This window comes from Kribbella sp. NPDC056345 (assembly GCF_042262745.1).
Taxonomy (GTDB): domain Bacteria; phylum Actinomycetota; class Actinomycetes; order Propionibacteriales; family Kribbellaceae; genus Kribbella.
Map to the genome: position 1 here is coordinate 55,518 of NZ_JBHJQQ010000014.1, position 55,006 is coordinate 110,523.

A 55,006-nucleotide genomic window follows, 5' to 3' on the forward strand; every position below is an offset into this window, starting at 1 on the left:
AACCTACGTCGAGTCCGGTGATCGCGCCGAATCCACCGGCCCAGAACTTCGCCCCGAACACGCGGCCGCGGCCGGTGAGCCGCCGCTCGAACTTGCGCGTGTAGACGCCGTTCACGAAGGCGCCGCCGGGCTGCTCGAAGGTGACATTCACGCTGGGGAACGGGAGCACCTCGGCGGTGTAGGGCTCGTCCAGATCCCACTCGACGATCCAGTACCACTCCACGAAGCGTGCGGCGTCGGGGCCGGGCGCGAGCCGGTTCAGCGTGCGGTGCCGGGCCTGCTCCTTCGGGTGCAGGATGCCCTTCTCGCTGTCCGACGGAGTGCTCACGATGGCTGTCGCTTTCTTACAAGACCGGTCCGGTGACCGGCGCGTTGACTAAGAGCATGACGACGGACACCGACAAAAACAGCGTAGTCAAACCCATCCCCGACGGTTATCACTCACTCACCCCGTACCTCGCCGTACCGGACGGGCCGAAGGCGATCGCGTTCTACCAGGAGGTGTTCGGGGCCGAGGTGATCAGCCGGCAGGACATGCCGGACGGGCGGGTCGGCCAGGCCGAACTCCTGATCGGGAACTCGATGCTGCAGCTCAGCGACCAGATGCCGCAGTTCGGGTTGCAGGCGCCGAACGGTGAGTGGGTGCACTCGTCGCTGGTGCACTACGTGCCGGACGTGGACGCGACGTACGCGAAGGCGATTGCGGCCGGTGCGAGGTCGGTGGAGGCGGTGCAGACCTTCATGACCGGGGACCGGTACGGCACGGTGATCGATCCGTTCGGGCATCGCTGGGCGATCCTGACGAAGGTCGAGGACGTGTCCCGGGAAGAGGCCGACCGGCGGGTGCAGGAATGGCTCGACTCGAACCCGGAAGCCCTTGCCTGACACGGCTTTTCCGGATGCCTTATCGGGCAGATTGCGGAAATGCGTCCGGAATGCTGCGTAGTGTCGAAGAACGATGACTACCGACTGGAATTTGCTCGAAGTTGCCGAGAGCTACGAGGACTACGAGCCGGTGCGTGAACGGGCCTTCGGCTGGCCGGCTCTGTTCGAGCAGGCCGGTCTGGCCGATCCCGGCTGCCGGACGGTGCTCGACTACGGGGCCGGGACCGGTCGCGTGGCCGAGGAGATCCTTCGCAGCCATGACGTTTCGGTGATCGCTGCCGACCGGTCGCCGAGCATGCTGAAGGTCGCGCAGCGCAAGCGCCAGGACCCCAGGATCTCGTATCAGGTGATCGGTGCGGATCAGCGGCTCGAGTTGCCGGACGCCTGCGTCGATGCCGCGATCTCGTGTTTCGTCTTCGTCTGTATTCCGGAGACGGAAATCATTCAGAGCATTGTTTCCGAGGTCTATCGGGTGCTGCGGCCGGGGGCGACCTACGCGATGCTCGACGTGAATCCGGATTCGGTCGGAGTGCCTTTCGAGATCGGCCGCTACGGCCAGGCCGGCCGGGAGTATGCGGCGGGTGCACCGATCGAGATGCGGCTGGCCCGACCGGACGGGGAGTCGGTCGACCTCATCGACTACCACTGGCCGAAGGAAGTGCAGCTCGAGCGGTTGCGCAGGGCCGGGTTCCGCGAGGTCGGGCTCGTTGAGCCGACGCTGCCGGCGGGGTACGACGGGCCCGGTGCGGACCGGATGCCGATGGAGCGGACGTCGCCGCCGTACGTGATCTATGCGGCGCGGAAGTAGCCACTCCCTTGAGACATAAGGAAGCGGCCCGCCGGAACCGTCCCCTGCGGCAGTTTCGGCGGGCCGCTGACTAAGAGTGTGCACGTGATCACTGAGATTGGCAACCCGTTACGTGATGAAACACTTACTTGAAGTGGTCGTTGGCCAGGTTCCAACGATGAACTCAGCGGGTGGCCCTGGTTCCGGTAGGCTTCGGTCGTAAGAGCCTGGGTGCGTTACCGGATGAATTGCCGGTGAACGTCTCCGGGCTTCACCGTTTCCAGCGTCCGGCTGCCGCACGTGGTGAGGGCCGTGGCCGGCGCGTGAAGAGGAGGGCTGAGATGCCCGCAATCGTGCTCGTCGGCGCCCAGTGGGGCGATGAGGGCAAGGGTAAGGCGACCGATCTGCTCGGCAACACCGGGACCGCGATCGACTACGTGGTGAAGTTCAACGGCGGCAACAACGCCGGCCACACGGTCGTGATCGGCAGCGAGAAGTACGCGCTGCACCTGCTGCCGAGCGGGATCCTGACCCCTGGCGTGACGCCGGTGATCGGTAACGGGGTCGTCGTCGACCTCGCCGTACTGTTCGAGGAGCTGGACGCGCTGCAGGCACGCGGCGTGGACACGTCCCGGCTGGTGATCAGTGCGAGCGCGCACCTGATCCCGCCGTACAACCGCACGCTGGACAAGGTGGCCGAGCGCTTCCTCGGCAGCCGCAAGATCGGCACCACCGGTCGCGGGATCGGGCCGACGTACGCCGACAAGATGAACCGGATCGGCATCCGCGTCCAGGACCTGTACGACGAGAAGATCCTGGAGCAGAAGGTCGCCGGGGCGCTGGAGCAGAAGAACCAGCTACTGGTGAAGGTCTACAACCGCCGCGCGGTCGAGATCCGCGAGGTCCTGGACGAGCTGCTCGAGTACGCCGACCGCCTGCGCCCGATGGTCGCCGACACCAGCCTGCTGCTGAACAAGGCGCTCGACGACGGCAAGACCGTGCTGATGGAAGCCGGCCAGGCAACCCTGCTGGACGTGGACCACGGCACCTACCCGTTCGTCACCTCGTCGAACGCGATCTCCGCCGGCGCCTGCACGGGTACCGGTATCCCGCCGACCCGCATCGACCGCGTGATGGCGGTCGTCAAGGCCTACACGACCCGCGTCGGCGAAGGCCCGTTCCCGACCGAGCTGCTGGACGCGGACGGTGAGTGGCTGCGGCAGCAGGGCGCCGAGTTCGGTACGACGACCGGTCGCCCGCGCCGCTGTGGTTGGTACGACACGGTCATCGCCCGCTACGCGGCTCGCGTGAACGGTGTGTCCGACTTCGTCCTCACCAAACTCGACACCCTGACCGGCCGCGACAAGATCCCGGTCTGCGTCGCGTACGACGTCAACGGCGTCCGGCACGACGAGATGCCGATGACCCAGACCGACTTCCACCACGCCACCCCGGTCTACGAAGAGCTCGACGGTTGGTCCGGCGACATCACCGGCTGCCGCACCTTCGAAGACCTCCCCAAGGAAGCCCAGTCCTACGTCCGCGCCGTCGAATCCCTCAGCGGCGCCCGCATCTCCGCCATCGGCGTAGGCCCGGAACGCAGCCAGATCGTCCAGCTCTGATCCCACCGTCGGCTGCCCACCCCGGGCAGCCGACGGTCATTCCCCCACTGCGGTGTTCGGCACGGTCGGTCAGTTGAGGCCGATGAGGGGGATGTCGCGGATGAAGGGGGCTTGGCGGAGGTCGGTGAGGGTGGGGCGTTCGAAGGTGGCGCCTTCGGCGGGGTTGCGGGCCCAGGCGGAGCCGGCGCCTTGGCTGGCTTCGTAGAAGGTGTAGCCGCCGATGGCGAGGAAGATGACGGCTGCCGTGGTGGCCAGCCAGCGGGGGCGGAAGAGGTTGCGGGCGGTGATGTGGGCACCGCGGCGCAGGGAGTTGCCGCCGGGACCCCACCAGGCGGTGAAGAGCGCGGCCAGTGCGGCTGCGCCGAAACCTACGGCTGACAAGGGCTGCCAGCTCACGCTCTTGGCTGTGGCGGTGACACCGGTGACGACACCGCCGACGATCGCACCCATCACCAGCGGCAGGATCAGGCAGACCAGAGTGATGAGTCCTGCGGTCACCAGCTGGATCGGGGACGAGGCGACCGCCACGACACCGTCGGAACGACCTGCGCGGCCGCGGACCTGGCGGCGGCGCATCAACGCCGTACTGCCGCGATCGACGGTCCTGGCGATCACGAACAGGACTGTGGCGGCTACCGCGCCCAGCAACGGGTAGAGGGCGATCAGTCCGCTCAGCCCGACCATCAGTCCCACCACTACCGCCGTACGTCGCCCTGTCGCTGGTGCGCGCTGTGGCTCCACCGCCTGCCCCGGACGCTGGTACGGCGAGACGTCCTTCGAAGGCGCCTGGTACGGCGAAACCTCGCGCGACGGAGGCTGGTACGGCGCAACCGGCTGGGGTGCGCTCTGGTACGGCAAGGGCATTGCCGGAGGTGCAGCCGCGACAGGCGCCGGACTGTATGTCGCCGGATGAGCGCCAGGACCCCAAGCACCTGCGCCCGCGACTGTGCCACCGCCAGCGGCTGCAACACCCGGGCCGTAGACCGCGCCGGCGCCAGCCACACCTGGAGCTGCTCCGGCTGCGGCTGCGGCGGCTCGGGTGGCTTTGCGGGTGGCGGCGGCGTCTCGGACTTTGTTGGCCAGGGGGGAGAAGGCGGACAGGGGCGGGATGACGTGGGGGACGAGGTTGGCTACCTCGGCGGGGGAAGGCTCAGCCGGCTTGTCCGGGGCGTCTGTGGGCATCACGCGGGTCATTTGGCGCGTGGGTGGGTGCATCTGGGCGGTTTCGGCGGCTGGGGACTCGCGTGGGGGGAGGGCGTCGCGGCCTTCGGCGTAGCGGGTCAGGCCGGTCATGATCTCGGCCTGGGTGGGGCGGTCCTGCTTGTTGGGGGCGAGGGCTGCGGACAGCAGGGTCTTGAGGCGGGGGTCGAGGCCCTCGAGGTCTGCCTGGCCGGTGTGCACGCGGTGCAGGACCGCTTCGAACGGGCCCTTGCCGAACGGGCGGCGGCCGGTCGCGGCGAACGTGACGGTGGCCGCCCAGCCCCACCAGTCGGCGGACTCGGACACCATCTCGCCCTCGATGAGCTCGGGTGCCAGGTAGCCCGGCGTACCGATCACGAGGCCGGTCTGGGTGAGGCGGAGGTCGTCGGCGGCCTGGGCGATGCCGAAGTCGATCATCACCGGCTTGCCGTTGAGCATCATCACGTTGCCGGGTTTGAGGTCGCGGTGGATCACTCCGGCGAGGTGGATCGCCTGCAGCGACTCGGCGAGACAGCCGGCGAGTGGGAGCCACTTGCGCGGTGTCAGCGGACCACGGTCGTCCACCTGCTCGTCCAGCGGGCGCCCGGGGACGAACCGCGTCACCAGGTACGGGCGGTCGGCCTCCAGGTCGTGGTCGAGGATGCCGGCCACACCGGGGTGACTCACCTTCTGCAGTGTGGTGGCTTCACGCTGCAACCGCGCACGCGCGGTCTCGTCGTGCGCCACGTGCGGCCGCAGCACCTTGAGCGCAACCTCTTGCAGGTCCGGTCCCTCGGCCAGGTAGACAACGCCCATGCCACCTTGGCCGAGGCGCCGGATCAGCCGGTACGGACCGACGTGCTCCTCCACCTCCCCGGCGGGTCTGGAAGGCGTGCCCCCTGTGACTGACATGCCATCTACCGTACGTCGGCATCAGACCAACCATCCATGATGACGTCCGAGGTAATCGCCGTCACGACCTCCGTATCCGAGGCTGGTGCTGTCACCAACCACCGAGGAGGCCCCTGTGACGCACTACGCGATCGCCAACCTGCAGAACGTGAACCTCGGCCCGGACATCGCCGAGTACCTGGCCCGCATCGACGCCACCCTCGCGCCGTACGACGGCCATTTCATCATCCACGGCAACCAGCCGGAGCCCGTGGAAGGCGAGTGGCCCGGCACCTTGATCGTGATCGAGTTCCCCGACCGGGCGAGTGCCCGTGGCTGGTACGAATCCCCGGCGTACCAGGAGATCCTGCCGCTCCGCACCAACAACTCCGACGGCGTCACCATGCTCCTGGAAGGCGTCGACCGCACCCACCGTGCCACCGATGTACTGGCCACATCTTGAGGTAGATCGACCAGCTGGCCGCTGGCCGATGATCCAACCAACCGGTTGGCTGGAGGGATGCGAATCGAGATCCTGGTGTTCGACGGTGTGGACGAGATGGACGTGATGGGGCCGTTCGAGGTGTGGAGTCACGCCTCGCAACGAACCGACCTCGAGCTGGCGCTGGTTGGGCTGGACGGCCCGGCTGAGGTGACCGGGATGAGCGGTCTGCAGTTCCGGGCACCGGACGGACTCGGGACTCCGGATGCGTTGGTGGTCCCCGGCGGTGGCTGGGGAAGCCGTGCCGAGAAGGGCTCGTGGGCGGAGGCGCGACGCGGTGTGCTGACTGCGCGCATCGCCGAGTTGGCACCCCAGCTGCGCTGGATCGGCTCGGTCTGCACCGGCACGATGCTGCTGGCCGAGGCCGGCCTGCTGAAGGGTCGTCCAGCCACCACCCATCGCAGCGCTCTCAAGGAACTGGAAGCGTTCGGTGCTGATGTTCAGCCCAACCGCGTGGTCGACGACGGCGACCTCATCACCGCCGGCGGTATCACCTCCGGTATCGACCTGGCCTTGTACGTCGTCGACCGTGAGTACGGCGTGGACGTGGCGAACGACATCGCGGCCTGGATGGAGTACGACCGAGGCCGCGATGTGCTCGTGACTAGCTCACAGGCATCCTGAAGGCGAGTAGACCGGCGCCGACCGCGTTCGTGATCGACGGACCGGAGCCGTTGTGGCTTTGGTAGATCAGAGCGGTGACTCCGGTTGCCGGTCCGGACAGTGTGAGCACCAGGCTCCCGCCGGCTCGGTACGCGACCGACGACACGGTCACTGTCGAACCAACCACCCGGAAGTCCGCAGCCGAACCCGCGGCCGCGGTCAGCGGATCTCCGGTCCGGAGCTTCACTACGAGCTGTGAGCCGGTGGCGGTGACACTGGCGGGGTTCGGAGCGGAGACGCCGGCCGAGGGACCGCCGTACAGGTCTCGGGCGATCACTGCGAAGTTCTGGTCGCCCAGGTCGCGGTAGCCGCCGAGGTAGGCGTAGTGACAGCCGTCATGACCGGGCAGGCCGTTGGTGGAGAGCAGTACGACGCCGTCGGTGTCGCCGAGGGCACGCTGCGCTTCACGCAGGTTGATGTTGGTGGTGTTGTTGCAGGGCGACGTGCGGACCTGGTTGACGTAGTACCGGGTCGCACTGCCGAGGTCGGCGCGCCAGTCCGCCAGCAGGGCGCGGAAGCCGGCCACGTGCACTGCCGCGTTGTCGTTGTCGCTCTCGCCCTGGTACCAGAGCACGCCGCGCACCTGACTGATCACACCGGCAGCCTTCAGCCGCGTGCGCAGTCGTCCGTAGTTGGTGGTGAGGTCGTCCGGGTTGGCGTCGTTCCGCTGGAAGAAGCTGATCGGCTGACCGCCATGTGCGCCCTGGACGATCGCAACCGGCACCTTGTAGGTGTCCACGATCCGACGACCCATGCGGATCGCCCACTGCCCAACCGAACCGGACTGCACTGTCACGTCACCCGTCGCGTAATGCCAGACGCGGTCTGCGCCAGAGATCTGACCGTCCGACGTCGAGGTGCCGTAGCTACGCAGCCATGGCGACTCCTCCACGTTCGCAGCACCGCTGTACTTGGCCGCCTCCGCGTTCGACTGCCCCTGGATGACATACACATCCCCCGAGACCACACCGGTACGGCGAGCCACCACGCGCTCGATTCCGCCACCAAGAGCGCGCAGTTCGAACGTGTACTCCTGCAGTGCCGCGTTGATCCGCGGAGTGAACCGGAAGTCGCGCGCCTGCGAGCTGTACGTGTCTGTGCGCCCGTTGCTGGACACCCGCAACTGCACCTCGGTGACGTTCGGATCGGTGATCCGCCCAGCCACCGGCACGTTGGCACCGTTCGCCGCGTCGCGTGGCACCAGCTGCCGATCCTGCGGCGCCTCGGACAGACTCACCAGGGATGTCCGTACGTACGCAGTCAGCTTCCGCTGGGTGTACCGCGGAGCGTTGCCGGCGAACGTCCAGTCCGGCTGACCGGATGGGTTCGTGCCGATCCCAAGAGACAGCGGTACGTCGGCCGGCTGGGTGAACGAGTTGATTCCGAACACCGTCTTCGCAGCCAGGTTGGAAGGTCGAGTCGGGCCGACCTGCGAGACCTGGAACGACCCGTACGCACCGTTGGTTGGGCTGTCGTCGACGTCGTACGTGATCGGAGAAGTGTTCGCCACCTGCGTGCTGGTCTGTTCGGCGTAGGTGTTCGGCCACATCTCCAGGTAGCCGGTCTGTCCCAGGCCGGTGGTCACGTTCGGCACGTTGGAGGCGACCTCCAGGTCGTCCACACGCTGCCGGGTGACCTGTCCTGCTCTGGTCGGCAGTCCGATGTTGCGGGCGTCCTTGGAGAACGGCTCCATCGCAGTCCACACGCGCTGTGGGCCGTCCGGCCCGTTCAGCTCGAGGCAGTAGCCGACGCGGTCGAAGTTCGATCCAACTTCGGTACGGCGGTCGAGTGTGTACGGCAGTTCCTTGTCGAGCCACCCGGCGCGCTCGGGCAGTGTCAGCTGCAGCACCGGTGTGTATCCGACTGCTGCGGCGGTGCAGCCGACTCCAGGATCTCGAAGCGCCGGCAGGATGGCATCGGCCGGCGCGGCGGTGATTGTCGATGCGGTCAGGAAGGCGACAACGGACGCGGCAAGAAGACGTCGAGGCATGGGCGGACCTCCGGGGGCGGCGGGCAGACCGGGCGGGGTGCTGTCAGCGACCTTGGTAGCGACTACCTGCCTCGGAGGCTCCAGCCGGACCGCCCTCGTGCGGCCAGCGGTCCGAACCGTGCGCCCAATGGCCTACGTTGTCAGCTCCGCGCGAGCTCCGGGTAGGTCTCGACGAGGTCCCGCGACGCCCGCGCCTTCGCACCCCGAGCGGTGTCGTCGGCAAGCACCTCGTACGCGTCCGCCTCGATCCCGTCGAGAGCAGCTCGGGCGATGTCCGCCGGCTGCGACTTCGGTGCGGTGACGTTGGCCGTCATGTCGGTCTCGACGTACCCCATGTGCAGTCCGGTGACACCGATGCCATGGCCGAGCAGCTCCAGCCGGAGGGCGTTCGACTGCAGCCAGAACGCTGCCTTCGTCGCCGAATAGGCACCGTGCCGGCCGACCCAGGACAGCGCCGAGTGCGCGTTCAGAATGTGCCCGCCGCCATTGCCTTCGATGATCGGGACGAAAGCCTTCGTGACCTCCAGCGGACCGAAGAAGTTGGCGTCGAACACAGCGCGGATCTCGTCGGTCGACGAGCCCAGGTAGGTGTCGGGCGATCCGGCGCCGGCGTTGTTGATCAGCACGGTCACATCAGGCGCCGCGGCGGCCAGGGCCGCGATGGAGGCCGAATCGGTGACCTCCAGCGGCAGCGGTACGACGCGGGGGTCGGTGCTCGGCTTCGGGTCGCGAGCCGTCGCGTAGACCTTGGCGGCCCCGCGCTCGAGCAGGTCGTCGACGAAGGCCTTGCCGATCCCCCGCTGGCCCCCGGTGACGAGGACGACGGCGCCTTGTAGTGCGGTCATGGAGAACTCCTGAGAAGGTAGGAAACCGATCTGTTTCCACGAGCGTAAACCGATCGGTTTCGTTTCTCAAATCGAGCCGGTACCCTCGTTCCATGAGCACCTCGGCAACACCCCGCGAACGTCTCCTCGAGGCCGCGGGCGAACTCTTCTACAGCGACGGCGTGAATATCGGCGTGGATGCGCTCTGCCGGGCCGCGGGAGTGTCGAAGAAGTCGATGTACCAGCTGTTCCGCTCCAAGGACGAGCTGATCGCGGAGAGCCTGGCTGCCCGGGGTCCGCTGTACCAGTCGATGCTGCGGCCGGGGCCCGAGGACGAGCGGCCGCCGCGGGACCGGATTCTCGCCGTCTTCGAGCGGCAGGACGATATTGTTGCCGAAGGCAATTTCCTGGGCTGTCCGTACGTCGCGACGGCGGTCGAGCTGAAGGATCCGGAGCACCCGGGATCGGTGGTGGCCCGGCACTTCAAGCAGCAGCTCACCGACTACTTCCACCGCGAGCTGGTGAAGGCGGGCGCCGACGACCCCAGCACCCTCGCGGTCCAGCTGACGATGATCTACGACGGCGGCGCCGCGCGGGCCGTCGTCCGTGCCCAGGAGCTCGGTGGCATCGGTGTGCTGACGGCGGGCGCGCTGCTGGACGCGGCCGGTGTCCGTGCACCGGAGCTGGCCGGTCAGCTGAACTGATCGCGGGTTACTGTCCGAGGATGGAGATTCCCGCCGAATTCAAGGAGCTGCTGTCGTCGACCGCGGTCGCGATCGTGGGCACGATCGGCAAGAACGGCGAGCCGCAGATCACGCCGCAGTGGTTCCTCTGGGACGGCGAGCAGGTCCGGATCAGTCTGGTGGAGGGCCGGCAGAAGCTGCGCAACCTCCGCCGGAACCCGGTGATCTCGGTGATGATCGTCGACCCGGCGCGGCCGACGTACTATCTCGAGCTTCGTGGCCGGGTGGACGAGCTCGTCCCTGATCCGGAGTTCGCTCTCGAGCAGGCGATCGCCCGCAAGTACGTCGGCGAGTGGTCCGATGTGGAACCACCAGGTACGCCGCGCTTCGCGGCCGGTGTCGTCGTCGAACGCATCACCAGTCAACTCGGTCACCCCTGACGACCCCGTGATCGCCAGGGGTTCCCGCCACTAGTTCGTCAGTAGTGCGAGCTCGGAACCGGCCAGCAGGAAGGCGCCGACGCCGAAGTCGGCGGTCGACTCGTAGTTGACCGGCTGATTCGATTCCGGCCGGTCACCGACCTTCTGCACGTAGCCGAGGAAGCCGTCGGGGTGCACGGCGGTCTGAACCATTCCGTTCCACGCCCGCGCCGCCATCGGCAAATAGGTGACCGAAGGCAACAAACCGGTCCGGACGGCGTACGCCGCCGAGTACGCGAAGAACGCCGTACCGCTGGTCTCCGGGCCCGGAAGGTGCTGCGGGTCGGCCAGGTTGACGTTCCAGAAGCCGTCCGAGCGCTGGATCGACCGCAACGAACCCACCAGCTGCGTCAGGCCGGTCTTGTACTCCGCGACATTCGCCTGGTCGGCCGGCAGTGCCTTCAATGTCTTGACGTGCCCGGCCGCGACCCAGCCGTCACCTCGTGACCAGACCACCGGTTTCCCGTTGGGAGAAAGGATTCCGGTCGGCAGGAACCGCTCGTCGCGGTACCACAGCCCGTTCGACGGGATCCACAGTTTCCGGGTCCGCTTGGTGTGGTTGTAGAGCTGGTAGACCTTCGTCCAGTACGCCGGATCTCCGCGCAGCCGGCCGATCCGCGCGAACGGTGGCATCGCCATGTGCAGGGCGTCGCACCACCACCAGTCGTCGATCTTGGTGCTGTTCACCATCCGGCTCAAGGTGTCGGTTGCCGCGGTCAGCTTGCCGGCGCTCGGCTCCAGGTCGTAGAGATCGAGGTAGGTCTGGATGCAGTTGTGGTTGTCGGCATGCCGGGTCGTGACGCCGCCCGGGATGCCGTAGTTGTGCCGCTCGGCCCAGGCGCGCGCGTAGTTCAGGTAGCGCACCTCACCGGTCAGCTTGTGGGCGGCCATCAGGCCGCTGAAGAAGGTCGCGCGGGCCCAGCCGTTGTCGCCGGAGTTGCTGTGGGTGGCGATCCACTGGTCGGCGACGCGGCGCACGACCGCGATGATGTCGGCCCGCCGCGGCAGGCTGCTCGGGGGTGGTGCCGCCTGGGCGGTGGTGATGACAGAGGGTAGTGCCGGGGCGGCCATGACTGCGGTTCCGACGGTCAGGAACTGGCGTCTTTTCATGGGACAAATCCTCACTTTGTTCCACTGAACTGGGAAGAAACCGGTATTGGTTCCAGCGTGAAGTAATGCCTGCTGAGATGTTGACGCCCTTACCGTCCGTCGTCAAACTTCCGAAAAGACTCTGCGGATGAAGTGCCCTGGGACGGGCGTCCCTCGGCGCTTGCGGCGCCCAGGCACGCACCTCGCGGCACCGGAGGGAAGGCCACGATGAACCACATCGAGACCTCCCCTCCGGCACCCCGATGCACGCACCTGGACACCGCAATCGCTCGAGCTACACCCGCCCCAGGGCACTTGGGGGGAGCTGCAGAGCCTTCACCGCCCCGAGGAAGCAAGGAATCCGCCCATGAAAATCAGAGTTCTACTGCTGGGTGTGGTGAGCGCCGGTCTGGTGGCCGGCGCTCTGAGCAGCCCAGCGGTCGCCGTCCAGCCTGCAGCCCCGGCACCCGCGGAAGCGCCGGCCGTCTTCGCGCATCCCGGGGTCGGTGTCAGCCGGGCCCAGCTGGACTTCGTGAAGGCGAAGGTCCAGGCCGGTGCGCAGCCGTGGACCAACGCGTACAACCAGGCCAAGAACAGCGCCTTCGGCTCGCTGAACCGGACCCCGACGCCACGTGCTGTCGTCGAATGTGGTCCGTACTCCAAACCGGACTACGGCTGCACGAACGAGCGGCAGGACGCCATCGCGGCGTACACGGATGCACTGATCTGGTACATCAGTGGTGACGTGCGGTACGCGCAGAAGTCGATCCAGCTGATGGATGCCTGGTCGGCGACGATCCGCGACCACACCAACAGCAACGCGCCGCTGCAGACCGGCTGGGCCGCATCGTCGTGGCCGAAGGCTGCCGAAATCATCAAGCATGCTTACGGAAACTGGCCGAACTCCGGTCGCTTCGGGACGATGCTGCGCAACGTCTACGTGCCCGAGATCATCAACGGCTCGAACTCCAACGGCAACTGGGAACTGACCATGATCGAGGCCCTCCAGGGCATCGGCGTGTTCCTCGAGGACAGGGCGATCTATGACAAGGCGATCTCGCTGTTCAGCTACCGCGCTCCGGCCTTCGTCTACCTGTCCTCCGACGGCGCGCTACCGAAGACGGTGCCGAGCCAGAACCTGAACACCCGCGAGAAGATCGTCAACTACTGGCAGGGGCAGGGCACGTTCGTTACCGGTCTGACTCAGGAGACCTGTCGCGACTTCGTCCACACCGGCTACGGCATCTCCGCGATCTCGCACGTCCTGGAGACGGCCCGGATCCAGGGCATCGACATGTACCCCCAGTACGGCGAGCGCCTGCGCCACGCACTTGGCTTCCAGGCCAAGTACGAGCGGCAGGCCGAACCGGTCCCGTCCTGGCTGTGTGGCGGGACGGTGAAGCGTGGCCTCGGGCCGATCACCGAGGTCGGCTACAACGCCCTGCACACCCGCCTCGGGATCGCGATGGCGAACACCCAGGCGCTCACCGAGGCCAACCGGCCGTCGGGTACGAACCTGCTGTTCGTGGCGTGGGAGACGTTGACCCACGCGGAGAACCCCGCCTGAGGTAGCAGACTCAGGCCTTCGGAAGACGGTCCGGGAGTGTCGGGGATTCTGCCCCCTCGGCACTTCCGGTCCGTCATGTCAGCCGATGGCTTCGCCGCGTTTCCAGTAACCCTGGAAGGAGATCGCGGGCTTCGGCAGGCCGACCACGTTGACCAGATGGCGTCGTACCGCCTTGATCATCGCGGACTCACCGGCCACCCACGCGAAGTCGACGGACTCCGGGAGCTCGGACGATTTGAGGGCCTCGAGCAACGGAAGCTCGGCGTCCGACTCGGGGGTTGCCGTGATCCAGGTGACGTCGGCGGTGCCGGGTGTCGGCAGCGGCCGGATGTCGCGGTCGTCCGGGACCTGGGCGAAGACGGTCGCATGTACGTCGGGCGCCAGCTGCTCGAGAATCCCGGTCAGCGCCGGCAGTGCGGTCTCGTCGGCGATCAGAACGCGATGCTTGCTGGTGCTCGGCGGAACGTAGTCGACGCCGGAGTTCAGCATCCCCTTGGTGCTGCTGGTGTCGACCGCGAACGGGAGGAACAGCGCGATCTCCGCACCCGGTACGACGTCGGTCGCCCAGGCCGAGGCCGGTCCGTTGACACCGTGCAGCACGAACTCGATGTCGAGCTCGGACTGCTCCGCGCGCAGCTCGCGGATCGTGTAGGTGCGCATGATGACGCGCTCGTCCTCCGGCTGCGCGCACCAGTCGGCGTACCAGTCCTCGCCGGACAGGAGTTTGAGGCTGCCGCCGTTCGGTGGCGGGAGCAGGACCTTGATCCGCTGGTCGGGACCGGCGACGACCGCGTCGGCGATCCGCGGTGCGGTGAACGTCACGCGACGCAGGTGCGGGCTCAGATCCTCGACGGACCGGACGGTCACGAACAGCGAATCGAAGACGATGGGCCGGGTGGCGACTGCGGTCATCGGGTTCTCCAAGTCAGCCTCGGGTGCACAGGCGGGAAGGCTCGGGTTATTCTGAGGCCCCTAGAGGTTAGCCTTACCTAAGAGGATTCCAAAAGCCTGATGTCACCGCCCAGCACCGCTGTCGACTCCGCGACCGTTGCCGTTTCGGCACGCCCGCGCCGGACCCGGCGTGCCACGCTGGTCCTCGGGCTGATCGGTGCCATCGCCCTGCTGGCACTCGTGATTCTGCTCAGTATCGCGGTCGGTTCGAAGCAGATTCCGTTGTCCACGGTGATCGACGCCTTGCGGCATTACGACGAGTCGAACACCGATCACGTAATCATTCACTCACTGCGTGTGCCCAGAACGGTCATCGGCCTTTTGGTCGGTGCGGCACTGGGGCTGTCCGGTGCATTGATGCAGGGCGTCACTCGGAACCCGCTCGCCGACCCCGGAATTCTCGGGGTGAACGGCGGCGCCGCCCTTTTTGTTGTCGGCGGCATCTATTGGCTCGGGCTGTCGAGCCTGACGGCGTACGTCTGGCTCGCCTTCGCCGGTGCGGCCGCGGCCTCGGTGGCGGTCTACTTCCTCGGATCGCTCGGCCGGGAAGGCGCGACGCCGGTCAAGCTCGCGCTCGCCGGCGCGGCCCTGACCGCGATGCTCGGATCGCTCACGACCGCCTTGCTGATCACTGACGTCGACACCTTCGACCAGTTCCGGTTCTGGTCGGTCGGTTCGCTGGCCGGTCGTGGCTCGGACATCGCCAGTCAGGTCGCGCCGTTCATCCTGATCGGGATCGCGCTGTCGCTGGTCTGCGGCCGGGTACTGAACGCGATGTCACTCGGTGACGAGGTCGCGAAGTCGCTCGGTCAGCGCGTCGGGCTGTCCCGCTTGTTCGTCGCGGTCGTCGTCGTTCTGCTGTGTGGCGCCGCCACTGCGGCCGCGGGGCCGATCGGGTTCGTCGGGCTGACCATCCCGCACGTCGCGCGCCTGATCACCGGGCCCGACTACCGGTGGATCCTGCCGTACTCGATGGTGCTGTCCCCGATCCTGCTGCTCGGCTCCGACGTGATCGGCCGGGTCGTCGCGCTGCCGGGTGAGCTGCAGGTCGGCATCGTGACCGCGGTCCTCGGTGCCCCGTTCTTCATCATGCTGGTTCGCCGGCGGAAGCTGGCAGACCTGTGACCACGGCCGAAGAAGCAGTCCACATCATCACCCGGGCCCGCACGGTCCGGCAGGCCCGCACGATCGCAGTGGTCGCCGTACTGGCTGTTCTGGTCTTCGCCACGTTCTGCGTCTCCTTGTCCTTGGGCGACTACAAGATCCCGGTGCTCGACGTGGTGAAGACGCTGTTCGGTGGCGGCGACCGGGCCACCGAGTTCATCGTGAACCGGCTGCGGCTGCCGCGTGCCCTCACCGGCCTGATGGTCGGCGCCGCGCTCGGCATGTCCGGGGCGATCTTCCAGAGCATCGCCCGGAACCCGCTGGCCAGCCCCGACATCATCGGTGTCACGTACGGCGCGAGTGCGTTCGCCGTGTTCGCGATCGTCATTCTCGGGATGACCGGGCTGGTGGTGTCGGGGTTCGCCATCGTGGGCGCGACCCTGACCGCGTTCATCATGTACGTGCTGGCCTGGCGGCATGGGGTGTCGAGTTACCGGCTGATCCTGATCGGGATCGGGATCGGCGCGATCGCCACCAGCATCACGTCGTACCTGCTGACCAAGGCCCGGGTCGAGATCGCCCAGCAGGCGCTGATCTGGCTGACCGGCTCGCTGAACGGCCGCGACTGGTCGAACGTGCAGGCGATGACGGTCACGCTGGTGATCGCCGCGCCGCTGTCGGTCTGGCTCGTGCACCGGCTGCGGATCCTGCAGCTCGGCGACGAAACGGCGTACGGGCTGGGGTTGCGGGTGGAGAGCTCACGGCTCGGGCTGATCGTAATCGGGGTATTCCTGGCGGCGGTGGCGACCGCGGCCGCGGGGCCGATCGGGTTCGTCGCGTTCGTCGGTCCGCCGATCGCGCGCCGGCTCACCCGGTCCCCGGGACCGGCGATGATCGCCTCCGCGCTGATCGGTGCGCTGGTGGTGGCCCTGTCCGACCTGATCGCACAGCACGCGTTCGGCGACACGCAGTTGCCGGTCGGCGTGGTGACCGGCGTGGTGGGCGCGCCGTACCTGATGTTCCTGCTGGCTCGGACGAACCGGGTGGGAAGTGGCGGCTGAGATGGAGAATCCTGTGCAACGACACAGTTTGGCGGCTGAAGGACTCGCGGTCGGTTACGACCAGCGGCAGATCATCGACGACCTGTCGGTGGAGATCCCCACCGGCAAGATCACCGTCATCGTCGGCGCCAACGCCTGTGGCAAGTCCACGCTGCTGAAGACCCTGGCCCGGCTGCTCAAGCCGTCGAAGGGCACGGTGCTGCTGGACGGCAAGAGCATCCAGTCGATCCCGACCCGCGAGGTCGCCACCAAACTCGGTCTGCTGCCGCAATCACCGACCGCCCCGGAAGGCATCACCGTCGCCGACCTGGTCGGCCGCGGCCGCTACCCGCGGACCCGCTGGATCCGCCAGTGGACCAAGACCGACGACGAGGCGGTCGCCCAGGCCATGACGTCGACCGATGTCCTGGAGATCGCCGACCGCCCGATCGACGAACTCTCCGGCGGTCAGCGCCAGCGCGTCTGGATCGCGATGGCGCTCGCCCAGGAGACCGACATCCTGCTCCTCGACGAACCCACGACGTTCCTCGACCTGACCCACCAGTTCGAGGTCCTGGACCTGCTCGTCGACCTGAACAAGCGCGACGCCCGCACCATCGTCCTGGTCCTGCACGACCTCAACCAGGCCTGCCGCTTCGGCGACCACCTGATCGCCATGAAGAACGGCGCCATCGTTGCCAAGGGCAACCCCGACGACGTGATCACCGAAGAGGTCGTCCACGACGTCTTCGGCCTGCACGTCAAGATCATCCCCGACCCCGTCGCCGGCACCCCCATGGTCGTCCCCCTGGGCCGCCACACCACCCGCACCGACCGCCCCACCGACCTACCGGCGGGCGACGACGTACCGGCCTCCGCCGACCACCCCGCCGACGCAACGGCCCCCGCCAGCCCCGCCGCCGCAGCCCTCGCCGCCTCCGCCGCCGCCAACGGCATCTGCCGCCCCACCGACCGCTAGCCGGGCAGTCCCCCGCCGGCGGATTGCCCCAGACGACTCTCGTGGGCGTGAACACCCCGCGGTGGGCTTGAACAGGTAATACCTTGTCCGGGCCCACCAGTTCTTGTTCACACCCTCGGTTTGTGGCTGAGCGGGATGGAGAGGTCGGGGGTTACTTGGTTGAGGGGTGCTCAAGGTGGGGCTTGCCGGGGCGGCTGCGGGTGGCTGGGTGGAGGAGGAGGCCGGCTAGGAGGGCTCCGAGTGTTCCCATGGCTAGGTCGCCGAGGGTGTCGGTGTAGGCGGTTTGGAGTTCGGGGGAGTTGCGGAGGAAGGCTACGTACTCGCCGAGTTCCCAGATGACGGCGGCGGTGGTGCCGAAGCCGAGGGCTGTGAAGGCGGTGACGGGGCGGGAGAGGGTGCGCGGGGCGAAGGCCAGTAGGGCGCCGGCGGTGAGGAAGCCCCAGAGGACGAAGTGCATGGCGTCGTCCCACCAGTCGACGGTGTCGAACAGGTTGAGGCGGTTGCCGATCAGGTCGATCAGCCAGGGCAGGGTGAGCAGCAGGTCGGCGGGCCAGGGGAAGGTCCGGTGCAGTTTGCTGCGGGTGCGGCCGTAGGCCCACCACCAGAGCGGGAGCGCCATCGCGCCGATCGGGTAGACGATCAGGCGAGCGGTGGAGGCCTTGCCCTTGATACCGCTCAGATCCGGCCAGATGAGGGCCGTGAGCAACAATCCGAACAGCAGCAGCTTCGCGATCAGGGCGGCGTACCGGACCCGCGTGGCCGGGGCTGTCGTGGGGGCAACCATCGTCGTCATGCCTCTCAGTCAAACCGACCGCTGGGCGAGGCGGATGAGTACATCTACGCGAAGAACCCCCGCGATCCCGTCGGTGTGACGGACCGCGGGGGCTCTGGCAGAGCAGTGTCAGCCGACGCTCAGCAGGTCGACGACGAAGATCAGCGTCTCACCGGGCTTGATCGCGCTGCCGGCGCCGCGGTCGCCGTAGCCCAGGTGCGGCGGGATGACCAGCTTGCGGCGGCCGCCGACCTTCATGCCCTGGACGCCGGTGTCCCAGCCCTGGATGACCTGGCCGACGCCGAGCTGGAAGCCCAGCGGCGCGCCCCGGTTGTACGACGCGTCGAACTCCTCGCCGGTCGAGTGCGCAACGCCCACGTAGTGCACGTTCACCCGCGAGCCGGCTACTGCCTCGGCGCCGTCGCCCTCGGTGATGTCGGTGATCTCGAGATCCGCCGGCGGCGGTCCGTCGGGAAAGTCGATCTCTGGCTTGTCAGTCATGCCACCAGGCTAACCAGGCCCCCGGTCCACCCGGTTCAGCGGGTCAGCGTGGTGAACCAGCCGAGGATCTGCGGGTAGGCGAGTTCAGCGGTGCGGTTGTGGTCCACCGGCCCGGTATCCGTGATCGTCGACCGGGTGCCGCGTGGGTCGAGATTGCCGCGGCAGCTGTGCGCGTTTGCCGCCGGTACGTCGAGGTCCGCGGAACCGGTGTAGAACCGCGTAGGCACCCGCGGAGTCCAGTCCGTGCAGATGCGATCAGCCTCCCGCAACCGCTTGCCCAGCGGGCCGGTCGGCCGAACCAGCTGCTGGAGAAACGAGGCCCGGACGAGCTTGTCCGGGCTGCCCGGAAGCGCGGCCGCGATCTCCTGCACGGTGTGACTGCCGTCGAACATCGAGTCGACAACCCGGTCGTACGGCGGCAGGAACACCTCTGCCGGATCGTCGTACAGCGGGATCAGCCGACTCCAGGCAGTGATGAAGTAACCGAGGTAGAGCGTGGCGACAAACGGACTGACCTGCCCGTTCACCAGAGCAGGCAGCTCGACGCCCAGCAGGTCGTAAGGCCCAGCGACCGGCGCCATGGCCCGCAGCCCGAACCCGTGCACCTCGCCACGCTGCAGTGCCCGCCCGAGACTGAGCGTGATCCGACCGCCCTCGGAGAACCCAGTGACGAGTACGTCGTTCCGCACAGACCTGCCGAGTGTCTCGGAAAGGCGCCGGGCCGCGATCAGCTGATCGGCCGACGCACTCGTCTCGGAGGCAGTATCGCCGTACGGATGCCGCCCGGGTCCGGTGCCCAGGCCCAGCAGGTCAGGCGCAGTCACGGCGAACCCGGCCCCGGCGAACATCAGGCTGCGGACGCGGTCCGGACTGCTTCGCGAGACCGAGGCCGTCGAGGCCCGAGTCGCGTTGGTCCCGTGCAGGAAGGTGACCAGACTCAGCCGGCGTTCAGTACGGCGAGGTAGCGCGACCAGACCGCTTGCCGTGGTCGGTCTGCCCTCCGGGGTGATGGTCCGATAGACCACGCGGTAGGCGTCGGCGCCGTACTTCGCCGGCTCGGTCTTCATCCCCGTCGACTGCAGGTACTGGGTCAGTTCGCCGGACGTGAGGTGCTCGATGGGCTCGACCGACACCACCGAACCACGCCAGGACGAGTGAGCACCGGCGGCGACCGGAACGCTTGCCCCCAGCGTGGCGGTCAGGGCGACTATCGCGACAACGCGTTTGAACAGGCTCATCTCTCCAGACAACGCTGCGCGCGCCCAAGACGGGAGGGTCCTTCAACCACCCCCGAGGGGGACTTTCACCCACCTACCGGCGGCAGGTCGGCGGCTAGTTGGAGGAGACGGTCGAGGACTGAGCCACCGGAGGCGGAGCCGCCGTCGTGTTGCCACTCGTTGGTGATCCAGGTGGTGACGTTGCCGACGCGGGCGGCGGTTTGCAGGGAGAGGTCGGCGTCGACGTACATGTCCTCGTGCCAGATGGCGGCCGCGAGCGGGACGCGGTTGGCGGCCAGCCGGTCGACGTCGTACAGGCGAGGCCAGCCGCCTTCAGTGGCGAGCAGATTCGCGGCCTCGGCGAACTCGCGGAGACCGGAGATCTGTTCGAGCATCCAGGGGAAGATCATCTCGCCGGTGAACAGCAGACGGGCAGCGTCCGGGTCGAACTCCGGCGGGCGCAGCCGTTCGGCCGCCCAGTTCGTCGGGCGATCACCCTGGGCGTAGATCAGCTCGTGGATGACCACCCAGAGCGGGCCGATCCCGAATGCGGTCTTGCTCATCACCGCCGACAGGAAGGCATACGACAGTACGTCGCCGTCCCACGCGTCGTCGATGAGCCAGTGCAAGGTCTCCGCCGCCGAACCCATGCCGAGGCCGACCCCGAGCAGCTGGAAACGCCGTACGTCGAGGCGGTCGCCGTTCGGCAGCCGCACATCGTGATCACGGAGGTGGTCGGCGATCCGGCGGACTCGCTCGACATCGTCGGGGTAGCGGGCGTAGTAAGCGTCGTTCTTGGCGACCACGCGCGGCCAGGTCCGGCTGTAGACGTCGTCCGGAGTCGCGTCGAGGCCGGGCAGACCCCCGGTGACCAGGCAGGTCTTGAGACCCTCGGGGGCCAGCGACAGATATGTGAGGGTGATGAAGCCGCCGTAGCTGGTACCCAGGCTCGTCCACGGTTCGCCCGGGCTCAGCTGCTCGCGAATCAGCTCGGCGTCTCGCACGATCGAGTCCGCCCGAAACAGCCGCAGGTACGCCGCCAGTTCGGCCGGTGTCTTCGCGGCCGCGGTCCGCGCGGTGATCGCCGTACTGCGGCCAACGCCGCGCTGATCGAGCAGCAACACGCGGTAGTCCTTCGTGGCACGGCCGATCCAGCCGTCCGCCGAGAGCGGCCGGGGTGCGGCGAGACCGGGACCGCCTTGCAGGTAGACCAGCCAAGGCAGCTTGGCATCCGCCTTACCGGCCGCGACGACCTCTCGCCCCAGCACCTCGATCGTCTCACCGTCGGGCCTGGAGTGGTCCAGCGGAACTGTGAACAAATGGTCGGTGACAACCAACCCCGGCAGTCTCGGCATGTCTCCATCCTCGGACAGCGCCAGGGTCACGGACACCGGCGGGCAGAATGGCGGGCATGCCCACCTATCGCGCGCGTTTTGATGCCACGGTTGCCTTCACCAACGGGGGTGGCCTGCAGGTGCAGGGGTTCCTGGTCGACGTTCCGTCGGCGGAGGTCACGGCCGAGCAGATCGGCGAGCTCTTCCTCGACTCGCTGGGGTTGCTGATGGCGGGGGATGTGCAGCTCAGCAATGTGGAGGTCGTCGAGGCTGCGCACAAGGGCACGCGCGGTGGGCCCGCCGCCGACGGTGCGCCGCGCGGCGAGGGGACGGCGTACGTCGAGCTCAGTCATGTGATCCGTGACGGCATGGTCACGTTGCCGAACCTGCCTGGGCCGACCTTCAGTCAGCAACTGACACGGGAAGCCTCGCGGGAGGTCTACGCGCCGGGCACCGAGTTCGAGATCGGGCTGCTGACGATGGTGACGAACACGGGCACCTACATGGACAGCCCGTACCACCGCTACCCGGACGGTCACGACCTCACCGGGTTCAGCCTCGAGCGCACGGCCGATCTGCCGACGGTCGTCGTCCGGGTGGAAGACAGCGGCCGGCTGGGGATCGATGCGGCCGCGCTGGCGACGTACAACGTCCGTGGCAAGGCAGTCCTGCTGCACACCGGTGACGACGCACGATTCGGTACGCCGGGGTACGTCGAGGAGCCGCACTTCCTCACGCGTGACGGTGCCGAGTGGCTGATCGAGCACGGGGCGATGCTGGTCGGGATCGATGCCGCCAACATCGACGACATGACCGACGGCACCCGCCCCGCCCACACGCTGCTGCTCGGTGCGGGAATCGCGATCGTCGAGCACCTCACCAACCTGGCCGAGGTCCCACCTACCGGTGCACTCTTCACCGCAACCGCACCCCGCATCGAAGGCCTCGGCACCTTCCCCGTCCGCGCCTACGCCAAGCTGCCTTAGGCGAGAGTTGGTTGGCTGGGTAGCTCAGCGATCACCCAGGACCTCGCGGAGTTTGGTGGCGAACTCCGCGGGTTTGCCGGGCATCCCGTACTCGTCGCCGAGGAAGCCGCCGTGGTTGCTCGGGAAGATGACTGGGGTGAGGTCGAGGCGTTCGGCGAGTGCCTGGCCGCAGCGGGCGGCGAGTTGCCGGACGGACTCCTCGCCGCTGCCGATCACAAGTTTGTGCTTGGCCTTTGCCAAGGTGTCGAAGTCGGGCTCGTACGACGTCGTGCCGCGGATGTTCTGGCCGAGCAGGGCGTCGTCGCGGCTGCCGTCGTCCTCGGCGGACAGCCCGAACATCGCGGGATCGGGCGCGGGCCGGTCGGTGTAGTCGGCCGGGAACTCACCCTCGAAGCTGACCAGCGCGATGAACTTCGCCATCCCGGCGCCGTGGCCGTCCCGCTGGTAGGTCTCGTAGATGTCGTTGTTGGCGGCCTGCGCGGCCTCGCTGTCCGGGACGAGCTTGAGGAGCGGTGGCTCGTGCGCGACGAGCGTGTTGACGAGGTCCGGGCGGTTGGTCAGGAGGGCCAGTGCGTTCACCGCGCCGCCGCTGCTGGCGAAGATGTCGACCGGGCCGGCGTCGAGAGTCTCGATCAGTACGGCGAGGTCGCCGGCGTGGATCAGCGGGTTCAGCTCGCCGCTGTCGGTCCGCACGCTGCGCTCGACGCCACGCGGGTCGTAGGTGACGACCGTGCGGTCGGGGAAGTGCGATGCCAGGGTCGGGAAGCCACTCGCGCCCATCGGGCAACCGATCAGCAGGAGTACCGGCTGGTCGCGATCGGTGAGGCTCCCGCGAACGTCGTACGTGAGGGTGACGTGAGGAATGTCGACTGTGCTGGTGATCGGTTCCGTCATGACTGGAGCCTCTCACCCTCGCCCTCTGCGGGACTACCCTCGAGGGCCATGGGGAGAAAACTTCTGGCCGCGTTCGCGGCTGCTGCGCTGACCATCACCGGCTCCGGTACGGCGCACGCCGCCGGACCGAACTACGGCGAGTACTCGCTGATGTTCGAGAAGTCCGCCGGCCAGTACTGGGCCGGCGAGACCGCAGCGGGGCAGTGGGCGTGGACCCCGTTGAGCGCGACCGAGTCCGACATCTCCTGGGGTGACCCGCAGACCTGGCCGCCGCAGTACGCCGAGCACTTCATCCGCGACGGCGACTGGGTCCTCGTCGACGGCTACAACGACGGTCCCGGCCGACCGCTCACGCAGGTCCAGCGTGTCACGTCCGAGCAGATCGGCGACGCCAACTGCGAGAACCTCACGCCGATCCCGTCCGCCGACGGCCGCCAGCACTACGTGAAGTGGAACATCCCGGCCACCGGCTACTGCCTCGACGCCACCGGCACCATCAAACCCCCGAACGGCTCCACCACCGTCAACTTCCGCCACCTGCAGAAGTGGTCACCCCCGCACCCCTGCTCCAACTCGTACTTCGCCAACCAGACCTGCATCACCCAGTTCGAGCAGTGGTGGGACGACAACAACCACGCCTACTCCCTGCAGCTCTCCCGCACCCTCGAACTCGCCAAAGGCAAAGGCATGGCCTTCACCAACCGCACCACAGTCCCCGTCAGCTGGAACGCCGACGCCCGCTACTACTGGCACTACTAGGCGCGGGGATAGCCGGCGGGAGCGGCTGGGGCCGGGTGGGTGAGGATGCGGCCGGTCGGGGTGGCCAGCAGGCGGGTGAGGTTGGTTTCGAAGGACTCTTCGAGACTCCAGTCGGCGGTGAGGATGTAGAGCGTCCGACCGCCTAGCGCGCAGGCGAAACCGAAGTGCTCGAGCGGGACGGTTTCGAGGACCTCGCCGCCTTCGGCGATCCGAAGACAGCTCGGACCGGCTTCGGTGAAGCCCGGCGTCCAGATGGCGCCGTCGGTGTCCATGCACATGCCGTCGCCGGAGTGCGCCGCCCAGACCCGCCGATTGACGAGACCGCCGTCGGGCAGGACGTCGTACGCCGTCAAGGTGCGGGCGAAGGACTCGGCGATCACGAGCGTCCGGTTGTCCGGCGTGATGACCATGCCGTTCGGGAAGGCGAGTTCGTCGGCGACGCGTCGTACCGTGCCGTCCGGTGTGATCAGCAGGATGAATCCCGGCCGCTCGCCCTCGGCCGGAGCGAACGAGGCGCCGCCGTTCACGTAGATGTTGCCGCGGCCGTCGACGACGAGTTCGTTCAGACCGCCGTACGACGAGAGGTCCGCGTGCACGACGAGTTCGCCGGACGGTTCCTGGCGGAGCAGCAGACCTTCCTGACCGGAGACCACCAGCAGGCTGCCGTCGGGGAGCCAGTCGATCGAGAAGGGCAGCGTGGTGCCGACCCGCGCCATCACCTCTCTGGTGCCGTCCGGAGAGACGGCCAGGATCTCCTGTGTGCCCCAGTTCGCACACCACAGCCGACCGTCGTGCCAGCGTGCCGACTCGCCGATGACCAGTCCGTCCAGCAGAACCTCAGTCATGATCCAGCTCCTTCACGAGAGGGTGTTTACCTCTACACGAACGAGCCGGGCCGCAATCGACAGTCCGGGGCACGCTAGGCTGAGCGCCCGTGAAGGTCTTGGTGATCGGTACGGGTGGCCGCGAGCACGCGTTGGTGTGGGCATTGGCCCAGGACGCGGATGTCGAACAGGTGGTGGCGGCCCCGGGCAACCCTGGTATCGCCGTCCTGCATCCGGCGTACGACGGGCAAACGATCGTTTGCCGTCCGGTGGACATCGCCGACCACGCTGCGGTCGTCGCGCTGGCGACCGAGATGGGTGCGGACCTGGTCGTCGTCGGGCCGGAGGCGCCGCTGGTCGCTGGGCTCGCCGATCCGCTCCGCGAGGCCGGGATCGCGGTCTTCGGGCCGTCCAAGGACGCGGCTCAGATCGAGGGGTCGAAGGCGTTCGCCAAGGACGTGATGGCCGCTGCCAGCGTGCCGACCGGCCGGGCCTACGTGTGTACGACGCCCGAGCAGGCCGCGGAGGCGATCGACGCGTTCGGACCGCCGTACGTGGTGAAGGACGACGGGCTCGCCGCCGGCAAGGGCGTCGTGGTCACGTCGGACCGCGACGAGGCGCTCGCGCATGCGGCCGGTTGTGAGCAGGTGCTGATCGAGGAGTTCCTGGACGGACCCGAGGTGTCGCTGTTCGCGATCACCGACGGGACGACCGTGCTGCCGATGCAGCCCGCGCAGGACTTCAAGCGCCTTGGCGACAACGACGAAGGCCCCAACACCGGCGGGATGGGCGCCTACACACCGTTGCCCTGGGCACCGGAAGGTTTGGTTGCCGAGATCACCGACAAGGTGCTGCAGCCGACCGTCGACGAGATGCGCCGCCGCGGTACGCCGTTCAGTGGCCTCCTGTACGCCGGTCTCGCGCTGACGTCCCGTGGTCTGCGCGTGATCGAGTTCAACTGCCGCTTCGGGGACCCGGAAACCCAGGCGCTGCTGCCGATGCTGAAGACCCCGCTCGGCGGTCTGCTGCTCGCCGCCGCCACCGGCAAGCTCGGCGCCTACGACAAACTGAGCTGGAAGAACGGCTCCGCGGTCGCGGTCGTGGTCGCGGCCAAGAAGTACCCGGCCAGCCCTCGCAGCGGCGACGTGATCGCCGGTGTCGACCAGGCCGAGGGCGACGACGTCCGCGTCTTCCACGCCGGTACGGCGCTCGACGGCGAGGACCTCGTCACATCGGGTGGCCGGGTGCTCGCGGTCAGTGCCACCGGCAAGGATCTCGACGAGGCCCGCCAGCGCGCCTACGCCGGCGTCGGCCAGATCCGGATCAAGGGTTCCCAGCACCGCACCGACATCGCCCTCAAGGCGGCCCGAGGAGAGATCACGGTCTGACGGGGCTCACCACCGCTGGTAGCTGCCGCCAGGGCTCCGGTCCAAGGTGCCGTCGAAGGTGTTGTCCTTGATCGGGTTCACCCGCTCGAACTGCGGCACCTCCGGCAGCGGGTTCTCGAAGATCTCGCGCAGGCGGAGGTCATCGATCCCCGCGACGCCGAGCACGGCGACGCGGCGCAGGCCGGTCGCGACCTGCTCGCGCAGTTCCCGGTGCAGCGGGCTGAACCGAGGCAGGATCCGCGGCCGGACGACACCCTGGGCGGCGAGTGCGTCGTCGAGCGCCATGACCGCCTGACTGGCAGTCAGCTGGGCTACGAACTCGTCGACCGGCAGACCGGAGGCGGGCAGCAGGTCGAGCGCGGCGGTCTCGATTCGCAGGGCGGCCGAGCCCTCGGCGGCCTCCAGCGGGGCCTCGCCTTCCTTCACGCGCTGCCGCTTGAAGCCGACCTCCAGCTGACCGGCGGTCGCCATCGTGACGAACACGGTCAACGCCACCCGCTCGGCGCCGCCGAGGATCCAGGCGGTCTCGTAGTCCGTGAGTCTCTTCACCTTTCCCATGGTGCAGCGGAGGCAGGGTCACCGGGTCTGGGAGAATAGGGGCGTGTCGAGCCCTGTGAAGCCCCGGATCCCGAACGTTCTCGCGTCCCGTTACGCCAGCCTGTCGATGGCGCGGCTGTGGTCGCCGGAGCACAAGATCGTGCTGGAGCGGCAGCTGTGGCTCGCGGTACTCAAGGCACAGAAAGAGCTGGGCGTCGACGTACCGGACGGGGTCGTCGAGGACTACGAGCGGGTGGTCGACCAGGTCGACCTGGAGTCGATCGCGGCCCGGGAGCGGGTCACGCGGCACGACGTGAAGGCGCGGATCGAGGAGTTCAGCGCGCTCGCCGGGCACGAGCACATCCACAAGGGCATGACGAGCCGGGACCTGACCGAGAACGTCGAGCAGCTGCAGATCCGGGCCGGGCTCGAGCTCGTCCGCGATCGGGCGGTGGCGACCGCCGTACGGCTCGGGCAGAAGGCGGCCGACCACGCGGCGCTGGTGCTGACCGGCCGGTCGCACAACGTGGCCGCGCAGGCGACCACGCTCGGCAAGCGGTTCGCGTCCGCGGCCGACGAGCTGCTGGTGGCGATCGCGCGGCTCGAGGAGCTGATCGAGCGCTATCCGCTGCGCGGGATCAAGGGGCCGGTGGGGACGTCGCAGGACATGCTCGACCTGTTCGGCGGCGACCCGGCCAAGCTGGACAAGCTGGAGAGCGACATCGCCCAGCACCTCGGCTTCAGTCACACGCTGACCAGCGTCGGCCAGGTCTACCCGCGGTCGCTGGACTACGACGTCGTCTCCGCCCTTGTGCAGCTCGCCGCGGGCCCGTCGAGCCTGGCCACCACGATCCGGCTGATGGCCGGGCACGAGCTGGTCACCGAAGGTTTCAAGGAGGGCCAGGTCGGCTCCTCGGCGATGCCGCACAAGATGAACACCCGGTCCTGTGAGCGGGTCAACGGGCTGGCCGTCATCATCCGCGGCTACGCCTCGATGGCCGGTGAGCTGGCCGGTAACCAGTGGAACGAGGGCGACGTCTTCTGTTCCGTCGTACGGCGGGTCGCCCTGCCGGACGCGTTCTTCGCGCTGGACGGGTTGTTCGAGACGTTCCTGACCGTGCTCGACGAGTTCGGGGTCTATCCGGCCGTGGTGAGCCGCGAGCTCGAGCGGTACCTGCCGTTCCTGACCACGACCAAGGTCCTGATGGCCGCGGTGAAGAACGGCATCGGCCGCGAGACCGCGCACGAGGTCATCAAGGAGCACGCGGTCGCGACCGCGCTGGACCTGCGCAAGGGACTGGCCGCGAACGACCTGTTCCACCGCCTCGGCGAGGACGGCCGGCTCGGCCTGACCGAGGACCAGATCGTCGGCATCGTCGGCGAGCCGCTGTCCTTCACCGGCGCGGCCGTCGCGCAGGTCGGCGCGGTCGTCACCCGCATCGACGAGCTCGCCAAGCGGTACCCCGAAGCCGCGGCGTACAACCCGGGTGACATCCTCTAGTCCGTGTTCGAACCGCTGACCTGGGCCCTGGTCGGGCTGAGCCTCCTCGCGATGGTGTACGCCGCGGTCCTGGCTGTCCGGGACAAGCGGATCGACTGGCCGGTCCTCGGCGTACTGGCCGTGGTCGAGGTCGGCCTGCTGGCGCAGCTCGTCGTCGGCATCGTCCAGTTGACCGGCACGGACCGGGATGTCTCCGGACCGTTCTTCATCGGCTACCTGGTCGGCGGGCTGCTGGTGCTACCGATCGGTGCGCTGTGGGCGCTGGCCGAAAGCAGCCGGTGGGGTGCGGGCGCACTCGCCTTCGCCTGCCTGGTGATCCCGGTCGTCGAACAGCGCCTCCACGAGATCTGGGTGGCATGAGCGGCTCGGATCCCGGCGCGACTCGGCGTGGGCCGGGGCGGATCCTGGTGCTTGTGTACGGCGTGTTCGCGCTGGCCGCGACCGCCCGCGCCGGCGTCCAGATCGCGACTCAGTTCTCCGACGCCCCGATCGCCTACCTGCTCTCGGCGTTTGCGGCGGTCATCTACTGCGCTGCGACCTTCGCGCTGGCCAAGGCGACCACGCTCTCCCGGCGCGTTGCGACGATCGCGATCGCCATCGAGTTGATCGGCGTACTGGGGGTCGGTGCGTTCAGTTACGCCGTACCGGAGGACTTCCCGGATGCGACCGTGTGGTCGCACTTCGGGCAGGGGTACGGGTTCGTCCCGCTGGTGCTCCCGATCCTCGGGCTGTTCTGGCTACGTCGAACTCGGTAGCAACGCGAACCGCAGCGCGCGCAGGACGAACTGCGGCCGGGCGAGTGCGGTCGGGTGGTCGAGCATGGTGGTGACCCGGTTGAACTGGACGTTCAGATCGTCGTCCTTGGCCGTTGCCGCGAAGATCAGGCTGGAGAACCACTTCGTCAGCCGATAGCCGCGCGGGTACGGCCCGTCGACGTGGGGGAGCGCGAGGTCGGCCAGGGTCGAGAGCTGCCAGGCGACGTCGACGACCACGTTGACGTCGTCGAAGTACGAGCGGGCAGGCAGTTTCAGGTCCGGGTCTGCAGACAGGTACGCCGACAGGCACGAGGCATGCAGGGTTGCCGAGGTCATCCCTTGCCCGTAGATCGGGTTGAAGGATGCCACCGCGTCACCGGCCACGATCAGGCCGGCCGGGATCCGCTCGAGCTCGTGGTAGTCCCGGCGCCGGCTGTCGGCCTGGTGGTACGTGTTCACCTCGCCGAGGAGTTCGCCGTGCTCGGCGATCTGGGCGAACTCGGTCGGGTAGTCCGAGCGGCACCGCTTCCGGAAGTCCTCGATATCCCGCGTCGGCCGATCGTCGGCGTACCCGGCGACGAGCACCAGCCAGCGATCACCCTCCACCGCGAGAATGCCGCCCTGGCGGAGTGGCCGGCCGCTGCCGGGCTGGTTCTGCGCGATCGAGACGCCGATGTCGGAGATCTCGGGGTCCCGCCGGAACAGTGCGCTCGCGTAATTGAGCTTGATCGGCATCCGGTGCATCGGCGGCTGCGGCCACCCGGCCGCGCCGAGCCAGTCGCTGAGCCGGCTGGAGCGTCCGGTCGCGTCGACGACCAGGTCGGCAGGCACAGTCACGAGCGACTCCGGTCCGGCGGTGCCGTCGGGCTGATAGCGGGCGGCGGTGACCCGGTCGTCGGCGAGCTCGATCCCGTCGGCGCGGCCGTGCACGAGCCGGATGTTGCCGATCTCGAGCGTACGGCGGCGGACCATCGACTCCAGGAACGGCCGGGTGCTGATCAGCGCCGCACCGAGCGAACCCGGGGGCGGTCCGGGCCGGAGCTCGCCGTTGATGTAGGTCCGGCTCTGCTCAGGCGGCGGGTTGACCGCGCCTGCGGCCAAGGCCTCCGCGGAGAACCCCGGGAACCACCGGTCCAGCTGGGCATGACCAGCTGGCAGCAGCGCGTGCACCTGACTGCCTTGCGGTACGCCGGGGCGCGGCTCGGTCGAGTCGCCGGTTGTGTCGCGTTCGACGATCAGCACCTCGTCGGCGTGATCGCTGAGCACCCGGGCGGCCATCAGACCGGCCATGCTCGCGCCCAGCACGACCGCGCGCTCCATCAGGACCTTCGGTTTCCCCGGTCGCTCGGCACTCGTGATCCGGGCAAAACGTTGCGCAACCGACTCAGCCACTGACCAGCCCCCCAGGCAGGAAATGAAAGTAACTGCCACCTTAGGGTCTCTGTCATCTTTCCGCCGCCGCACGCATGTCGCGACTCCCAGCCAACTCCCAGCCGTGCCCAGGGACCACCCAAGGTTCGGTCGACAGAGTCGAAGTCATGCAGACATCAGGTCATCCCAGCGATTCGAGACGGGTCGAGATCGTCGTACCCGTCAAGAACGAGGAACACGACCTCGGCCCGAACATCCGGCGGTTGCGGGAGTTCCTGGACACCGCCTTCCCTTATTCGGCCGAGGTCTGCATCGCCGACAACGGCAGCACCGACGCGACGTACGAGATCGGTTCGCTGCTCGCGATCGAACTGCCCGGGGTCCGGGTGGTCCGGCTCGAGCAGCCGGGTCGCGGGCGCGCCCTCAAGCAGGTCTGGTCGGAGTCGACGGCCGACGTGCTCGCCTATATGGACGTGGATCTGTCCACCAATCTGAACGCGTTGCTGCCGTTGGTGGCTCCGTTGTTCGCCGGGCACAGTGACGTTGCCATCGGCACCCGGTTGTCCAACGGGTCGCGGGTGGTCCGGCGCCCGAAGCGTGAGTTCATCAGCCGCTCCTACAACTTGTTGCTCAGGGCAACGCTGAGCACGCACTTCTCCGATGCACAGTGCGGTTTCAAGGCGATCCGGGCGGACGTGGCCCGCGAGCTGCTGCCGTACGTCGAGGACACCAGCTGGTTCTTCGACACCGAACTGCTGGTGCTGGCGGAACGCGCCGGGCTGCGGATCCACGAGGTCCCGGTGGACTGGGTCGACGACCTGGATTCACGGGTCGCGATCGCCAAGACGGTCGGCGAGGATCTGCGCGGGATCGTGCGGCTGGCTCGGGCGCGGATCGACCTCGAGCCGATCAGGGCGACGTACGGGCGACCGCGCGTGCTCGATCCACGGACGGCGTTGGCTGCGCGGGTACTGCGGTTCTGCGCGGTCGGCGTACTGAGCACGCTGGCCTACGCGCTGCTGTATCTCGTGCTGAGACAAGGGATGCCGGCGCAGGTCGCGAACGTGCTTGCCCTGCTCATCACCGCGATCGGCAACACCGCACTCAACCGACGGATCACCTTCGGAGTCCGCGGGGTCGAGGGCAGATGGCGGCATCAGCTGCGCGGCCTCGTCACCTTCGGCATCGGGTGGAGCCTGACCGCGTGCTCGCTGTGGTTGCTGCACACCGCGGTGGCCGCACCGCATCAAGGCGTCGAGGTGACCGTGCTGACCCTCGCGAACCTGGCGGCGACCATCGTCCGCTTCAGCCTCTTCCAGGCCTGGGTCTTCAACGACGACGCACCCACCCTCCCCACCCTCGAACCTCAGGAGCAACTGACATGGCGACACTGACCGAGTCCAGACCCCGAGTGGTGGCCAGACCACTCACGCTGAGCCGGGACAAGATCCTGTACGGCGGGTTGCTGGTCCTCACCGCGATCGCCTACCTCTGGGGGCTGTCCAAGAACGGCTACGCCAACGAGTACTACGCGGCCGCCGTCCAGGCCGGGTCGACGAGCTGGAAGGCCTGGTTCTTCGGGGCGTTCGACTCAGCGAGTTTCATCACCGTCGACAAGACACCGGGCTCGTTGTGGGTGATGGGCCTGTCCGGGCGGATCTTCGGGTTCAACAGCTGGAGCATGCTGGTTCCGCAGGCGCTGATGGGTGTTGCGAGCGTCGGCTTCGTCTATGTCTCGGTACGGCGCTGGTTCTCGGCCAACGCGGGACTGCTGGCCGGTGGCGTCCTCGCGCTGACGCCGGTCGCCGTACTGATGTTCCGCTTCAACAACCCCGATGCGCTGCTGATCATGCTGCTGTGCGCCGGAGCGTGGGCGGTCACCCGGGCGATCGATTCCGAGAAGCATGCGGCTCGGTGGATGATGCTGGCCGGCGCTCTCGTCGGGTTCGGGTTCCTGGCGAAGATGCTGCAGGCCTTCCTGATCCTGCCCGCGTTCGGGCTGGCGTATCTGGTGGCAGGCAGGTCCGCGCTCGGGAAGCGGATCGTGCACAGCGGGCTCGCGGTAGTCGCGATGATCGTGAGTGCCGGCTGGTGGATCGCGATCGTCGAACTGGTGCCGGCGTCGGCGCGGCCGTGGGTCGGCGGGTCGTCGACCAACAGCATTCTCGAGCTGACACTGGGCTACAACGGGCTCGGGCGACTGAACGGGAACGAGACCGGATCGGTCGGCGGCGGTACCGGCAACCCCGGCTGGGGTGGTGCGACTGGGGTGCAGCGGTTGTTCGGTGGTGAGTTCGCCTCGCAGGTCGCTTGGCTGCTACCGGCTGCATTGCTGGCGATCGTCGTACTGATTGTGGCTGCCGGGAAGGCGCCGCGAACGGATCGGATTCGGGCGTTCACGATTCTGTGGGGCGGCTGGCTGGTGGTGACCGGACTGGTCTTCAGCTTCATGCAGGGGATCATCCACAGCTACTACATGATCGCGCTGGCACCGGCCATCGGTGCGGTGATCGGTGCAGCGATGATGGTGCTCTGGCGGCGCCGGACCAAATGGTTGCCGCGAGCAACACTTGCCGGTGGGATCCTGCTCACGGCCGGGTGGAGTTTCGCGTTGCTGAACGAGACGCCGACCTGGAATCCGTGGTTGCGGTGGGTCGTGCTGGTGGCCGGGGTGATCTCGGCGGGCGCGCTGCTGATGGTGCCTGAGCTCGGGCTCAACCGGGCAACGGCCCGACGGGTCGGGCTGGCCACGGGTGCGCTGCTGATCGTGACGGCGCTGGCCGGGCCGGCGGCGTACTCGGTGAGCACGATCGCGACGGCTCACGCTGGCGCGTTGCCGACGGCCGGGCCGTCGGTTGCTGGTGGCATGGGCGGTATGCGTGGCGGTCGTGGGGGTGGCGGAGGGCCTGATGGGCAGGCTGCGCCGGGCGGTGCAACGACTGGGCGGAACGGGATGGGCATGCCGGGTGCGACGACTGGGCAAGGCGCAGCGCCGACCCGTGGTGGCGGCGGTGGATTCCTGGGTGGTGGCGGGATCAGCAGCGTGTCGAGCGAGCTGATAGCGCTGCTGCAGCAGGGTTCGACGGGTTACACCTGGGCCGCCGCGGCGGTGACCGCGAACGGTGCCGCGCCACTCCAGATCGCCGCCGAGGTGCCGATCATGGCGATCGGTGGGTTCAACGGGACCGATCCCGCGCCCACTCTGGCCGAGTTCAAGGAGCTGGTTGCTCAGGGCAAGGTTCATTACTTCGTCGGCAGTTCCCGTGGCGGATTCGGTGGTGCGCGCGGCGGTGCGTCGTCCGACATCACCACCTGGGTGTCCCAGAACTTCAAGGCTCAGACCGTCGGTACCACCACCGTCTACGACCTCACGACCAGTAACTAGGAGCATTTTCCCCGTAAGGGGTGGTGTGACACGTGTGGAGTGGGGTAAGCATCTGGGGGTGGAATGGTCGAACGTCACCTGGTTCCTGACCGCGCTCGGTGCGGTCGTCGTGCTGTTGACGCGCGTCCGGCTCGGAGGTGCAGTGGTCGACGGCACCGGCCGATCCAGCGGGGTAGCCGGGTATTCGGCTGCCCTGCTGCGGATTCACACCACCGCGGGCGTCCTCACCTTGCTGGTCTGGATCGTTGCCCTGCTCACCCTTCGCCGGGAGATCGCTCTCCTCGGGCTGGCCGGCTGGTGGCTGCTGGCGGTGGTCGGATTGTTGCTTCTGGCCCGTTGGCTACCGAGCGGGGGCAAACATTCCGAGCACACCCGCGGCGACGCCTGGGGCTCCGGTGCCGGGCTCTCCCTCCTCGGCCACATCGGCGTACTGCTGGGATCCGGCTACTTCACCTGGGTCACGCTGACGGACCGCCTCTGACCAACCCATCCAGTACGGCGGCGACTGTACGCCGTACCCCGTCCTCGAAGTCGGCCTCCGAGAGCGTCGAGCCGACCCCGGCGACGCGGTCGTAGAGGAGGCCGTCCAGCATCGCCGCCAGCGGCCACGCGGCCCGCTCCGGATCCGGTACGCCGAGGGTCGCGAGCAGCTGGCCGAGCATCTCGCGCAGTTGCCGCCCGCCTGCGTTGATCGCGGTCCGTAGCTCGGGCTGCCGACTCGCTTCCAGTGAGAGCTCGTAGCGCGCGATCAGGTCGTCCGGTCGCTCGGCGGCGAGCCCGAGAACCATCGCAACCACCAGCTCGTTCGGCGGCAGCTCGCTCTGAGGCGGGGCGACGGTCTCCACGTCGCGGGCGAGCATGCGGTTCACGCACGCGGTCAGCAGCGCACTGCGGGTGCGCAGGTAGTACGACGTGGACCCCGGCGGCAGCCCGGCCTCGCTGTCGACGGCTCGGTGCGTGAGCCCGCGCAATCCGCGGCTCGCGACCAGCCGAATCGCGGCGTCGGCGATCGCATCCCGTCGATCCGCCCCCAGCGGCACCTGCTTCGTCACATCGGCAGTCTCGCACTTCCCAGCCTGCCTCTACAAATGTAGAGTCGAGGTATGAGGACAGCGATCGTGGTGGGGGCGGGGATCGGCGGGGTGACTGCGGCGGTGGCGCTGCAACGCTGTGGCTGGGAGGTCACGGTCCTGGAGCGCGCGGCTGAACTGGGGGAGGTCGGCGCGGGCATCTCGCTCTGGCCGGCCGCGGCCGCTGTACTCAGCGAGCTCGGGGTCAAGGGAGTCGATCAGGCAGCCGTGCCGTCCGGCCCGTTCGGCCTGCGCAAGCCGAACGGCCGCTGGGTGGTCGCCGCGCCCGATCTCGGCCTCGACCTGCCGGTGATGATCCACCGGGCGCAGCTTCATGACCTGATCACCGCCGAATTCGGTCCAGCCGTGACCGTCCGGACCGGGTACACCGTCGAGACCGTCACCCAGGACGACACCGGGGTGCTGGTCAACGGCTCGCTCCGGGCCGACCTGCTCATTGCGGCCGACGGACTCCGCAGCGTGGTCCGCACGGCGCTCTACCCGCAGTACGCCGGACCGCAGTACTCGGGCTCCACGGCGTACCGGGGTATCACCGAGACGAAGGCCAACGACGGTGGTGAGACCTGGGGATCGGCAGAGCGCTTCGGAATCGCCCAGCTGATCGACGGCCGCACCTACTGGTACGCCACGCACAACCAGCCCGCCGGCCAGAGCGGCGACCTCGCCGAGGTCATCCGCAAATACGGCAACTGGCACGACCCCATCCCCGCACTCCTGGCCACCACCCAGACCGTCCTCCAGAACGACATCTACGACCTCGCACTCCCACTCGTCCCCTTCGCCGCCGGCCGGATCGCCCTCCTCGGCGACGCCGCCCACGCCATGACCCCCAACCTGGGCCGAGGCGCCTGCACCGCCATCGAGGACGCCGGCGCCCTGGCCAGACACCTCACCTCCACCCCCGACCCAGTCACCGCCCTGACCCAGTACGACGCCGCCCGTCGCCCCGCGGCCACCCAGCTCGTCAAACGCTCCCGCCAGATCGGCCGCCTCGGCCAACTGGAGAACCCACTCGCGATCGGCGTGCGGGACGCGCTGATGTGGCTGGGCGGAACTGCGGTGCGCGGAGCCGCCGCACTGACCAAGTCCCGCCGGGCCCCCAAGCCCACGCCCAGCAACCGCTGACGAGGGCACGTGGGACGCGGTTGATCAGTGGTGGCGGTCCGCCTGCAAGAATCGACCTCGTGACCACACCACCTGCGGCTCCTGAGATTTCCGGTGCGAAGCACATCCACTCCGGGAAGGTTCGCGACCTGTACGAGTTGGAGTCGGGCGAGCTGCTGATGGTGGCCAGTGACCGGCAGAGTGCGTTCGACTGGATTCTGAGCACGCCGATCCCGGACAAGGGCAAGGTGCTCACGGCGATGAGCTTGTGGTGGTTCGAGCAGCTCGGGGTGCCGAACCACATCCTGTCCACCGATGTGCCGGCTGAGGTGGCTGGGCGTGCGGTGGTCTGCGAGAAGCTGGAGATGTTCCCGGTCGAGTGCGTGGCGCGCGGGTATCTGACCGGCTCCGGTCTGCTCGACTACCAGGCGACTGGTGGGGTGTGTGGGATCCCGCTGCCGGCTGGGCTGGTGGAGGCGTCGCGGCTGGAGGAGGCGATCTTCACGCCGGCTACCAAGGCCGATATCGGTGAGCACGACGAGAACGTCTCGTACGACGCGGTCGTGGCGACCGTCGGTGCGGAGACGGCCGCGGCGCTGCGGGAGACGACGCTGGACATCTACACGCGGGCCCGGGCGATGGCCGAGGAGCGCGGGATCATCCTGGCCGACACGAAGTTCGAGTTCGGTGCGCGCGCGGACGGGACGATCGTGCTGGCTGATGAGGTGCTCACGCCGGACTCGAGCCGGTTCTGGCCGGCTGAGCAGTGGGAGCCCGGTCGGCTGCAGCCGTCGTACGACAAGCAGATCATCCGGGACTGGCTGCAGTACGAGTCCGGGTGGGACCGGCACTCCGGGGAGGCGCCGCCGCCGCTGACCGACGAGGTGGTCGAGCGCACCCGTTCGGCGTACATCGGGGCCTACGAGCAGCTGACCGGGCGGACGTTCACCGCTTAGAAGAGGCCGACGCCGAGCGCCAGCAGGATGAAGCGGGCGGCACGGCCGATCAGCACCGACACTCCGAACGTGACCACGCCCATCCGGGAGGCGCCGCCGATCAGGGCGACGCCGTACAGGGGTGGGATGCCGACGGAGGCGCTGAGCAGCGTGACCGGGATGCCCCAGCGGCGGTCGCTCATCGCATCGAGGAGGCGTTTGCTGACGTCGCGGTTCCACTGCACGAACCGGCCCCAGCGGGTGTCCAGATCGACCGGCTTGGGTTCTTTCGACTTCCGCGACGCATAGCCCGGGCGGTAGCGGACGGCGAGGAACATGGCCACCTTGCCGATGGTCTGCCCGACGGACACCCCGATCGCCGCGACCACGGGGTCGAGGGCACCGGAGACGCCCACGCCGAGGACGTACGCCTCGGCGTTCATCACCGGGATGATGGCGGACCCGATCCCGAAGCCGACCGCCAGCAACAGCTGCCACACCCACATGATCTCGAGGCTATGCGCTGTTGCCTGAGCAATCACGAACATTTCACACTCGCGGGGCTGCAGACTGCCGGCCGCGGAGGATCGCGATCAGCCGGTACGACGATGCGACCTTCACCACGCACGCCGCGATCGCCATCGTGTAGGGCAGCCACTGCGCGCCGGTCTGGTGCGCGATGACGAGTGACACGACCACTGCGGCGGTGTTGACGGCCTTGGCCGGCTTGGACCAGTTCCAGAGCCAGATCGGGTAGTCGACCTTGTAGAAGTAGTTCGGGCTGAGTGTTCCGCGCCACAGCAGGAACGCCAGCGACAGCATGGTGTCCAGGACCCCGAACTGCACCAGGAAGATCGCCAGTGGCCCGATGGTCAGCGGGAACGTCGCCATGAACGCAGCGGCCAGCAGGAACGAGCACGCCCGGTCACAGACGATGTCGAAGACCGCACCGCCCTCGGACTCCTCGTTGCGGTACCGGGCGACCGCACCGTCGGCGATGTCACCGATCCAGTACGCGGCGTACCCGACGATCAACCAGCTCAGCGCACCGGTCCGGAACGCGATGGCAGCGATCACCATGGCGACCACGGTCCGCAGCAGCGTGATGCGGTTGGGGACTCCGAGCAGCAGGGCCGGCCGGACGGACAGCGGAACAGGAACAGTGGCCATCAGGCAGCCCTCAGATTCTCGGGATCGAGTGCATCCCGCAGTTGGTTGCGGAGCAGGTAGCCGGCCAGAGCGGCTCCGCCGGTGGCGAAGCCCCAGGACAGCAGCAGCAAGCCGGCCAAGCCGGCTGCAAGGAACGGCACCGAAGGCAGGTCGACCTGAAAGCCGATCAACCCACCCGGGCCCACCAGCAGCCCGGCACAGCAGCCGATCATCAGCGCCGGCGTCGCGACCATGGCGATCTGGTCACGGATCACCTGGCGCAGGAAGCGGGCATCGACGCCCAGCGCGGTGAGGCAGGCGAGCTGCCGGCGCTGGTCGACGAGTTGATCCGCCACGCCGACAGTCAGTGACGCCAGGGCGATCCCGGCGATCAGGGTCAGGCCGAGCCCGCTCATCACGTAGCCGGCGAAGTAGAAACCAAGGCTGTCGGGGTCGTTCTTGTCGATGCCGGTATAGAGCGCCACGTGGGCCAAAGCGCCGACCAGGAAGGCGCAGCCGAGCAGGACGCCACCCATCCGTGCGGCGGACCGGGCGTCGGCGACGATGCGGGCTCCGGCCAGCAGTTGCCCCGCAGTACCTGAGCGGCCGAGCAGGCGGCCGACCGGACCGGCCAGCTTGTGGACCTGGGTTGCCCACAGCATGGCCAGACCGATCAGGATCAAGGGCACCGTGAAGAAGGGGACCCGTGACCAGGTCAGCGCCGCGAGCACCAGGCAGGCCAAGCCGCCGATCACTCCCGTCGGTACCGGGAACGTGGATGCCTGCCTGTTCGCCGACGGACCGCGATAGGTGAGGTATCCCATCGCCGCACCACACAGGGTGAGTACGACGGCGACAGCAATCCACACCGGGAGATCCGAGAGGCTGAGGCCGGGGAAGACCCGAGCTACCAGAGGCAGTCCGCCGAAGAGCGCGGTGAGCACGGCATAGAGCGGACCGGACAGCAGCCCGCCGACCAGACCGATCAGAGTCGCGTCGGCGGTCGAAAGCCGCCGTACCTGCCCCAAAGACGCACCGGCCAACTGCAGTGCTGCGAATCGCCGTTCGCGTGCTGCTGTGCCGAGACGCAGCGCTTGAACCGCCAGACTGCCCGCCAGCACTGCCAGGACTCCGAGGGTCGCGGTGAGGCCAGGACGCAGGCCGGCCTCGGCGACGTAGTTGCTGTAGAGGTCCTTGGACAACTCGCCCCATCCGAGCAAGGCGATGTGTACGGCGTTGATCAGCAGCGCGCCGCTGAAGGCCAGGGCGGCTGTGGCGAGGTGGATGCGGCTGCGGTCGGCGGCCGTCCGCGACCTGGCGAGTAGGACGGTGGTGCTCAGCGAGAGGCTCATCAGGCTGCCCTCAAGTTCTCGGGGTCGAGGGCGTCCTCCAGCTGGTTGCGCAGCAGGAAGCCGGCCAGGACGCCGCCGGCTACGCCGAGAACGAGGCCGAGGGCGGCGACCGCACTCGCCGCGACCAGGTAGATGCCGTAGTACGGCTCGGGCTCGTCACCGACGATCGAGCCGCCGACCACGCGGCCGAGGGTGATCAGCATCCCCAGACCCATCCCCACTGCGAGCGCCGGTGCGCCGACGATGCTCAGCTGCCGGGTGATCATCCGGCGCAGGAACTGGATGTCGATCCCGAGCGCTGTCAGACAGGCGAGCTGCCGGCGCTGGTCGACCAGTTGATCGGCCACACCGACGATCAGGGCGGCCATCGCAACGGTCGTCACCAGCAGCAGGGCGAAGATGGCCAGGGCAAAACCCGTCACGTGGAACGTGCTGTCGAAGAACTCTTCCCGCGACAGCACGACCGCGATGAGGCCGTTGGCGAGCGCACCGATCAAGAAGCCGCAGCAGCCGAGCAGGGTGCTCATCCGCGCCGCAGGCCGGGCCTCTGTGACGAGCCGGGCGCCGGTGAGCAGGTTGAGGGGGCTACCGGACCTGACTAGCCGCCGACCGACGATCCGGATCCACGCCCGGTTCAGGTTGTAGAGGACGAAGGCCAGACCGACCACGAGCGCGGTGGTCGCGACATACCCGAGGAAGGGCGCCAGAACCATTGCCACGAGGACGAGTGCGACCCCCGCGACGACTCCCGAGCGACTCGCCTTCCCAAGCGCGTGCTCGGCCCGCGGCAGGAGGTCGTCCCGGTGCAGTACGGCGGCGATCACCGCCCCGGCCGCGGTCATCGTCACGACCACCGGGATCCAGGTCAGCACATCCACCGGCTGTACCGGAGGCAGGACCTGAGCCATTCTGGGCAACAGACTCAGGAACAGGCTGAGGACCAGATAGATCGGTGCCGCGAGCAGACCGCCGGCCAACCCCGCCATGGCCGCGTCGGTGATGGACAACCGCCGTACCTGCCGACTGGACGCCCCGGCCAGTTTCAGGGCGGCCATCCGGCGCTCGCGAGCCGCCGTACCGAGTCTCAAGGCCTGTACGGCGAGGCCGGCGGTGATCGCAGCCAGGAGAACCAGGATCGCGGCCAGTCCGGACCGCAGACCGGGCTCGGCGATGTAGTTGCTGTAGGTCGTGGCCGGTAACTCTGCACGACCGAGCCGAGCCACCCGGAGCGCGCCGAGCAGGAACGCGCCGCTGAGCCCGAGGGCTCCGACGGTCAGCCGGGTGCGGCTGCGGTCCGCGGGTGTCCGGGACCTGGCCAGCAGGAGCAGGGTCTCGACTGTCATCAGAAGGCCACTTCGTGCTGGATGACGCCGTCGCGTAGCCGGATCTCGCGGTTGGCGGCAGCGGCCACGAGGTTGTCGTGGGTGACCATCACCAGGGCTGCGCCGCGGTACTTGGCGGTCTTCACGAGAACGTCGAGCAGCTCCTTGCCGGCCCGGCTGTCCAGACTGCCGGTGGGCTCGTCTGCGAGGACGACGGTCGGTCCGGTGATGAGTGCGCGGGCGATGGCTGCCCGCTGGGTCTGGCCACCGGACAGCTCGGACGGTACGGCGTCAGCCTCGTCCTCGATGCCTACCTGGGTCAGCCACTCGCGTGCATGGACGTGGGCCTCGGAACGCTGGTGACCGGCGAGCAGCAGCGGCAGTGCGACGTTGTCGATCAGCGGCAGGTCCGGAACCAGCTGGCCGAACTGCAGGACGACACCGATCTTGGTCCGCCGCAGCTCTGCCCGCCTGTCCGGCGACAGGGTCGCCAGGTCCTGACCGTCCAGCCGCACCGAACCGGCGTCCGGGCTCAGAATGCCGGCCGCGCAGTGCAGCAGCGTGGACTTGCCGCAGCCGCTGGCACCGGTGATGGCGACGATCTCCCCGGCCTTGACCTGCAGCGAGACGCCACGCAGGGCCGTGTTGCGCCGGTACGCGAACTCGACGTCGGTCAGCTCAAGAGCGTTCATGAGGTCTCCTGCTCGGCAGTGCGGTCAAGGGCAATGCGTTCGAGGGCGCCGTCGAGCCAGCGCAGGTCGGCATCAAGGTGGGCGACGATGTAGTCGCGGACGATCGGGGAGGTCGGGTCCTGACCGGCAGGGGTCTCCTGCAGCTCGCGGATGCGGCGCAGGTGACTGGCACGCTGCCGAGCCAGGAAGGCGGCGGCGTCACCGCCGGTGCGGACCGCTGCGACGAGCTTGCGCAGCACCTCGTCCGCACTGCCCCAGGCGGGCGGCACCGGGTCTACCAGCCAGTCGGCCAGGTGCTGGCGGCCCTTGTCGGTGAGTGCGTAGACCGTCCGGTCCGGACCGCCGCCGGAGGTCTTCTCGACCACCTCGACGAGTCCGTCCCGCTCCAGCCGGCCCAGCGTTGTGTACACCTGCCCGAACGCCAGCGGGCGCCCGTCGGGGAACCAGCTGTCGTGGCCGCGCTTCACGTCGTACCCGTGCGCAGGACCTGCGGAAAGCAGGCCCAGGACGAGTTCAGCGGTTGCCATGAGAACGACTATACACCGCGTGTATGTACTGAGTGAATAGTCCGGCGAATGCGGGAATCCGGCGCCCGGTCGGTAGGATTCAGGGCGTCACCCCGGAACGAGACCTGGAGTAGTCAGTGGCCCGCGTTGTCGTCGATGTCATGCTCAAGCCCGAGATCCTCGACCCGCAGGGCAAGGCGGTGCACGGCGCGTTCGGCCGGCTCGGCTTCGACGGCGTGGCCGACGTCCGGCAGGGAAAGCGGTTCGAGATCACCCTGGACGGTGAGGCGACCGAGGAACGGGTCGCCGAGATCCGCCGGGCCGCCGACACCCTGCTGGCGAACTCGGTGATCGAGGACTTCACGTTGCACGTGGAGGACGGACAGTGAAGATCGGGGTCGTCACCTTCCCCGGCTCGCTGGACGACGCCGACGCCCGCCGCGCGGCCGCGGTGGCCGGTGCCGAGGCGGTCGCGCTCTGGCACGGTGACGCCGACCTGCACGGGGTCGACGCGGTCGTCCTGCCCGGCGGCTTCTCGTACGGCGACTACCTGCGCGCCGGTGCCATCTCCCGGTTCGCGCCGGTGATGGAGACGATCATCAAGAAGGCCGGTGAGGGTCTCCCGGTGCTCGGGATCTGCAACGGCTTCCAGGTGCTGTGTGAGTCGCACCTGCTGCCCGGTGCGCTGATCAAGAACCACCACCGCAAGTTCATCTGCAAGGACCAGGTGCTGCGGATCGAGAACAACCGCACCGCCTGGACCAGCGACTACGACGCGAACCACGAGATCACCATCGTGCTGAAGAACCAGGACGGTTCGTTCGTCGCCGACGAGGCCACGCTGGACCGGCTCGAGGGCGAGGGCCGGGTGGTCGCCCGCTACCTCGGCAACCCGAACGGCTCGTACCGCGACATCGCCGGTATCACCAACGAGCGCGGCAACGTGGTCGGCCTGATGCCGCACCCGGAGCACGCCGTCGAAACACTCACCGGACCGACCACGGACGGCCTGGGCTTCTTCACCTCGGTGCTGAAGGCCGTCGTCGCCTCCTGATGGGACGCTCAGGGCTGCGGCGCATCCTGCTCCGCACCCTCTTTGCCGCCACCGCCGCCCTGCTGACCTGCGCCGGTACGACGCCCGCGCAGGCGGCCGATGACGGTCAGACGGTGGTGATCGGCGTACCGGGGCTGTCCTGGTACGACGTCAAGGTGTCCCCCGAGCTGACCGCTCTGGTGAACCAGGCGAACGTCGGCTCGATCACCGTGAAGTCCGCCGGTCCGAACACCTGCCCAGTCGACGGCTGGCTCACCATCAGCGCCGGGACCCGTGCCTGGGGCAGCGTCCCCGGTGAGTCATGTGAAACACCAACCGTCGTAAACGGTGCAGTGCGCGGTTGGCAGACCTACATCGACCGCCAGTCCGAGCACCACACCGGCGCAGTGCTGGGCCGGCTGGGCGCGAACCAGCAGCAGCTCTGTGGGTTCGGTCCCGGGGCGGCGATCGCAGTGGCTCGGGTGAACGGTGCGGTCGGCGACCACTGGTTCCCGACCTTCGATCCGGCGAAGCTCGTGGGCACCACCTGCGACGACGCGATTGTCGATGCCGGTGCGCTGCCGCCGCGGGAGGGTCGCAAGGAGGCGCGCCGGAAGGTGGCCGAGCTCGTCACACAAGCCCGTGCGACTGGTAGCTCGGTGCTGCTGGTCGGCGTCAGCCAGGAGCTCCTCAACGCGCAGCAGCAGCCGCTGGTGGCGATGCAGCTCCCGCCGAGCGGGGAGCCGCGCTGGCTGACCAGCGACTCGACGCGACGGCCCGGGCTGATCCAGCTCACCGACATCACCGCCACCGTGCTCGAGGGCGAGCAGCTGGTTGATCCGACCCTCGAGCCAGCTGTCAACGCGCCTCTCGACGGAAACACGATCCGCGTCTCGGGCGACCCACATACCGATGCGGCCGCTGTGATCGAGGAGCGGCTCGACACCAATGAACGGTTCAAGCAGCCGCGGCCGATGCTGGTTGCGGTGTCGATGACCATCCTGGTGGCTGAGCTGCTCGCGCTGGCCTGGTTCTGGTTCACCCGGAGCCCCCGCGCGCGCCGTACCTTCACCTTCACGTTGCTGACCCAGGGCGGCTTCTTCATCGCGGTCTTCCTGTCCACCGCGACCGTCTGGTGGCGCTGGCCGTCTCCTGGTTTCTCCTTGTACTGCGTGGTTCTGGGCATCAGTGCGCTGTTCGCAGTGCTCACCCAGGTCTTCCTGAAGCGCTATGCGTTCCTGGGAATCGCACTGGCCGCCTACGCCATCCTCCTGGTCGACGGTGTGCTCGGTACGCCGTTGCAGTTCGGCAGCATGTTCACCGACGGACCTGTGATCGGTGGCCGGTTCTATGGCTTCGGGAACTCGACATTCGCCACTCTGGCGGTCGCAGCGCTCGTTGTGGCCGGCTGGGTCGCGCAGAAGCTGATCGACAAGAGCAGAGTGCAGGCGGCCCTTGCTGTGCTCGCGATCGGCGGCGCTGCGATCGTCGTGGACGGCAGACCGGGCTGGGGAACGGACTTCGGCGGCATTATCGCGCTGACCCCGGCGGTGCTGCTCATGGCCTGGCTGACCTGGCGCGGCAGCATCACCTTGCGCGCACTGATCGGTGTGGGCGTAGCCGGCGTACTGGCCGTGACTGCGGTTGCCTTCCTCGACTATCTGCGCCCGGCGGACCAGCGCAGTCACTTCGGCACGTTCTTCGCGCGGCTGCTCGACGGTGACGTCAGTGACGTGCTGATCCGCAAGCTGCAGATGGCGGTCGCGTTCTTCAACGGTCCGGCCGGCTGGGCGATGCTCGTCGCGGTGGTGCTCGCCATGCTGGCGACTGTGCTCCCCGCTCGGGTCCCCTTCCCGGCGTACCGGGACTTCTACACCAGTCTGCCGATGATCCGGCCGACTCTGCTGGCGCTGTCGACCTGTGGTCTGGTCGGCATGCTCCTGAACGACGCCGGGGTCGCGCTGCCCGCGATCATGACCGGCTTCGCCGTACCACTGCTGGTGGCGCATCTGGTCGCCCCTCAGCAGGCCAGTACCGGGCAGCCCAGTACCGTTTCACCTGAGTCCCACCTAGTGCAGGAGTCCAAAAGTGTCGACTGACACCGTCACCAACGCCGAGAGCACCCCGGACGTCGAGCAGCCGTGGGCCGAGCTCGGTCTGAAGCCGGACGAGTACCAGCGGATCCGCGACATCCTGGGCCGCCGTCCCACCAGCTGTGAGCTGGCGATGTACTCGGTGATGTGGAGCGAGCACTGCTCGTACAAGTCGTCCAAGGTGCACCTCAAGCGGTTCGGTGAGATCCCGCAGGAGACCCCGGCCGGCAAGATGCTCGCCGGGATCGGTGAGAACGCCGGCGTGATCGACATCGGCGAGGGCTACGCGGTCACGTTCAAGGTCGAGTCGCACAACCACCCGTCGTACGTCGAGCCCTACCAGGGCGCGGCCACCGGGGTCGGCGGCATCGTCCGCGACATCATCGCCATGGGTGCCCGCCCGGTCGCGGTGATGGATCCGCTGCGCTTCGGCCCGCTGGACGCTCCGGACACCAAGCGCGTGCTCCCGGGGATCGTGTCCGGCATCGGCGGCTACGGCAACAGCCTCGGCCTGCCGAACATCGGCGGCGAGGTCGTCTTCGACCCGACGTACATCGGCAACCCGCTCGTGAACGCGCTCTGTGTCGGCGTGATGCGGCACGAGGACCTGCACCTGGCCAACGCGACCGGCGTCGGCAACCAGATGATCCTGTACGGCGCCAAGACCGGTGGCGACGGGATCGGCGGGGTCTCGATCCTGGCCAGCGAGACCTTCGCCGAAGGCGGCCCGACCAAGCGGCCGGCGGTCCAGGTCGGCGACCCGTTCATGGAGAAGCTGCTGATCGAGTGCACGCTGGAGCTCTTCCAGGCCAAGGTGGTCGAGGGCATCCAGGACCTCGGCGGTGGCGGCCTGTCCTGTGCGACCTCGGAGCTGGCCAGCGCCGGTGACGGTGGCATGCGGGTGTCGCTGGACAAGGTGCCGCTGCGGGACGCCTCGCTGTCTCCCGAAGAGATCCTGATGAGTGAGTCGCAGGAGCGGATGATGGCCTGCGTCACGCCGGCCAACGTCGAGGAGTTCCTGAAGATCTGCGCCAAGTGGGACGTCCAGGCCGACGTGATCGGTGAGGTCACCGACACCGGCCGGCTGGAGATCGACTGGCACGGTGAGCGCGTCGTCGACGTACTGCCGGAGACCGTCGCACACGAGGGCCCGGTCTACAACCGTCCGTTCGCGCGGCCGGCCTGGCAGGACGACCTGCAGGCCGACGCTGCGGAGAAGTTGCCGCGCGCAACGACCTCGGCCGAGCTGCGGGACACCCTGCTGCAGCTGGTCGGCTCGCCGAACCTGTGCGACAAGTCCTGGATCACCGACCAGTACGACCGGTACGTGCTCGGCAACTCGGTGCTCGCGCAGCCCGAGGACAGCGGGATGATCCGGGTCGACGAGACCAGCGGTCTCGGCGTCGCGGTCTCCACCGACTGCAACGGCCGCTTCGCCAAGCTGGACCCGTACACCGGGGCCAAGCTCGCACTGGCCGAGTCCTTCCGCAACGTCGCCACCACCGGCGCGCGCCCGGTCGCGGTCAGCGACTGCCTGAACTTCGGTTCCCCCGAGGACCCGGACGTGATGTGGCAGTTCACCGAGGCGATCCGCGGCCTGGTCGACGGCTGCAAGGAGCTCGGCATCCCGGTCACCGGCGGCAACGTCTCGTTCTACAACCAGACCGGTGAGGTGGCGATCCTTCCGACGCCGGTCATCGGCGTCCTGGGTGTCATCGACGACGTCACCCGCCGTACGCCGATCGGCTTCACCGGCGAGATGGAGGGTCACCAGCTCTACCTGCTCGGTGAGACCGCCGAGGAGCTGTCCGGTTCGGAGTGGGCGCACGTCGTCCACGGTCACCTCGGTGGCCGCCCGCCGGCCGTCGACCTGGCCGCTGAGCAGCAGCTCGCCGACATCCTGATCAACGCGTCCCGGGACGGCCTGATCGACGCCGCCCACGACGTCAGTGACGGCGGGGTCGCCCAGACCCTGGTCGAGTCGGCACTGCGCGGCGGTGTCGGTGCGCGCGTGTGGGCGCCCGACAACCTGGACCCGTTCCTGTTCCTGTTCGCGGAGTCCGCCGGCCGCGCGGTCGTCGCCGTACCGCGCACCGAAGAGGTCCGGTTCACCGACATGTGCACCGCCCGGCGCTTCCCGCACACCAAGATCGGCGTCATCACCGGCGACACCCTCGACGTCCAGGACCAGTTCGAGATCCCCCTGACCGAACTCCGCGAAGTCTGGACCGCAACCCTCCCCGCCGCCCTGGCCTGACCCTTAGAGGAACTTGGCGTTGCCCGATCGTCTGGCACACTCGTAGGACGAGGGTGAGGTGGGGCGGATGGTGGAGCGGCGACCGGTGAAGCCGGCTGACCTGATGGGTCGGGCGGCGGCGGCCGGGCAGGAGGCGCGGGTGGTCGCGGCGCGGCGACGCGTGGCCAACATCCGGCTGACCGACGAGGAACGGCGGATCTGCACGGACGAGTTGGCCGAGCAGTTCGCCGTGGGGCGGCTGGACGAGGCTGAGCTGCACCTGCGCGTGGACCGGTTGCACGAGGCGGTCACGCATGCCGACCTGCAGCCGATCTTCGTTGGCCTGCCCACACCGTCGCTCTACCGGCCGACACCCCGCCCGACGGGACGCTGGCGCTGGGCCGCGTTCGTTGGCGCAGTGTGGCTGGCCGCACCGTTCTTCCTACTCGGCCTCGCGTTCCTGATCTTCGGCCGTGAGGTCGCAGCCGCAATCTTCGGCGTCCCGGCCCTCCTGTGGACAGCCGTCGCCTTCCGCTGGGCTCGCCGAGGGCAGACCTCAGGCTCCTAGCGTCGACTCCCGCGGGACCAGCTGGGCGGGCAGTTCCAGTACGCCGTGATGCGGGTTCCCGGCGATCGCGTCCAGCAGCAGGTGAGCGGCTCGGCGACCGAGCTCCTCGAGCCGTAGGTCCACCGAAGTGAGTGGCGGCCGGCTGGCAAGCGCCATCACCGGCCAGTTGTCGTAGCCGGTGACGGCGATCTCAGCCGGTACGGCGCGGCCCAGCTCGCGGAGGCGGTCGCACACGCCGCGGGCGATCTGGTCGCTGCCACAGGTGATCGCGTCGACGTCAGGGTGGCTGCGCAGAACCAGGTCGGTGGCCTGCCGCCCCCACTGCTCACTCCACTCGCCGAAGAGCGGCTCGCCCCCAGGTGCGCTCATCACGTGGGCGCGCTCTACTGCGGACCGGTGATCCGCCGGACCGGTGACGTGGGCAATCCGCGTGCGGCCGAGAGCGCGCAGGTGGGTGATGACCGCAGCAGCACCGGCAGCGTCGTCGACGATCACCGACGCGTCTGCCGGATCGGTCGACGCGGCCAACGCATAGACGACCGGCAGCGGTACGTCGATCGGTGGCCGCGGCTCGGTCCGACGGCCGGTCACGACGATGCCGTCGACCCCACGTGCCACCATCGACCGCAGATAGCTCTGCTCACGCAGCGGGTCGTCACGGGTGTCGCACAACACGGTCGCCAGTTCGCCGGCACTGAGCACGTCCTCGACGCCACGCATGATCGGGATGCTGAACCGTCCGGAGCTGTCGGTGGTCAGCAGTGCGACCGTGAACGTCCGCCCGGACGACAAGGCCCGGCCGCGAACATCAGGCGTGAACCCGAGCTGGGCCGCGGCACGGCGTACCCGCTCGCGCGTGTCCTGGCTGAGCTGGCCGGTGTTGTTGAGCGCCTTCGAGGCTGTGCCGGCAGAGACTCCGGCCAGCGCCGCGACATCCGTGATCCGTACCGCCGGGCGCTTCATAGTGCTACTTTAGCAGCACGGAAAACGTGTGCCGTGTTTCCGTGCTCGCGTGATCGTCCGCCCTCGAATCACCCGAAAGCAGGACTGCCATGACCGTTCCGAAGGGACTGCCGCGTCGTGAATTCCTCGGTGTCACTCTTGCCGCGGCGGCAGCCGTGAGCGCTGCCGAGACCTCCACAGCCGAAGCCGCCCGACCGCTCGGCCCACCCGCCGGCCGTGGCGGGCACTACGTTCCGCAGCGGGCGCCGCTGCGACCTGTGCCGTTCCAGAAGCTGCCGCCGGGTGCGATCGAGGCCCGCGGCTGGCTGGCCCAGCAACTGAAGCTGCAGGTCAACGGACTCAACGGCCGGTACGACGAGATCTCCGACTTCCTGGTGTACGACACCAACGGCTGGGTCGACCGGGCCAAGGACGCCTGGGAGGAGCTGCCGTACTGGCTGCGCGGCTTCGGCGATCTCGGCTACGTCACCGGTGACACCGGCGTACTGACCAGGGCGCAGCGGTGGATCGACGGCATCATTCGGACGCAGGCGGCCGACGGCTGGTTCGGTCCGGACCGGCTGCGCACCTCTCTGGAGGGTGGGCCGGACTTCTGGCCGGGGATGCCGCTGCTGGCTGCGATCCGGTCCTGGTACGAGTACTCCGGCGACCAGCGCGTCATACCGTTCATGACGAAGTACCTGCGGTTCCAGAACACGCAGCCGCCTGAGGTGTTCAACCGGTCGTGGGGTGCGTTCCGCTGGGGTGACAACATCGACAGTGCGTACTGGCTCTACAACCGCACCGGTGAGTCATGGCTGCTCGATCTGGTGACCAAGATGCACTCCGGTTCGGCGGACTACGTCAACGGCATTCCGACCTGGCACAACGTCAACCTGGCCCAGGGGTTCCGGGAGCCCTTGCAGTACTGGCTTCTCTCGGGCAACGAGCAGCACCGGGCGGCGACGTACCGGAACTATGCGACGGTGATGGGGCAGTACGGTCAGTTCCCGGGCGGTGGGTTCGCGGGGGACGAGAACTCACGGCCGGGGTTCGGTGACCCGCGGCAGGGCTTCGAGACCTGCGGGATCGTGGAGCTGATGCACAGCTTCGAGATGCTGTCCCGCTTCACCGGTGAGACGGTGTGGGCCGACCGGTGTGAGGAGCTGGCGTTCAATTCGCTCACTGCGTCGTACGACCCGCAGCAGAAGGTGATGCACTACATCACCTGTGCGAACAGTGTGGAGCTCGACGACACCATCAAGCATGGGCAGTTCCAGAACGGGTTCGCCATGCTGGCCTACAAGTACGGCATCCGCCAGTACCGGTGTTGTCCGCACAACTACGGCATGGGCTGGCCGTACTACGCGCAGGAGCTGTGGCTGGCGACTACTGACAACGGCCTGGCCGCCTCGCTCTACGCTGCCAGCAAGGTGACGGCGAAGGTAGGCGGCGGTGAGACGGTCAGCATCGTGCAGGACACCGAGTACCCGTTCGGTGACACCATCAACTTCACTGTGCAGGGCAACTCCCGTTTCCCCTTGTATTTAAGGGTCCCTGGCTGGGCGGACGCGTACTCCGTCACCGTCAACGGTGAGCGCTCCCGAGTGCGTGCGGACGGCGGCTGGATCCAGCTCGACCGGACCTGGCGGTCCGGCGACCGCGTGAAGCTGGTGCTGCCGATGCACGTTCGCACTCGGCAGTGGGAGGACAACCATGACTCGGTCTCGGTGGACCGTGGCCCGCTCACCTACTCCCTGGCCATCAGTGAGCGCTACGAGCGCATCGGCGGTACGACGGAGTGGCCCGAGCTCGCCGTACACCCGGACTCCCCGTGGAACTACGGTCTGGTGCCAGACGCGGGTTTCACACTTGTACGGCGGACTCCCGCGCCCGGTGCGGACCCGTTCACGACCGCTGGCGTGCCACTGGCGCTGACCACGAAGGCGCGCCGTATCCCGCAGTGGGAGACCGACAGCGAGAACGTGGTCGGCCTACTCCAGCCAAGCCCAGCTAAGACAACCCAGCCGGACGAGACCGTCACTCTGATCCCCATGGGCGCCGCACGGCTCCGCATCACCTCCTTCCCGCAGGTCGCGTCGACCGGAGCAGAGTGGCGACGCCGCACCCGCATCACCGCCTCACACGTTTGGGACGGCGACTCGCTCGAGGCCCCCGACGCCGGCCGCCTACCCTCCTCCTCCGCAGACACCTCCATCCCGCGCTTCACCTGGTGGGACCGGCGCGGCTCAACGGAGTGGATCCAGTACGACCTCCGCGAAGTGCGTGAGCTTCGACAGGCATCGGCGTACTGGTTCGACGACACCGGCTTCGGCCAGTGCCGCGTCCCAGCCTCCTGGCGAGTCCTCTGGCTGGACGGCACCACCTGGCGCCCAGTCGCCAACCCCACCCCGTACGGCGTAACCCCCGACCGCCCCAACACAACCACCTTCACCCCAGTACGCGCGCAGTACGTCCGAGTTGAGGCAGTGTTGCGCCCGACATACTCCGGAGGCCTCTTGCACCTAGCGTTTGGGTGAGAATGTCCAGGTGGGGACTACTGCGCTGGAGCTCGCCGTTCTGGCGCATCTGGAACACGGTGACCTGATCTGCGCGCAACTCGCCCGCCGGACCGGAGCATCGAAGAGCGCTGTGCAAGGCCTCCTCGATGAGCTCGTGTCCGACGGGCTGGTATCGGCGCATCCGGATGAGCGGGAGCCGACCAGTCATCGGCTAACAGCTCTAGGAGCCACGCGGCTGATGCGGTTGCGTGGCTTCTCCGAGCAGCAGGCAGCGGCTGACTGGGAACAGTCAGCTTCCACCCAAGAGCGGGTCCGGCAAGGGCAGACAGTGAACACCGCGAAGCGGGCGGCGCTGGAGCACGCCGTACTGGCTCAGCTGGAGCATGGCGGCCGGACGCAGGACGAGCTGGTGCTGCGGCTCAACACGACGGTCGGGGCGATGCGTCCGGCACTGGCTGCGCTGGTCGCCTGGGAGTGCGTGAGCCGGCGGCCCAAGGACAATCTGCCGGACACCTACTACCTCACTGCGGCCGGTCGTAGCCGGCTCCAGTTCGTCCGCACCCTCCTTGCCACACCGGACGGCGCATCCGGCAACCTGGCGTTCGTCGCACTCCAGCAGCTACCGCCACCGTCACCTCCGTCGTCGCCAGTGCATCCGGCCCGCCCAGTAGACAAGGTCCCGCTGTGGCGACAGCTCCGCTCGTGGGTGCGGCGCAGCCACTGAACTGCTGCTTTTGGCATTTGGGTGAGGCAGCGGCAGACCCTCGTCCTGCGGGAGGATGAGGGTCTGGGGCTACGGAGGGGGATCCGGGTGGGGAACTCGGCGTTGGAGTTTGCGGTGTTGGCGCATCTGGAGGGGGGAGAGCTGCTTCAGGCCGAGCTGGCCAGGCGGACCGGGGTTTCGGAGCCGGCTGTGCAGTCGGTGCTGGATCCGCTGGTGGCGCGGGGGTTCGTGGTCCGCCAGCCGCAGGGGGTTGAGCCTCCGACCTTCAGGCTGACGATGACGGGAGTGAAGCGGCTGAAGAAGCATCGCGAGTACTCCGAGGCTCGGGCTGGGCAGGAGTGGCGGCGGGCGCCGGCTGAAGAGCCGGAGGAGCCGGAGAAGCAGAAGCTGGTCACCTGGACCTGGGCGGGGGAGACACCGCCAGCACGGGAAGGCAATCCGGCGCTGGAGCAGGCGTTGATCGAGCAGCTGGAGCACGCTGCGCTGCCCCAGGCCGAGCTGGTACGGCGGACCGGTGCGCCGCCGAACGACGTACAGGCGGCCCTCGACAAGCTGATCGCGGAAACCTTCGTCGTCCGGGTAGAGCAGGACGATCTGCCGGCCGAGTACGAGCTGACGGAGGGCGGGGTCGGACGGCTCAAGCTGGTCCGCGAGTTCGCCGAGTCGCCGATGAGTGCGATGGGGAAGGTGCTGGGTGCGGCGGCCACGGAGGCGGTGCAGCGTCGTCGTCGCCCGGCCGCGGTGGTGCGCTCGTCGAGGATGCTGTTGAGCGACAGCGACCGGGAGGTGTGCTCCACTGCGTTGGCTGAGCAGTTCGGAGCCGGGCGGATCGACATCGCGGAGCTGCAGCGCCGGACCGACCTGCTGTACGCCGCGACCACGCGCCGCGATCTCGGCGCAGTCTTCGAAGGCTTGCCGGCCCCGTCGCTGGACCGGGAGTCGACGGGGAAGCCCGCACCAGGGTGGCGGTCCGGCGCGGCAGGCTGCACGTCCATCGTGTCGGTGTTCTTCGGGCTGATGGGGCTGGCGCTGATCAGCGGCCACGACGACGTAGATGATGTCGTGGTCGGCCTGCTGCTTGTCGGCGGAGCGGTGGTGTGGAACTACCTGGTCTGGTCCTGGGCTCGCCGCAGGGTGAATTAGCCTGGGGGCGTGGAGCCTGTTTTGCGGTTGGCGGTGCGGGAGGACAGCGCTGCGGTGGCAGAGCTGGGGCGTGCGTCGGTGCTGGAGCTGTTTCCGGCGTTCCATGACGCGGTCGAGACAGCCAGTGCAGCGAAGCACATCACCACGCTGGATCCCGCACTGATCGACGACGGCACGTACTACGTGCACGAGGTCGGCGGGGAGATCGTGGCGTGCGGTGGCTGGAGCCGGCGCAACAAGCTGTTCAACGCCAGTACGGCGGGCGCTGACGACCGACTGCTGGATCCAGCGACCGAGCCGGCTCGCATCCGGGCCATGTTCGTCCGCAGCGACTGGACGCGACGGGGTCTGGCCAGAGCGATCCTGACTGCCTGCACCGATGCTGCGCGCGCAGAGGGCTTCACCCGGCTGGCTCTGATGTCGACGCTGCCCGGAGTGCCGCTGTACAAGGCTTTCGGGTTCGTCGAAGTGGCGCCTGCCGAGCTACCGATGCCGGACGGCGTCGTACTGGCTGGCGTAGCCATGGAACGATCGATCGAGGAGAACACTCAATGACTGCAGGCACTACAGTCACCGCCCCCGACGGCACCGAGGTTGTCCTTGGTGAGATCGGGACTCGCGTGCTGCTGAAGAACTCCCGTGTCCGCGTCTGGGAGGTCGCACTCGCGCCGGGGGAGGCGCAGGGCTGGCACCTGCACCACAACCCGTACGTCGTGCTCTGCCTGTCCACGTCCCCGTGTCACATGGACTGGCTCGACGGGAGCCCGGCACGCGAACTGAGCGAGACGGTGGGTGGTTCGGTCTACCGGCCGGTGTCTCCGGTGCACATGCTCACGAACGACGGAGACGCGCCGTACCTGAACCGGCTGATCGAGCTCCTGGACCTCGGCGAGGAGGCGTCCGGTGAGCCGTACACCGCAGCCGGCAGCGCCGAGGCCGGGTTCGACCAGGTGGGCGAGGTCCCGGCGAAGGTGGTTGTCGACGAGGACGACGTACGGGTGCAGCACGTGACTCCGGACGCAGGGGAGACCTACACCTGGCACACCGGCGCGTACCCGGCGCTGGTGGTCGACCTCGACCTGGCGAACCCGGACGTGACCTACCTCGAGCCTGGGGAGAGCTACACGCTCCCCGCCAAGCCCGAGCGCACGTCCGGCTTCAACCTGGTCGAGCTGCGCTACTACAGCAAGGCGCGCACCTGATCCCCATCGCGCGCAGCCAGCACTGCGGCGGTGTCGATCAGTCTGAGATCGGACTGCCGCAGTCTGGCCTTCACCAAGGGCACCTGCGGAGCGATCGCACTCAACTCGTGCACACCTAGCGCAGCGAGGATGACGGCGGCCTGCGGGTTGCTGGCCAGGTCACCACACACTCCCACCGGTACGCCGGCGTTGCGGACGACGTGATCGACCAGCTGCAGCACGGCCGGGTCCAGCCCGTCCGCCAGGGCAGCCACGGCCGGATTCGTCCGGTCGGTTGCGGTGACGTACTGCGTGAGGTCGTTCGTGCCGATGCTGACGAAGTCCAGGTCCGCGGTCAGCGTGGCTACCCGCAGGGCGGCCGCGGGCACCTCGATCATGATGCCGACCTTCAGGCCGTCCGGGCGCGGTCCGAGCTCGTCCAGTGCCCAGGCGACCTCGTCGGCGGTGGTGACCATCGGGAACATCACGTGCACGGGGATCTCGGCCGCGATCTGCCGGACCGCCTCGAGCTGGTCGCGGAGCAACTCCGGCCGCCGCCGGAAGGCCCGCAGCCCACGCTCACCGAGGAACGGGTTGGCCTCGTGGTCCAGCGGCAGGAACGGCAGCGGCTTGTCGCCACCGACGTCCCACGTGCGGATCGTGATCGGCTTGCCCGGCAGCGCCGCTGCCACGGCCCGGAACGCCTCGACCTGCTCGGCAACGCTCGGCGCCGTACGACGCTCGCCGAACAGCAGCTCGGTCCGCACCAGCCCGGACCCCTCCGCGCCCCGCACCGCGAGCGCATCCTGCACCGTTCCGACGTTCACCAGCACCGCAACCGTGCGGCCGTCGACCGTCACGGCCGGCAACTCCGCCTCCGTGGCCGCTTGCTCCTGCTCGGCCTCGCGCTCTGCGATCGTCGCCCGGACCTGGTCCACATTGGGCTCGACCTCG

General features: G+C 68.3%; 55 protein-coding genes (2 of these 55 only partly in view). 32 read left to right on the forward strand and 23 right to left on the reverse strand.

The window, feature by feature from the left end:
• Positions 1-328, reverse strand: the 5' portion of a protein-coding gene (locus ACFCV3_RS35070; protein ID WP_376037730.1) for a DUF6597 domain-containing transcriptional factor. The gene continues 494 nt to the left of window position 1, outside the view; 328 of the gene's 822 nt are visible here — the first part of the coding sequence; its start codon is at positions 326-328; its stop codon lies off the left edge, out of view.
• Positions 329-384: 56 nt separating this feature from the next.
• Here ACFCV3_RS35070 and ACFCV3_RS35075 point away from each other — a divergent pair, with 56 nt between their 5' ends.
• The 3 genes from ACFCV3_RS35075 (at position 385) to ACFCV3_RS35085 (ending at position 3,294) form a co-directional block, all read left to right on the forward strand.
• A complete protein-coding gene (locus ACFCV3_RS35075; protein WP_376037733.1) occupies positions 385-885 on the forward strand; it encodes a VOC family protein in 501 nt (166 codons plus the stop codon).
• A 73-nt stretch (positions 886-958) separates the two neighbouring features.
• Positions 959-1,693: a class I SAM-dependent methyltransferase gene (locus ACFCV3_RS35080; protein WP_376037735.1), complete on the forward strand. Its 735-nt coding sequence runs from the start codon at positions 959-961 to the stop codon at positions 1,691-1,693.
• A 320-nt stretch (positions 1,694-2,013) separates the two neighbouring features.
• Positions 2,014-3,294 carry an adenylosuccinate synthase gene (locus ACFCV3_RS35085; protein ID WP_376037737.1) on the forward strand — a complete coding sequence of 427 codons (1,281 nt, stop codon included), beginning with the start codon at positions 2,014-2,016 and terminating at the stop codon, positions 3,292-3,294.
• A gap of 69 nt (positions 3,295-3,363) precedes the next feature.
• On the opposite strand, the gene ACFCV3_RS35090 is transcribed toward ACFCV3_RS35085, so the two are convergent.
• Positions 3,364-5,385, reverse strand: coding sequence for a serine/threonine-protein kinase (locus ACFCV3_RS35090; protein ID WP_376037740.1), 2,022 nt, complete (start codon positions 5,383-5,385; stop codon positions 3,364-3,366).
• A 115-nt stretch (positions 5,386-5,500) separates the two neighbouring features.
• Here ACFCV3_RS35090 and ACFCV3_RS35095 point away from each other — a divergent pair, with 115 nt between their 5' ends.
• Positions 5,501-5,827 (forward strand): DUF1330 domain-containing protein, encoded by a 327-nt coding sequence (locus ACFCV3_RS35095; RefSeq protein WP_376037743.1) that lies wholly within the window; start codon positions 5,501-5,503, stop codon positions 5,825-5,827.
• 57 nt (positions 5,828-5,884) lie between these two features.
• A complete protein-coding gene (locus tag ACFCV3_RS35100; RefSeq protein WP_376037745.1) occupies positions 5,885-6,490 on the forward strand; it encodes a DJ-1/PfpI family protein in 606 nt (201 codons plus the stop codon).
• On the opposite strand, the gene ACFCV3_RS35105 is transcribed toward ACFCV3_RS35100, so the two are convergent.
• Positions 6,471-8,519 (reverse strand): sialate O-acetylesterase, encoded by a 2,049-nt coding sequence (locus tag ACFCV3_RS35105; protein WP_376037748.1) that lies wholly within the window; start codon positions 8,517-8,519, stop codon positions 6,471-6,473. The genes ACFCV3_RS35100 and ACFCV3_RS35105 overlap by 20 nt on opposite strands.
• A gap of 140 nt (positions 8,520-8,659) precedes the next feature.
• Positions 8,660-9,364, reverse strand: a complete 705-nt coding sequence (locus ACFCV3_RS35110) for an SDR family oxidoreductase (RefSeq protein WP_376037751.1) — start codon at positions 9,362-9,364, stop codon at positions 8,660-8,662.
• A 92-nt stretch (positions 9,365-9,456) separates the two neighbouring features.
• Here ACFCV3_RS35110 and ACFCV3_RS35115 point away from each other — a divergent pair, with 92 nt between their 5' ends.
• Both ACFCV3_RS35115 and ACFCV3_RS35120 read left to right on the forward strand, forming a co-directional pair.
• The gene (locus ACFCV3_RS35115) at positions 9,457-10,047 is read left to right on the forward strand and encodes a TetR/AcrR family transcriptional regulator (RefSeq protein ID WP_376037753.1); all 591 of its coding nucleotides are present in this window, start codon (positions 9,457-9,459) and stop codon (positions 10,045-10,047) included.
• Positions 10,048-10,067: 20 nt separating this feature from the next.
• Entirely contained in the window at positions 10,068-10,466 is a 399-nt protein-coding gene (locus tag ACFCV3_RS35120; protein WP_376037755.1) for a PPOX class F420-dependent oxidoreductase, read from the forward strand.
• A gap of 30 nt (positions 10,467-10,496) precedes the next feature.
• On the opposite strand, the gene ACFCV3_RS35125 is transcribed toward ACFCV3_RS35120, so the two are convergent.
• Entirely contained in the window at positions 10,497-11,615 is a 1,119-nt protein-coding gene (locus tag ACFCV3_RS35125; protein ID WP_376037757.1) for a glycoside hydrolase family 88 protein, read from the reverse strand.
• Between the two features lie 346 nt (positions 11,616-11,961).
• On the opposite strand from ACFCV3_RS35125, the gene ACFCV3_RS35130 reads away from it, so the two are divergent.
• Positions 11,962-13,161, forward strand: a complete 1,200-nt coding sequence (locus ACFCV3_RS35130) for an alginate lyase family protein (protein WP_376037759.1) — start codon at positions 11,962-11,964, stop codon at positions 13,159-13,161.
• Between the two features lie 78 nt (positions 13,162-13,239).
• Here the strand turns inward: ACFCV3_RS35130 and ACFCV3_RS35135 are convergent, their stop codons facing one another.
• On the reverse strand, positions 13,240-14,073 hold the full coding sequence (locus ACFCV3_RS35135) for a siderophore-interacting protein (protein ID WP_376037761.1): 834 nt from the start codon (positions 14,071-14,073) through the stop codon (positions 13,240-13,242).
• Between the two features lie 99 nt (positions 14,074-14,172).
• Here ACFCV3_RS35135 and ACFCV3_RS35140 point away from each other — a divergent pair, with 99 nt between their 5' ends.
• From ACFCV3_RS35140 to ACFCV3_RS35150, 3 genes are read left to right on the forward strand one after another with little or no spacing between them, the layout of a single operon-like run.
• Positions 14,173-15,237 (forward strand): FecCD family ABC transporter permease, encoded by a 1,065-nt coding sequence (locus ACFCV3_RS35140; protein ID WP_376037763.1) that lies wholly within the window; start codon positions 14,173-14,175, stop codon positions 15,235-15,237.
• Positions 15,234-16,277, forward strand: coding sequence for a FecCD family ABC transporter permease (locus ACFCV3_RS35145; protein WP_376037766.1), 1,044 nt, complete (start codon positions 15,234-15,236; stop codon positions 16,275-16,277). The genes ACFCV3_RS35140 and ACFCV3_RS35145 overlap by 4 nt, the downstream gene beginning before the upstream one ends.
• Position 16,278: 1 nt before the next feature.
• Positions 16,279-17,235, forward strand: coding sequence for an ABC transporter ATP-binding protein (locus tag ACFCV3_RS35150; protein WP_376037769.1), 957 nt, complete (start codon positions 16,279-16,281; stop codon positions 17,233-17,235).
• A 151-nt stretch (positions 17,236-17,386) separates the two neighbouring features.
• On the opposite strand, the gene ACFCV3_RS35155 is transcribed toward ACFCV3_RS35150, so the two are convergent.
• From ACFCV3_RS35155 to ACFCV3_RS35170, 4 genes are all read right to left on the reverse strand, one after another.
• A complete protein-coding gene (locus ACFCV3_RS35155; RefSeq protein ID WP_376037771.1) occupies positions 17,387-18,028 on the reverse strand; it encodes a hypothetical protein in 642 nt (213 codons plus the stop codon).
• A gap of 108 nt (positions 18,029-18,136) precedes the next feature.
• Positions 18,137-18,508: an FKBP-type peptidyl-prolyl cis-trans isomerase gene (locus tag ACFCV3_RS35160; protein WP_376037773.1), complete on the reverse strand. Its 372-nt coding sequence runs from the start codon at positions 18,506-18,508 to the stop codon at positions 18,137-18,139.
• 35 nt (positions 18,509-18,543) lie between these two features.
• Positions 18,544-19,746 carry a hypothetical protein gene (locus ACFCV3_RS35165; RefSeq protein WP_376037776.1) on the reverse strand — a complete coding sequence of 401 codons (1,203 nt, stop codon included), beginning with the start codon at positions 19,744-19,746 and terminating at the stop codon, positions 18,544-18,546.
• Between the two features lie 65 nt (positions 19,747-19,811).
• Positions 19,812-21,080: an alpha/beta fold hydrolase gene (locus tag ACFCV3_RS35170; protein ID WP_376037778.1), complete on the reverse strand. Its 1,269-nt coding sequence runs from the start codon at positions 21,078-21,080 to the stop codon at positions 19,812-19,814.
• Between the two features lie 56 nt (positions 21,081-21,136).
• Here ACFCV3_RS35170 and ACFCV3_RS35175 point away from each other — a divergent pair, with 56 nt between their 5' ends.
• Positions 21,137-22,045, forward strand: a complete 909-nt coding sequence (locus ACFCV3_RS35175; protein WP_376037781.1) for a cyclase family protein — start codon at positions 21,137-21,139, stop codon at positions 22,043-22,045.
• Between the two features lie 24 nt (positions 22,046-22,069).
• Here ACFCV3_RS35175 and ACFCV3_RS35180 read toward each other — a convergent pair whose 3' ends face one another.
• The gene (locus tag ACFCV3_RS35180) at positions 22,070-22,939 is read right to left on the reverse strand and encodes an alpha/beta fold hydrolase (protein WP_376037783.1); all 870 of its coding nucleotides are present in this window, start codon (positions 22,937-22,939) and stop codon (positions 22,070-22,072) included.
• A 48-nt stretch (positions 22,940-22,987) separates the two neighbouring features.
• Between ACFCV3_RS35180 and ACFCV3_RS35185 the strand changes: the two genes are divergently transcribed.
• Positions 22,988-23,698 carry a hypothetical protein gene (locus ACFCV3_RS35185; protein ID WP_376037786.1) on the forward strand — a complete coding sequence of 237 codons (711 nt, stop codon included), beginning with the start codon at positions 22,988-22,990 and terminating at the stop codon, positions 23,696-23,698.
• Here the strand turns inward: ACFCV3_RS35185 and ACFCV3_RS35190 are convergent.
• Positions 23,695-24,543 (reverse strand): SMP-30/gluconolactonase/LRE family protein, encoded by an 849-nt coding sequence (locus ACFCV3_RS35190; protein WP_376037788.1) that lies wholly within the window; start codon positions 24,541-24,543, stop codon positions 23,695-23,697. The genes ACFCV3_RS35185 and ACFCV3_RS35190 overlap by 4 nt on opposite strands.
• A gap of 89 nt (positions 24,544-24,632) precedes the next feature.
• Between ACFCV3_RS35190 and purD the strand changes: the two genes are divergently transcribed.
• Positions 24,633-25,910, forward strand: coding sequence for a phosphoribosylamine--glycine ligase (gene purD / locus ACFCV3_RS35195; protein WP_376037791.1), 1,278 nt, complete (start codon positions 24,633-24,635; stop codon positions 25,908-25,910).
• 6 nt (positions 25,911-25,916) lie between these two features.
• Here purD and ACFCV3_RS35200 read toward each other — a convergent pair whose 3' ends face one another.
• Positions 25,917-26,459, reverse strand: a complete 543-nt coding sequence (locus ACFCV3_RS35200; RefSeq protein ID WP_376037792.1) for a hypothetical protein — start codon at positions 26,457-26,459, stop codon at positions 25,917-25,919.
• 7 nt (positions 26,460-26,466) lie between these two features.
• Here ACFCV3_RS35200 and purB point away from each other — a divergent pair, with 7 nt between their 5' ends.
• Genes purB through ACFCV3_RS35215 form a run of 3 tightly spaced genes read left to right on the forward strand, consistent with a single transcriptional unit; the run spans position 26,467 to position 28,703 of the window.
• Positions 26,467-27,948, forward strand: a complete 1,482-nt coding sequence (gene purB, locus ACFCV3_RS35205) for an adenylosuccinate lyase (protein WP_376037795.1) — start codon at positions 26,467-26,469, stop codon at positions 27,946-27,948.
• Positions 27,949-27,951: 3 nt separating this feature from the next.
• Complete coding sequence (locus tag ACFCV3_RS35210) at positions 27,952-28,308, forward strand: hypothetical protein (RefSeq protein WP_376037797.1); 357 nt, start codon at positions 27,952-27,954, stop codon at positions 28,306-28,308.
• A complete protein-coding gene (locus tag ACFCV3_RS35215) occupies positions 28,305-28,703 on the forward strand; it encodes a hypothetical protein (RefSeq protein WP_376037800.1) in 399 nt (132 codons plus the stop codon). The genes ACFCV3_RS35210 and ACFCV3_RS35215 overlap by 4 nt, the downstream gene beginning before the upstream one ends.
• Here the strand turns inward: ACFCV3_RS35215 and ACFCV3_RS35220 are convergent.
• On the reverse strand, positions 28,686-30,095 hold the full coding sequence (locus ACFCV3_RS35220) for an FAD-dependent oxidoreductase (RefSeq protein ID WP_376037803.1): 1,410 nt from the start codon (positions 30,093-30,095) through the stop codon (positions 28,686-28,688). The genes ACFCV3_RS35215 and ACFCV3_RS35220 overlap by 18 nt on opposite strands.
• Before the next feature lie 146 nt (positions 30,096-30,241).
• On the opposite strand from ACFCV3_RS35220, the gene ACFCV3_RS35225 reads away from it, so the two are divergent.
• From ACFCV3_RS35225 to ACFCV3_RS35235, 3 genes are read left to right on the forward strand one after another with little or no spacing between them, the layout of a single operon-like run.
• A complete protein-coding gene (locus ACFCV3_RS35225; protein WP_376037805.1) occupies positions 30,242-31,468 on the forward strand; it encodes a glycosyltransferase in 1,227 nt (408 codons plus the stop codon).
• Positions 31,456-33,459 carry a glycosyltransferase family 39 protein gene (locus ACFCV3_RS35230; protein WP_376037807.1) on the forward strand — a complete coding sequence of 668 codons (2,004 nt, stop codon included), beginning with the start codon at positions 31,456-31,458 and terminating at the stop codon, positions 33,457-33,459. The genes ACFCV3_RS35225 and ACFCV3_RS35230 overlap by 13 nt, the downstream gene beginning before the upstream one ends.
• A gap of 25 nt (positions 33,460-33,484) precedes the next feature.
• On the forward strand, positions 33,485-33,940 hold the full coding sequence (locus ACFCV3_RS35235; RefSeq protein ID WP_376037810.1) for a hypothetical protein: 456 nt from the start codon (positions 33,485-33,487) through the stop codon (positions 33,938-33,940).
• Here ACFCV3_RS35235 and ACFCV3_RS35240 read toward each other — a convergent pair.
• Positions 33,918-34,511 carry a TetR/AcrR family transcriptional regulator gene (locus ACFCV3_RS35240; RefSeq protein WP_376037812.1) on the reverse strand — a complete coding sequence of 198 codons (594 nt, stop codon included), beginning with the start codon at positions 34,509-34,511 and terminating at the stop codon, positions 33,918-33,920. The two genes, ACFCV3_RS35235 and ACFCV3_RS35240, sit on opposite strands and share 23 nt — an antisense overlap.
• 51 nt (positions 34,512-34,562) lie before the next feature.
• On the opposite strand from ACFCV3_RS35240, the gene ACFCV3_RS35245 reads away from it, so the two are divergent.
• Together ACFCV3_RS35245 and ACFCV3_RS35250 are read left to right on the forward strand one after the other, a co-directional pair.
• A complete protein-coding gene (locus ACFCV3_RS35245; protein ID WP_376037815.1) occupies positions 34,563-35,675 on the forward strand; it encodes an FAD-dependent monooxygenase in 1,113 nt (370 codons plus the stop codon).
• Between the two features lie 59 nt (positions 35,676-35,734).
• Positions 35,735-36,610 carry a phosphoribosylaminoimidazolesuccinocarboxamide synthase gene (locus tag ACFCV3_RS35250; protein ID WP_376037817.1) on the forward strand — a complete coding sequence of 292 codons (876 nt, stop codon included), beginning with the start codon at positions 35,735-35,737 and terminating at the stop codon, positions 36,608-36,610.
• On the opposite strand, the gene ACFCV3_RS35255 is transcribed toward ACFCV3_RS35250, so the two are convergent.
• From ACFCV3_RS35255 to ACFCV3_RS35280, 6 genes are read right to left on the reverse strand one after another with little or no spacing between them, the layout of a single operon-like run.
• Positions 36,607-37,095, reverse strand: a complete 489-nt coding sequence (locus ACFCV3_RS35255) for a hypothetical protein (protein WP_376037820.1) — start codon at positions 37,093-37,095, stop codon at positions 36,607-36,609. The two genes, ACFCV3_RS35250 and ACFCV3_RS35255, sit on opposite strands and share 4 nt — an antisense overlap.
• A gap of 43 nt (positions 37,096-37,138) precedes the next feature.
• Positions 37,139-37,759 carry a CDP-alcohol phosphatidyltransferase family protein gene (locus tag ACFCV3_RS35260; RefSeq protein WP_376037822.1) on the reverse strand — a complete coding sequence of 207 codons (621 nt, stop codon included), beginning with the start codon at positions 37,757-37,759 and terminating at the stop codon, positions 37,139-37,141.
• Positions 37,759-39,090 carry a hypothetical protein gene (locus tag ACFCV3_RS35265; protein ID WP_376037825.1) on the reverse strand — a complete coding sequence of 444 codons (1,332 nt, stop codon included), beginning with the start codon at positions 39,088-39,090 and terminating at the stop codon, positions 37,759-37,761. Before ACFCV3_RS35265 ends, ACFCV3_RS35260 begins: the two co-directional genes overlap by 1 nt.
• A complete protein-coding gene (locus tag ACFCV3_RS35270; protein ID WP_376037827.1) occupies positions 39,090-40,433 on the reverse strand; it encodes an FtsX-like permease family protein in 1,344 nt (447 codons plus the stop codon). The genes ACFCV3_RS35265 and ACFCV3_RS35270 overlap by 1 nt, the downstream gene beginning before the upstream one ends.
• Positions 40,433-41,104: an ABC transporter ATP-binding protein gene (locus ACFCV3_RS35275; RefSeq protein WP_376037830.1), complete on the reverse strand. Its 672-nt coding sequence runs from the start codon at positions 41,102-41,104 to the stop codon at positions 40,433-40,435. Before ACFCV3_RS35275 ends, ACFCV3_RS35270 begins: the two co-directional genes overlap by 1 nt.
• A complete protein-coding gene (locus ACFCV3_RS35280; RefSeq protein ID WP_376037833.1) occupies positions 41,101-41,631 on the reverse strand; it encodes a PadR family transcriptional regulator in 531 nt (176 codons plus the stop codon). Before ACFCV3_RS35280 ends, ACFCV3_RS35275 begins: the two co-directional genes overlap by 4 nt.
• Positions 41,632-41,747: 116 nt before the next feature.
• Between ACFCV3_RS35280 and purS the strand changes: the two genes are divergently transcribed.
• The 5 genes from purS to ACFCV3_RS35305 all read left to right on the forward strand — a co-directional run bounded on the left by purS (position 41,748) and on the right by ACFCV3_RS35305 (position 47,540).
• On the forward strand, positions 41,748-41,999 hold the full coding sequence (purS, locus tag ACFCV3_RS35285) for a phosphoribosylformylglycinamidine synthase subunit PurS (protein WP_376037835.1): 252 nt from the start codon (positions 41,748-41,750) through the stop codon (positions 41,997-41,999).
• Positions 41,996-42,664: a phosphoribosylformylglycinamidine synthase subunit PurQ gene (gene purQ, locus ACFCV3_RS35290; RefSeq protein WP_376037837.1), complete on the forward strand. Its 669-nt coding sequence runs from the start codon at positions 41,996-41,998 to the stop codon at positions 42,662-42,664. The genes purS and purQ overlap by 4 nt, the downstream gene beginning before the upstream one ends.
• Positions 42,664-44,742 carry a hypothetical protein gene (locus ACFCV3_RS35295; RefSeq protein ID WP_376037840.1) on the forward strand — a complete coding sequence of 693 codons (2,079 nt, stop codon included), beginning with the start codon at positions 42,664-42,666 and terminating at the stop codon, positions 44,740-44,742. Before purQ ends, ACFCV3_RS35295 begins: the two co-directional genes overlap by 1 nt.
• The gene (gene purL / locus ACFCV3_RS35300) at positions 44,732-46,993 is read left to right on the forward strand and encodes a phosphoribosylformylglycinamidine synthase subunit PurL (protein ID WP_376037841.1); all 2,262 of its coding nucleotides are present in this window, start codon (positions 44,732-44,734) and stop codon (positions 46,991-46,993) included. Before ACFCV3_RS35295 ends, purL begins: the two co-directional genes overlap by 11 nt.
• A 67-nt stretch (positions 46,994-47,060) precedes the next feature.
• Positions 47,061-47,540: a DUF1707 domain-containing protein gene (locus tag ACFCV3_RS35305; RefSeq protein WP_376037844.1), complete on the forward strand. Its 480-nt coding sequence runs from the start codon at positions 47,061-47,063 to the stop codon at positions 47,538-47,540.
• Here the strand turns inward: ACFCV3_RS35305 and ACFCV3_RS35310 are convergent.
• Positions 47,529-48,503: a LacI family DNA-binding transcriptional regulator gene (locus tag ACFCV3_RS35310; RefSeq protein ID WP_376037847.1), complete on the reverse strand. Its 975-nt coding sequence runs from the start codon at positions 48,501-48,503 to the stop codon at positions 47,529-47,531. The genes ACFCV3_RS35305 and ACFCV3_RS35310 overlap by 12 nt on opposite strands.
• An 89-nt stretch (positions 48,504-48,592) precedes the next feature.
• On the opposite strand from ACFCV3_RS35310, the gene ACFCV3_RS35315 reads away from it, so the two are divergent.
• The 5 genes from ACFCV3_RS35315 to ACFCV3_RS35335 all read left to right on the forward strand — a co-directional run bounded on the left by ACFCV3_RS35315 (position 48,593) and on the right by ACFCV3_RS35335 (position 54,073).
• Positions 48,593-51,022: a beta-L-arabinofuranosidase domain-containing protein gene (locus ACFCV3_RS35315; RefSeq protein ID WP_376037849.1), complete on the forward strand. Its 2,430-nt coding sequence runs from the start codon at positions 48,593-48,595 to the stop codon at positions 51,020-51,022.
• 10 nt (positions 51,023-51,032) lie between these two features.
• A complete protein-coding gene (locus ACFCV3_RS35320) occupies positions 51,033-51,728 on the forward strand; it encodes a MarR family transcriptional regulator (RefSeq protein WP_376037852.1) in 696 nt (231 codons plus the stop codon).
• Between the two features lie 114 nt (positions 51,729-51,842).
• Positions 51,843-52,871 (forward strand): DUF1707 domain-containing protein, encoded by a 1,029-nt coding sequence (locus ACFCV3_RS35325; protein ID WP_376037854.1) that lies wholly within the window; start codon positions 51,843-51,845, stop codon positions 52,869-52,871.
• A 9-nt stretch (positions 52,872-52,880) separates the two neighbouring features.
• Positions 52,881-53,426 carry a GNAT family N-acetyltransferase gene (locus tag ACFCV3_RS35330; RefSeq protein ID WP_376037856.1) on the forward strand — a complete coding sequence of 182 codons (546 nt, stop codon included), beginning with the start codon at positions 52,881-52,883 and terminating at the stop codon, positions 53,424-53,426.
• Positions 53,423-54,073 carry a hypothetical protein gene (locus ACFCV3_RS35335; protein ID WP_376037858.1) on the forward strand — a complete coding sequence of 217 codons (651 nt, stop codon included), beginning with the start codon at positions 53,423-53,425 and terminating at the stop codon, positions 54,071-54,073. The genes ACFCV3_RS35330 and ACFCV3_RS35335 overlap by 4 nt, the downstream gene beginning before the upstream one ends.
• On the opposite strand, the gene ACFCV3_RS35340 is transcribed toward ACFCV3_RS35335, so the two are convergent.
• A protein-coding gene (locus ACFCV3_RS35340; RefSeq protein ID WP_376038009.1) for a putative PEP-binding protein crosses the window boundary here: on the reverse strand, positions 54,052-55,006 show its 3' portion. 938 nt of this gene lie beyond the right edge of the window; only the last 955 of its 1,893 coding nucleotides appear in the window; its start codon lies beyond the right edge, outside the window — the gene reads right to left on this strand; it ends in the stop codon at positions 54,052-54,054. The genes ACFCV3_RS35335 and ACFCV3_RS35340 overlap by 22 nt on opposite strands.

What these genes read in the sequence shown, in the direction of transcription:
- ACFCV3_RS35135 (WP_376037761.1), bottom strand. Translation starts at nt 14,073, where the DNA reads ATGACCGCAGTCGCCACCCGGCCCATCGTCTTCGATTCGCTGTTCGTG.
- ACFCV3_RS35215 (WP_376037800.1), top strand. Translation starts at nt 28,305, where the DNA reads ATGAGCGGCTCGGATCCCGGCGCGACTCGGCGTGGGCCGGGGCGGATC.
- ACFCV3_RS35155 (WP_376037771.1), bottom strand. Translation starts at nt 18,028, where the DNA reads ATGACGACGATGGTTGCCCCCACGACAGCCCCGGCCACGCGGGTCCGG.
- ACFCV3_RS35265 (WP_376037825.1), bottom strand. Translation starts at nt 39,090, where the DNA reads ATGAGCCTCTCGCTGAGCACCACCGTCCTACTCGCCAGGTCGCGGACG.
- ACFCV3_RS35100 (WP_376037745.1), top strand. Translation starts at nt 5,885, where the DNA reads ATGCGAATCGAGATCCTGGTGTTCGACGGTGTGGACGAGATGGACGTG.
- ACFCV3_RS35305 (WP_376037844.1), top strand. Translation starts at nt 47,061, where the DNA reads ATGGTGGAGCGGCGACCGGTGAAGCCGGCTGACCTGATGGGTCGGGCG.
- ACFCV3_RS35310 (WP_376037847.1), bottom strand. Translation starts at nt 48,503, where the DNA reads ATGAAGCGCCCGGCGGTACGGATCACGGATGTCGCGGCGCTGGCCGGA.
- ACFCV3_RS35080 (WP_376037735.1), top strand. Translation starts at nt 959, where the DNA reads ATGACTACCGACTGGAATTTGCTCGAAGTTGCCGAGAGCTACGAGGAC.
- ACFCV3_RS35225 (WP_376037805.1), top strand. Translation starts at nt 30,242, where the DNA reads ATGCAGACATCAGGTCATCCCAGCGATTCGAGACGGGTCGAGATCGTC.
- ACFCV3_RS35260 (WP_376037822.1), bottom strand. Translation starts at nt 37,759, where the DNA reads ATGGCCACTGTTCCTGTTCCGCTGTCCGTCCGGCCGGCCCTGCTGCTC.
- ACFCV3_RS35125 (WP_376037757.1), bottom strand. Translation starts at nt 11,615, where the DNA reads ATGAAAAGACGCCAGTTCCTGACCGTCGGAACCGCAGTCATGGCCGCC.
- ACFCV3_RS35170 (WP_376037778.1), bottom strand. Translation starts at nt 21,080, where the DNA reads ATGCCGAGACTGCCGGGGTTGGTTGTCACCGACCATTTGTTCACAGTT.
- ACFCV3_RS35230 (WP_376037807.1), top strand. Translation starts at nt 31,456, where the DNA reads ATGGCGACACTGACCGAGTCCAGACCCCGAGTGGTGGCCAGACCACTC.
- ACFCV3_RS35245 (WP_376037815.1), top strand. Translation starts at nt 34,563, where the DNA reads ATGAGGACAGCGATCGTGGTGGGGGCGGGGATCGGCGGGGTGACTGCG.
- ACFCV3_RS35295 (WP_376037840.1), top strand. Translation starts at nt 42,664, where the DNA reads ATGGGACGCTCAGGGCTGCGGCGCATCCTGCTCCGCACCCTCTTTGCC.
- ACFCV3_RS35140 (WP_376037763.1), top strand. Translation starts at nt 14,173, where the DNA reads ATGTCACCGCCCAGCACCGCTGTCGACTCCGCGACCGTTGCCGTTTCG.
- ACFCV3_RS35105 (WP_376037748.1), bottom strand. Translation starts at nt 8,519, where the DNA reads ATGCCTCGACGTCTTCTTGCCGCGTCCGTTGTCGCCTTCCTGACCGCA.
- ACFCV3_RS35110 (WP_376037751.1), bottom strand. Translation starts at nt 9,364, where the DNA reads ATGACCGCACTACAAGGCGCCGTCGTCCTCGTCACCGGGGGCCAGCGG.
- ACFCV3_RS35270 (WP_376037827.1), bottom strand. Translation starts at nt 40,433, where the DNA reads ATGACAGTCGAGACCCTGCTCCTGCTGGCCAGGTCCCGGACACCCGCG.
- ACFCV3_RS35160 (WP_376037773.1), bottom strand. Translation starts at nt 18,508, where the DNA reads ATGACTGACAAGCCAGAGATCGACTTTCCCGACGGACCGCCGCCGGCG.
- ACFCV3_RS35115 (WP_376037753.1), top strand. Translation starts at nt 9,457, where the DNA reads ATGAGCACCTCGGCAACACCCCGCGAACGTCTCCTCGAGGCCGCGGGC.
- ACFCV3_RS35120 (WP_376037755.1), top strand. Translation starts at nt 10,068, where the DNA reads ATGGAGATTCCCGCCGAATTCAAGGAGCTGCTGTCGTCGACCGCGGTC.
- ACFCV3_RS35085 (WP_376037737.1), top strand. Translation starts at nt 2,014, where the DNA reads ATGCCCGCAATCGTGCTCGTCGGCGCCCAGTGGGGCGATGAGGGCAAG.
- ACFCV3_RS35150 (WP_376037769.1), top strand. Translation starts at nt 16,279, where the DNA reads ATGGAGAATCCTGTGCAACGACACAGTTTGGCGGCTGAAGGACTCGCG.
- ACFCV3_RS35315 (WP_376037849.1), top strand. Translation starts at nt 48,593, where the DNA reads ATGACCGTTCCGAAGGGACTGCCGCGTCGTGAATTCCTCGGTGTCACT.
- ACFCV3_RS35130 (WP_376037759.1), top strand. Translation starts at nt 11,962, where the DNA reads ATGAAAATCAGAGTTCTACTGCTGGGTGTGGTGAGCGCCGGTCTGGTG.
- ACFCV3_RS35090 (WP_376037740.1), bottom strand. Translation starts at nt 5,385, where the DNA reads ATGTCAGTCACAGGGGGCACGCCTTCCAGACCCGCCGGGGAGGTGGAG.
- ACFCV3_RS35190 (WP_376037788.1), bottom strand. Translation starts at nt 24,543, where the DNA reads ATGACTGAGGTTCTGCTGGACGGACTGGTCATCGGCGAGTCGGCACGC.
- ACFCV3_RS35180 (WP_376037783.1), bottom strand. Translation starts at nt 22,939, where the DNA reads ATGACGGAACCGATCACCAGCACAGTCGACATTCCTCACGTCACCCTC.
- ACFCV3_RS35280 (WP_376037833.1), bottom strand. Translation starts at nt 41,631, where the DNA reads ATGGCAACCGCTGAACTCGTCCTGGGCCTGCTTTCCGCAGGTCCTGCG.
- ACFCV3_RS35275 (WP_376037830.1), bottom strand. Translation starts at nt 41,104, where the DNA reads ATGAACGCTCTTGAGCTGACCGACGTCGAGTTCGCGTACCGGCGCAAC.
- ACFCV3_RS35185 (WP_376037786.1), top strand. Translation starts at nt 22,988, where the DNA reads ATGGGGAGAAAACTTCTGGCCGCGTTCGCGGCTGCTGCGCTGACCATC.
- ACFCV3_RS35165 (WP_376037776.1), bottom strand. Translation starts at nt 19,746, where the DNA reads ATGAGCCTGTTCAAACGCGTTGTCGCGATAGTCGCCCTGACCGCCACG.
- ACFCV3_RS35175 (WP_376037781.1), top strand. Translation starts at nt 21,137, where the DNA reads ATGCCCACCTATCGCGCGCGTTTTGATGCCACGGTTGCCTTCACCAAC.
- ACFCV3_RS35255 (WP_376037820.1), bottom strand. Translation starts at nt 37,095, where the DNA reads ATGTGGGTGTGGCAGCTGTTGCTGGCGGTCGGCTTCGGGATCGGGTCC.
- ACFCV3_RS35075 (WP_376037733.1), top strand. Translation starts at nt 385, where the DNA reads ATGACGACGGACACCGACAAAAACAGCGTAGTCAAACCCATCCCCGAC.
- ACFCV3_RS35335 (WP_376037858.1), top strand. Translation starts at nt 53,423, where the DNA reads ATGACTGCAGGCACTACAGTCACCGCCCCCGACGGCACCGAGGTTGTC.
- purB (WP_376037795.1), top strand. Translation starts at nt 26,467, where the DNA reads ATGGTGCAGCGGAGGCAGGGTCACCGGGTCTGGGAGAATAGGGGCGTG.